This is a genomic window from Paenibacillus plantiphilus (assembly GCF_927798095.1).
In the GTDB taxonomy this organism is placed as follows: domain Bacteria; phylum Bacillota; class Bacilli; order Paenibacillales; family Paenibacillaceae; genus Paenibacillus_Z; species Paenibacillus_Z plantiphilus.
Map to the genome: position 1 here is coordinate 57,672 of NZ_CAKMMF010000024.1, position 43,819 is coordinate 101,490.

Below are 43,819 nucleotides of genomic sequence, written 5' to 3' on the forward strand. Positions count from 1 at the left end.
CTAGGGAAGCGATAGGAGAGTCAGGCAAGACTAGGGAAGCGATAGGAGAGTCAGGCAAGACTAGGGAAGCGATAGGAGAGTCAGGTGAGATTAGAGAATCGATAGCAGAGCTGAGGGAGACAGGCGAGGCGGCCCTATGGCAAAAACAGGCACGAGGAGCGGATGTATTTGTGCTGCTGCCTGCGACGTCGAACGGGCTGCGGCATGCAGCACGGGTATTCGAGGATGCATGGCGTGAATGGGAGCTGGAGAAGGTGCGCTCCCAGCATGGGAATGGCGAAGTCGTCACGGAGGGACGAAGCCCGGTCGTGCTGTGGGCGGCCGCAATTGCTTTGGCGGCCGCTGCGGGCTTGCTCGCTGCAGGCGGCTGGACGGTTGCTGCAGCCGCCGCAGGCGCTGCCGCGCTCGCGCTCGCTGCAGCTGCGCTGCTGCGTGCGCGGGAAGCGCGCTCCGCGCGGCCGAGCGGCGCTGTGCGCGCGGGCCGTCGCGGCAATGCGCCGCGGCGCACTGCCGGCGGCGCAGCGGCCGAGCAAGCCGCCGCCGCTGCGCAGGCGCGGCTTGCCGCAGCCGAGCGCCGCGTCGCGGCCGCGCTCGGCGCGCTCGTTCGCGAGCCGGAGGCGGCGCTCGCCGCGCTGCTCGCAAATGCAGCGGCAGATGCCGGGCCGCTCGCCGCGAACGGGCAGCGAGCGCCTTCCGCTTCGCGGGAGCAGCTGCGCGCCGCGATCGACGCGCGGCTTGACGCGCTTCGCGACAGCGAGCATGTCGCCGAGCGGCGGCAAGAGCATTTGCGCGCGCTGGCGCGGCTGCGCGCGCAAGAAGCAGCAGCGCAGGCAGCCGCAAATGAGGCGGCTTCCAGCGCTGGGGCAATCGCGCTTGCATGGCGCGATTGGCTGGCCGCACGCTCGCTCCCGTCAACACTGTCGCCAGAGGCGGCAATGGAGACCTTCGACTTGGCGGAGCAAGCGATGCAGCGTCTGCAAGCTAGAGACAGAATCGCAGTCAAGCTGGCTGTGATTGAGGCCCAGCTTGCAGCATTCGAAGCTGCTGCAAGCGAGCTTGCTGCCGCGTTCACAACCGTAACACGCGGCGCGAACGGCGATCTGGCAGCATCGCTGCGCATGCTGCAGGCGGAAGCTCGCAAGGGAGCAGAAGCAAGGCAGCGGGCGATCGAGCTTCGAGCTCGAATGACGGACCTTGCGCTGCGCAGTGATGAATGCAATGCCGTGCTGCAGCGGCTTGATACGCAGCGTGACGAATGGTATCGGCAAGCGGGGGTGGCGGATGAGTCCAGTTGGCTTGCTGCGATCATGAAGTCCGAGCGTTTGCATGAGATCAATACGGAGTGCTATCGGCTTGATGCGAAATGGACTGCGGGGATGACGGAAGCGCAGCGCGGCCAGCTTGAGAGCTGGTATGAGGAAGCGGATCATGCAGTGCTAGAGCAGATGAGAGAGGCTGCCAGCAACGAGCTAAGACAAGCAGAGGCTGCCAGAACCGAATGGATTGAGACAACAGGAAGACAGCGGCAAAAGCTGGAGGCGATGCTGCAGCACAATGATCGGCAGCGGCTTATTGCAGACCGCGAGGAGAAGACAGCGGCGCTCGAAGGGCTGGTATCGCGATATGCGCTATTGTCCTTTGGCATGACGATGATACGGCGAACCAAGCGGATCATGGAGGAGCAGCGCCAGCCCGCCGTTCTTCGCGAAGCATCGCGCATGATGGAGAAAATGTCTGGAGGCAAATATATACGCATATCCGTTCCGGAGGGCGAGCAGACGATCGGGCTTGAGACGTCTGACGGATACACGGTGGACAGCAAATTTTTGAGCAGGGGTACTGCTGAGCAGTTGTACCTGGCAATGCGGTTCGCTTTGGCAGATGAGGCGGCGGTCACAGTGAATATGCCGATGATTCTTGACGATCTCTTCGTCAATTTTGACCGCTCTCGCCTGGAAGCCGTCGTTGAGGTGCTCGCCGAGCTTGCGCAGCGGCGTCAGCTCGTGCTGCTCACCTGCCATGAGCATATCCGCGATCTGCTGATGGACAGGCTGAGCGGCGCGAAGCTGGTACATTTGGCTTGATCCGAAACAATCGGATTAGTGCCTTCGCGGCGGCTTATGGCGAATAAGCAGGACAAGCCACCCAAGGCTTATTAATCCGAACAATGGATACAGGGTCGACAGCAACGGACCGAATCCGATCTGGCTGGCAAAATAACAAAGCACCAGCACGATAAACGTCAGCCATGTGCGAGAGATGGAAAACCGCTCCTCCAGCTGTAGTGAGAGCCCATATACATCTGCGATAAGCGTCGTGAAAATTTCCGAGAATATGAGGAAAATATAAAAGATTTGCACACCGTAGCCAACCTCGCGCGCGATTCCGCCCATCGGAATCGCGAATTGCTGAATGCCCGGCATATAGACAGACAGCGCAATATGGCTGGCAAGCAGCATGAAGCCAATCCCGAGACCGCCGATCCAGGAGCCCAGGATGATCGTTTTGCGATCGCCAATCTGTGCGCCGAGCGGGACAAGCACAGCCTGTGACATGGAGAGGTTGAAGGCAGCATAGAGGAATGGAGAAGCCCATACGGCAAACAACGAATGATCGCTCGTAAGTATCATCCATCTGCTTGCCCCAGGCGTCTGAATCGTATCTATAATGATAATGACAGTGAACAACAGCATGATTGGCACAACAATCGAGTTCACGGTCAAAATAGCGCCCATTCCTTTGCGGACAAGAAAGAAACAGCCGACCATCGTGATGAGCAGACCGATCTGGTACGACATATTCCAATGCTCAGAGAAGATTGCGCCAGCGCCTGCAAGCATGACAGCATTGACTCCGAACAGGATGACCAGCATGAAATGACTGACCCACCGTCCGTTTCGTTCCCCGAACAGCGCCTTATTGACATCCTCATAGGATCTGGCTGTAATGTCGCATGCGATCAGCATCATTTTGGAGCCGAGCCATATAAACAATGCCGTTGACAGCAGGATCGTCAGAGCGCCCCAATAGCCGAAACGCGTGAAAAATTGCAATATCTCTTGTCCGGTTGCGAAACCCGCGCCGACAATCGTACCCATGTACGTAGAAGCGATTTGCAGCACTTTAACGAATCTCTTCATTGAATTTGACCTGCCTTTCGGACTCGTCCTTCTCCTATAGAAGGTATGTCCGATGGAGGACAGGCATGACTACAAAAAAAATCGCCCCCATGCTAAACGGCCTCAGGCCGATTAACAACGGGAACGATTCATGATCTGCTCATAAAGCCGGTGCAGCACGTCTAGGCCGGTGCAGTCATAAAGAAGAGCTTGATCGAAATAATCTCATTCTTGTCAGGGTCCATATCAAGCTTGAGCAATGCACCTGCCGCCTTGTAGGAGAGTACGCTCGCCGTGTGCGTATCCGGCTTGCCGAGTGCTTTGATTGCCGCATTCTCGGTGTCTCCGATTCGCAGTCCATTCAAGTCAGTAACCGTCCCGCTATCAAACACTTCTATGAACCTTACCTTCTTATCTTTGCCATATCCGATAGAGAAGCCTGTATATTCATGAATCGTTAATGTTTCGTTCTCGTCCTCGATAGAGTACTTCTCCACAGGCTTGCCCAGCTTGCGCTCTGTTGCTGCTTGCGCATCACCGATTCCGACTCCGTGAAGCTTGGGAGAGCTTGAATCCCACTTGTTCTCGGACTTGGCGGCGCTTGGAGCGGTCTTGGTCCCGGAGGAGGACTCTGCCTGGGCAGAAGGCACATCCGAAACGCCATCTTCAAGAATGGTATTGACGACCGGATTCGAGCTGTTGTCTGAATGGTTATACACTTTTTGTGGACTGTCGGTTGTCTTGGCAAGTCCTGACGAGCTTATTCCCGTATCGCTTACCGGAATATGTCTGTCGGTCTCAGTCTGACAGCCTGCGACGAGAATTGAAAGTAGAGCGATTGCGGCGGTACGAGCCGCGATGCGAACGGTAGCTTGATTCATTCGGGTATAACACCTCCTGCCAATTGGCATTGCGTGTGACGCTATGTAACCACTACTAAATTAAACGCAGCGAGTGGAAAAAAGTTGCAGCCGTTTCGAATGGATTTTAATGGATTAATAAGACTATAGGTTGCGAAGGGGCACTTCCGTATGGTACGTTAACGGAAAAAGCTTTTCGTTTGGAGGAAACAGGGTGGAACTGTTAAAAGAACGCATATTGCGGGAAGCTACTGTTATAAATAACGATGTGTTAAAGCTTGACGCACTTATTAATCATCAGGTAGATCCCATGCTAATGCAGGAATTGGGCAAGGAATTCGCGCGACGGTTCAAAGAGCATTCGATTACGAAGGTCATTACGGTGGAATCTTCCGGCATACCAGCTGCCTTTACAACTGCGTTGGCGCTGGGCGTGCCGCTAGTATTCGCTCGCCGCAAAAAAACGTTGATCGCTGATCCGGATGCGCTTTGCGAGCGTGTGCCATCCTTTACGAAAGGAATTGTGACGGACATTATGGTATCCCGTCAATTTCTGACGGAGGAGGATTCTGTTCTCTTTATTGATGATATTATTGCCAATGGCGATGCAGCACGAGGACTCATCAAAATTATTGAACGCTCAGGAGCGAAGCTGGCTGGCGTAGGCATTCTCGTAGAGAAATCATTCCAGGCTGGAGCCAGAACGATTCGGGAGCAGGGTATTAAGGTGGAATCGCTCGTCAAAATTTCATCACTGGAAGATGGAAAAATCACCTTTGAATAAAATTCTACATCTTATTCCAGAATAAGCACCTTTTCGACTATCAAATTTTGTCTTATAATGTTTGTAAGTGACCGAGGGGAGGCACATTATGATGGGGAAACTTTCTTCTAATGATTTTCTGCAGAATAAGCTATCTGATGCCAAAAATCATTTCGAGCGTGCGCTCGACTGCAAGCATACCGAATTCGATGACTTGTATCCGTACATGATCGAGCATCCGCAATTTTTCTGGTATAAGAGGTATGTAGCCTGGTCGGAGTTGTTGACAATTGTTAAGCTTTGCGTGGAGCTGGAGATTGAATGGCAGGAGCATTTCACTGCGAAGCAAGCAGAATATATTACGAGCCGGGTTATGTCGTCCCGTGTTCTGGATGAATGGTATGAGACTACGGATTCCAAGGAACAAGTAAGCTAATAATTGAATAAGCGTCAATCAGGACCTCGATGAATGCGACTGCAGCGCATTGAGGTCCTTTGCATATTACGATTCAGCAGTAATGCGAAAGAGGCGATAGCGTGATTTCCGAGCAGCAATTGGATCAATTTCGAGTGGATGGTAGTCGTATAAGAGTAGTGCGGGACGCTCATGAGAGCAATGATGTTGTTGGGATCGTCGTGGCATGGGATGCTGAAAGTGTTGTGATCAGAAAGGCGAATCGAAGAGTTGTGAAGGTTAGCCGCAGCTATGTGATCGAGCCTGCAGAACAGCCCAGAAGCAATGTGCTCCAGCATTCAGAGCAGGATTCTCTGCAGGATACATAAAGGAAACGAATGCCCGCTTGTTTCGTATCATTCAATATAATCAAATGCGCATTGCGCTGTAAGCAAATGGAGGCTGCTACTATGAAATGTCCAGTTTGTGAGAATGTTCGCATGAGGGAAGTGGAGAAGGACGGCGTCATGATTGATGTTTGTCCGGATTGCAAGGGAGTTTGGCTGGACCGTGGAGAGCTGGATAAGCTGATGCAAGGGATACGGGAGTTGCAGAGCGATTACAACAAAATGGAGCAGCAGGCGAACAGACCGCCACAGAGCGGCCCTGTCAACATGGGTCAAGCTCCGTCACAGCAGCAGCCCGGACAGCCGCAAGGCTCCAATGGCGGCTACGTGAATCCTTCCTTCCAGCAAGGACAACCGGGTGCGTATGGCAACGGCCAGCAGCCGCAGCAAGGCGGCTATGGCCAACAACAAGTGCCGCCGCCCCAATCCGGACAGTACGGCAATTACCAGCAGGGCTATGGCAGTCATTCCAAGCACGAGATACACTACAATAAGTACGGCCACCCTTATAAGAAGAAAAAAACGATGCTCGATGTATTAGGCAATTTGTTTGATTAATGCCCGGTAACGGACAATAGAAGCTCCAGCCAATACCGTCCATATGCCCCCTGAGAGGGATATAGGGATGACATTGGCTGGAGCCTTTTCATTCCATGAATGCGATGCGAGGTATGATGGCTTGCTTGTTATTCCATTCGTTCAAACTGTGTTGCTGTTCTGATTTGATCTCTCATATGGAAGCTGAGCAGCCATAAGCGTACCTTGTCGCCGACCCTTAGCTCTGCTGCAGAATTTTTCGGAGTGCCGTTAGCAGACTTGGACCTGTCGGTCAAATGGACGACTTGTTGGTTACCGAGAGTGAGCTTGAAAGTGTTCGGCTCATCTTGAAGGGGCTCGATAGCTGTTAGGATGCCTTCCAGATCGTGGCTGTTTTCCTCTGATTTCACGACAACGAGCTCAAGCGCCGATGTTTGGCCAGGATAGCTTTCGAGCATCAGTCCATTCCCCCACACATCAACGGTCTGGCCAATCTTCATGTCTGCCAGTACCAACGGTTCATCTGAACCGCTCTGGACCAATCGGGTGTCCGTCTCTTCGATCGAATACCAGGCCGCATCTGGCATTGTTTGGGCGTTATCGATCATATGTGATGGATCGACAATAAGCAAACGTTTCCCCGTCTCATCAATATCCTCAATGCGCCCGCGCATATTCGGCTGCTCCTGAAGTATGAATTGTTGAATATCCAGCTTGAATGTCGCGCCTGCCGTGCTGTAAATATGTTGCTTGAGCTGTTCCAGCTCGTCGTCAGACAGTTTCTCGCGATGATTGTGCCGTTGGCGAACTTCCAGGTATACGGTATCGGCATCCGACCAGCCGCTCATCTTCTGAACATTATACTTGTCAAAAACACTATCCATTTTGTATACAAGGTTCTGCATGTCTTCGATTGCTTGCGGAGAGGAGGCGGCAGGTTTCTTGTCGGATGGAGCGGTCCCATTCGAGGCTGGCGCGGAGCAGCCAGAGGCAGCTGCCAATGCAGCGGAGACAACCGTTGCAAGCAGGATGAGTCGGACAGAATTGTTCATATGATGCACCCCCTTATACGTATTCATGCCATTATCGACGTTCTTAAAGTGGGAAAGGTTACATGAGCTATCATATTGTCATTATTGTTTGAAAATTAGAACTTCATCCGCGTTCCTTGACTTCGCCATTACCCGGTGATAAGATAATAAACGTGATTCAGAGACGGTTACCGTTCATGAATCCGAGCATACGCGGTCGTGGCGGAATTGGCAGACGCGCTAGATTCAGGTTCTAGTGTCAGCAATGACGTGGAGGTTCGAGTCCTCTCGACCGCATCCCTTAAACAAACCCGAGAAGCCTGGTAAGCTAAGGCTTCTTTTTTGTGTTGAGATTCGGATGTTTGAGGTTTAAATTCCTTTTTCTATTTGTTCAAGGTTGCGAATTGTAAATAGACAAATTATCGATTTTATTTACAAAATTTAAATTGTAAAATAAAGTTAAATATAGACAAAAACATTTTTGGAAATAGTTAATATTTTATTATTTTATTAGAAATTGTATCGTTTTACAAAAAATAAACTTGAATCAATGATAAAATGATCATTGACTAGGTTTTTAGGCCAAAATATAATTAAATTAGTAACGACCATGTCGATATTGACTTTATTTGTCTGACTATCGAGATGGCGTGAAGAGAAGTAATTTTTGAAAGCGTTTTATTCATTGTCGTATTGCTGATTGAGGAATTGTTTATCGCACGATTATAGACACATAGGCTGCCGGCCTAGCATTCCAGTAAAGAAGAGGAAGGGGTTGATCCGTTAGTGATGTTGACTAGGGAGCAAATTTTAATAGGGAGGCGTTACTGGCTAAATCACTTGTCCGGTGAAATTCCCCGCTCGGGATTGCCAGTCCAGTATCCGAAATCATCTGTTTTTGAACAAGCGGTCTACACGCATGAGTTTCCAAGGGATCTATCGAGTCGACTGCTGCAGATAGGCAAAGGAAAGAAGGTTGCTCTCTATATCGCTCTGCTCGCGGGGTTTCAAGCATGGCTAGCCAAGGTGAACGGAGGCCAGTCGGATATCGCGGTGACGATTCCCGTGCTTCCGGTTTCTGCTGATGATGTTCTAGGAAGATCGATCATCGTTCGGAATGAAGTTCTGCTTGAAGCAACATTCAGAGAAACGCTCGAACGCGTCAAAGGGACGGTAACGGATGGGTACAGGCATCAGTATATCGGCTTGCACGAGATCAACGAGCAGCTGGGATTGCAGAAGGAAGAGATGTTATCGACGCCGCTTGCGATTGCGATGTCTGGCCTGCACGAGGACGCTGACATTCGTTTGCTATGCAAAGGAAAACATGAGGTCGTTATTGTAGCAGAGGACTCCTCTGATGAGATGATTGTGAAGTTTCACTATAATGGTCGGTTGTTTGCTCCTGAAGCGATGGAGATTTATGCCCGCAGCTTCATGCTTGCATTGCAGCAATATTTAGCTGCTCCTGACAAGCCTGTAGGCGAAGCGCTTCTCCTTCCGAAGGAGGAGGGTGAGCAGCTGATCGAAACGTTCAATGCTACCGATGCAGCCTATTCCAGCGAGCTGACTATTCCTGCGCTCATTGAAAGACAAGCGCTGCTTGCTCCTCATCATATTGCGGTCTGCTCGCAGGGCGCAGAGATGACATATGGGGAGCTGAACGAAAGAGCAAACCGGCTTGCCGGTCTGCTTATTCATCAAGGCATCGGCCCAGGCTCGTATGTGGCTGTCCTGCTGGATCGGTCCGTAGAGATCATTATTAGTGTCTTAGGGATTCTTAAAGCAGGAGCCGCATATGTGCCGATCGAACCCGGATTTCCGAAGGCCAGAATCGAAACGATTCTGAGAAGTCTTCCTATTCGGTGCATAGTCACCAAAACCGCGGTCATGCGGCCTTTTCAAGAGTTGATTTGGAAAATAGAGCATGTGCAGGACGTTGTGTATATGGATGTAACGTCACTTCAGCCGCCTGCGGAAGGAGTGGATGTGGAGAGGTTCGGCAATTTGTGGGATCGTGTCGCTGAGGAGTCCGTCGATCGCGTTACGGCGGGCGGGTTTATTAGCAGCTACAGCGGCTTGCCCTTCTCCGAGGCGGAGGTGGACGAATATCGCGACCGTGTCGTGGAATTGGCCAGCCCCTATATCTCGGGTCAGTCCAGCGTGCTTGAGATCGGCTGCGGTTCCGGTCTGATTGCTTTTAGCATCGCACCTATGGTCGAGCGGTTTGTTGGCGTTGATCCATCCAAGCGCATGCTGGAGATGAATCGTACGCGATCGGCAGAGCTTGGGCTAACGAATTCGGAATGGCTGGAGGGTTACGCGCTTCAAATCGGCGAGATGGACGAGGGCAGCTTTGATCTCATTATGATTGCAAGTGCGGCGCAGTTTTTCCCCGGATACTTTTATTTCGAGCAGGTTGTGCGGGAAGCGATTCGCTGTCTCAAGCCTGGCGGAGCGCTGATTATCGCAGACGTTATGGACTTGCGGCGGAAAGAGATGTTTCGAGATAGTCTCCTGGCGTATAGGAAGCAGCAAGGGATGGCGGCTTATACAGGAGCGCAGTCCGATCAGGATTTGTATTGCGATGAGGGCTTCTTCGTTGATTTGCAGTGCCGTATTCCGGATATCGGGCATACAGAGATTATGCACAGAGAGGAAGGCTTTAACAACGAGCTGGCGTACCGTTATGATGTAGTCGTGCGCAAGGGAACGGATATCGGACAGGGAGAAGCTGCCATTACGGAAGAAGAGCGGATCGCCCGCTCTCGCAAAAGAAGCTGGACGCTGGCTCATATCGACCAATTTTCCAATGAGGCTCCTCGTACAGAGCTGACTTCGGAGCATGAGGCCTACGTTATTTTCACATCGGGTACAACCGGAACGCCTAAGGGTGTAGTCGTCCGCCATCGTCCAGTCATCAATCTCATCGAATGGATCAATCGGACGTTCGGCGTTGGCGCGCAGGATCGACTGCTGTTTGTCACCTCGCTTTGCTTCGATCTCTCGGTCTATGATATTTTCGGCACGCTTGCTTCAGGAGGATCGATTCGAATTGCTTCAGAGGATGAGCTTGCCGATCGTGAGCGTCTGCTGGAAATTGTTCGCCATGAGCCGATTACGTTCTGGGATTCTGCGCCGGCAGCTCTGCAGCAGCTTGCTACATTAATGGAGATCAACAGTGATAACATGATACCGAATCTCAATCTTCGTCTTGTATTCCTGAGCGGCGACTGGATTCCGCTGACATTGCCTGATGTTCTGGCAAAGCATTTTCCGAACGTGCAGGTTGTGGCTCTCGGAGGTGCAACGGAGGCGACTGTCTGGTCCAATTATTATCCGGTACGCAAGGTGGAGGAGCATTGGGTCAGCATTCCGTATGGAACGCCGATTCAGAACGCCAGGTACTATGTGCTGGATTCTAATCTTCAGCCTTGTCCACCGTTTGTTCCTGGAGATTTGTTTATCGGGGGAGAATGTCTGGCGTCGGGGTATACGGACCAGCGCATAACGGAGGAGCGGTTTATTGCTGATCCCTATCGGAAGCAGGAGGTCGCCGGTGCAAAGATGTACAGAACGGGCGACTTGGCCAGATGGATGCCGGATGGCGTCATTGAATTTCTTGGACGGAGCGACCATCAAGTGAAAATTCGCGGTTATCGGATCGAGCTGGGGGATATTCAAGCACAGCTATTGAAGCATCCGCGCGTGCGCGAAGTGCTCGTAACAGATTGGACGGATTCGAACGGGAGCAAAGCATTGTGCGCTTATTATACTTCGAGCGGTGATTTGCCTTACGGTGAATTGAAGGAGTATTTGGCCAGCATACTCCCTGACTATATGATTCCATCCTATTTCGTCCCATTGCCAGCGATGCCGATAACGGCGAACGGGAAGATCAACCGCAGCGCATTGCCCGCTCCGCAGAACCATATCGGCAACAGTGATTGCTATGAAGCGCCGGAGAATCCGCAAGAGGAGAGATTGGCGCAAATTTGGCAGGAAGTGCTGAGCTTGGAGCGGGTTGGCGTATTGGACGATTTTTACGCATTGGGCGGAGATTCGCTTAAGGCTGTTCAAGTCGTGGCAAAGGCCAGCGAGTACAAAGTGGCCATCGGTTTGAGAGATATGCTGCAATACAGAACGATTCGCGAAATTGTGCAAGCCGGAGGAGGTCAGCTCCTGGGCGATGCCGCAGCTGGAATCGCGGCTGCCGCTGAATGTGAGCCGGAGTGTGCGATAGAAGCATCCAATGAGAATACAAAGAGATATAACGTCCAATTCGATGACAGTGTGGAAGAGATCCCTTATTACTATCCATGCTTAATGGGGGCGATATATACAAAATTGCGCCATGAGACAGGTTATCCGATTCCGAGAGGCTTTCTGCCCGTTGGCAGGGGATTAGGTACGATCATATTCAGTGTTCCAAAGTCTGGGGAAATGGTAGATCGGCTGCTGCTTGACGATGTTCGGGATATTCCGGGATTTGACTTGTCCGCCAAGCTCGGCATTGAAGGCAAGCCGCTAAGCTTTGATTCAGTCGAGGAGGTCATGGCGTGGTGTGAGGAACGGATGCGTGAAGGCCAATTGCCCATAGGAGTCGGCACAACGTATTATTTGAATTATTCTCATGATTATTTGATGGACGAGGATCAATTTGCGGACAAATTGCTGGAAACTGAATTGGCGACTTTGTCCAGCAATGAAGCGGGAATCCATCACTCCCACATGTTTTTGCTGGTTGATCATACGGATCGCGGCTACAAGGTTTATGACAGCACCTATAATTTTTTTGGAATGATTCCTGATGACGAAGCAAGGCGTTCGGTTGCCGGCGCAGGCAACATGGAATTTCTGAAACGTTATCCGCTGAAATACGCGAATGCGCAAAATTTGGTCATCGATGTAAGCTTTGAGCGGTTCCAGCCTATTCCGCTGCAGCAGCTGGCGCTGGAGCTTCTGGAGAAGCATATTCAATATTATACTTCTTCCGAGCCAATCGAGCATGAGAACGAAGGAAGAGTGCTCTATAGCGGCTTTGCGGCTTTCCAGCCATTCCGGGAGCTGCTTGAGGATGCGTTCTTGCAAGAGGATTTCCATGTGGAGCTATACAACTTTGTTGTTTTCTGGTTGAGAAAGTGGAAATACACGTATATGTTCTTCAGAGATTTTCTGTTGGACGCAGCGCGGCTCTTGAGCCTGCCTTCACTTGCGGCGTTGACCGAAAGTGTGGAGGCTTCGATTAAGCATTTAGGCAATTTATTCGATCGGCTGCTGGGCAGCATTGACACTATCAATGAAATGCCTGCCGAAATACAGGCAAGTCTTCAACTCGTATTGGACGGTTTGGTGACGATTGAACAGGAGCAAAGGAAGGCGCTGACCAGCCTGCAAAGCGAACTGGAGCAGCAACAGACGAGCGGCAGTAGTATACGTTGAACGATAAGCTATTGTGGTGGAATTGACAGACGCGCTGGATTCAAGATCTAGTGTCAGTGTCAGCAATGACGTGGAAGCTCGTGTCCTCTGGGCCGCATCCATACGAACAGAGGTTTCAGCTCATGTGGCTGAAACCTCTGTTCGTTGATAGGGGCTATTTTTTGAAACCAATTCATATATTCTGCGTACGAAATCATTGTGAAGGGAGGACAACGATTCATATTAAATAGGTTGAAAAAGTTTCTTACAATCAAGTTTCTAATCATCCGGAGGTGAATCCCTCAAGCGAGGGAACGTATTGGACATAGGCATCGTAATCAATCTTTTATTAGTAGCGTTATTAATCTTCCTGACTGCATTTTTCGTCGGGTCCGAATTTGCCGTAGTTAAAGTCAGAATGTCCAGAATTGAACAGTTAATTGCTGAAGGCAACAAAAAAGCGTTGGCGGCTAAACGGCTGGTCACGGATTTGGACTACTATCTGTCCGCCTGTCAGTTGGGGATTACGGTAACGGCCCTTGGACTGGGCGCGCTCGGAGAACCGACGGTGGAAAAGCTGCTGCACCCTGTATTTATTGAGCTTCAAATTCCTGAGGCGTGGTCGGGCATTATTTCCATAGCGCTCGCACTATCCATAATGACCTTTCTTCATGTCGTTATTGGAGAGCTTGCCCCCAAGACGCTGGCTATTCAGTATGCTGAACGCATGACCTTGATGCTTGCGCGTCCGTTGGTTTTATTTGGAAAAATCCTTTTTCCACTGATTTGGACACTCAACGGATCTGCACGAATTATGCTGCGAGCGTTTGGCGTTAAGCCTGCCGGACATGAACAGGCACATTCCGAGGAAGAATTGAAAATTATTATGGCTCAAAGTTTTCAAAGCGGAGAAATTAATCAAGCTGAGCTTTCCTATATGCAAAATATATTTGCTTTCGACGAGCGTGTCTCCAAAGATATTATGGTTCCCAGACGGCAGATGATTGTGATGGACCAAGATATGGACAAGGAGCAAATTCTTCAAATGATTGACGAGCATCGCTATACACGTTACCCTGTAACAAAAGATGGTGACAAGGACAGAATTGTCGGCTTTGTCAATGCTAAGGAGCTCGCAACGAATATTGCGCTAGGACGACCGTACATGCTTGCTAAACATATACATGAAATTGATATCATTCATGAAGGCTCGCCATTGCAAGAAGTGATGGTGAAAATGCAAAAAAAAGGTGTCCATATTGCGCTTGTTATTGATGAGTATGGCGGGACAGCGGGCTTTATTACGCTGGAGGACATTTTGGAGGAAATTGTCGGAGAAATCCGCGATGAATTTGATAAAGATGAAATTCCGGATATTGTTAGAAAAAGTGAGAACGAGTACCGCATCAGTGGACGGGTACTCTTGATCGACCTTGAAGAGCAATTCGGAGTTGCTTTTGACAATAGCTACAATGTCGACACAATAGGAGGTTGGCTGCAGACCCAAATGACGTCTACCGACGGTAAGCTGCAAGCGGTTATCCAAGGCAAGCAATGCTGGAGAGTCGTTGAAATGGACAATCATCAAATTGTAACTGTTTCGCTTGAGATCAGAAGCGGTTCGGACAAGGAATCGACTGAAACGGACTAACTTTACAATCGCCCTTCAGAAAGTAATTTCTGAAGGGTTTAATCTTGAGGTGAATGGAAAAGGATTATGCGAGGCAGTGTAGAAGAAATAGATATGCATTCAGGAAAGGGCTCGGGTAAAATGAAAACGATTACGGTGGAACAACTGCAACAAAAATTAAAGCTGGAGGTGCTGGCAGGTGAGGATCAATTGCAGCGTTTGATTACTCATCCCAAAGCGCATCGCCCTGGCCTGGAGTTCGTCGGTTATTTCGATTTCTTCCCCATGAATCGCGTGCAGGTGCTTGGCAGGAAGGAAATCACTTATTTGCATAAGCAGTCAGAGGAAGAACGCAATCTGCATATCGGCAATGTCGTGAAGTATCATCCGCCTTGTTTTATCGTTACGGCCAAGCAGGAGGGCCTTAAATATTTGATGATTTATTGTCAGCAGGAAGGAATTCCGCTCCTGCGGACGGAAGATACGACATCAGAGTTTCTGGGCAAGCTGGATGCTTATCTTGTTCAAGCATTGGCCCCGCAAATAGCTGTACACGGCGTATGCATGAACATTTCGGGCATCGGAGTTTTGCTTAGAGGAAAGTCAGGAATTGGCAAGAGCGAGACGGCGCATACACTTATTCGCAGGGGACACCGCCTTGTCGCGGATGATATTGTGGTGCTGAAGAAGCTTGGCCCGCACACGCTTCTCGGCACTCATAATGAAACGACCAGGGAGTTTCTGGCGCTTCGCAGCATTGGTCTTATTAATGTTGTTCGCTTGTATGGGAGGAAAGCGTTTCAGGACGAAACGCGGATTGTCCTCGATATCCTGCTAAGCTCGTGGCAAGATCAAGCATTAAACAATGAACTGGAGCTTGAGCCATCATCTACGGAATATTTGGGTGTGCAGATTCCGCATATTGAAATTCAGCTGCAGCCTGGACGAGATGTTGCAGGTATGATCGAGGCAGCTGCGAACAGCTGGTACTTGAAGCAGCAGGGCTACAGCGCGGCTGAGGAATTCTTGAAGCGGATTGAAGAAGAAATGAAATGAAATCTCTTAGCAGCAACTAAGAAGCTTGCACAAGGGCCTGAAAAGGTCCATTATGCCCGGTTCGATCCCAAGAACGATAAGGTTGCCCAATTGCTTTATCGCACTATCAAAAAAGCAGCTATATGCTATGCGGAGTTACATCTTCGCTAGATAGCTGCTTTTTTGCGTTAACCGGAGGGGAGCTGCCTGCCAGCTGTATAAAAGACGTACGCTCCCTCTATTCTATGGTACGATAGGAATTGGGAAATGATTGGATATTAAAACATGATAAAAGAGGAGGCAAATGAAATGGGAAAAATGAAGATGAATATGGGGGGATTGTTGAAAATTGCTTTATGCTTGCTGCTGCTGGCATCACCGCTGCTGTCTGGCGGGGCAGGTACGGTTCGTGCTGATGGGGCGTCAGCATTCGAAAGGGTACTGCCGCTCGGGCCTGACGGCAGCAACAGCGGACGCTTCGAGAGGGTGAATGATGTCGCGGTAGCCTCGAACGGAGACGTCTATGTCGTCGATATTGCCTACGATACCATTATGAAATACGATGCCTCTGGCAGCTTTGTATCGAGCTGGGGCGGATATGACTCGCTGGGAGGAAAAGGGAAATTTAACGGGGTGCGCGGGATTGCAGTGGATACCGTCGGCAACGTGTACACGGTTGAGGTTAACGGGAACAGAGTCCAGAAGTTTGACGGCAATGGAGCCTTTATAAAGCAATGGGGCAGAAATGGAACGGCTGACGGCCAGTTTCGGGAACCGACAGATATTGCTGTTGACAGCATCGGCAATATTTACGTGACGGAAGGCGGGAGCAGCAACAGGGTTCAAAAATTCACTTCGGACGGTGTCTTTGTTGCGAAATGGGGCGGCAGCGGCACAGGCAACGGGCAGTTTATGTCCCCGCAAGCGATCGCTATTGACAGCAATAATCATGTATATGTTGGTGAGTCCAGCGGCAGCCGCGTGCAAAAGTTCACTTCGGGGGGTGTTTATGTTGCGCAATGGGGCAGCGCCGGAGATGGAGACGGCCAGTTTAACGCAATTAGCGGGCTGACGGTAGACGGTGCAGGCAATGTTTATGTAGCCGATAAAGTTACCCTATTTGATAGGAATACGATGAGGAATGTTTACAGCAAAAATCGTATTCAAAAATTCAGCTCCGACGGCGACTTCTTGCTACAATGGGGCGGAGACGGAGCTGCGGATGACAAGTTTACGCAATTAAACGGCTTGGCCATTGACAGCAATGGAAGCATCTATGCCGCCGACGGCAGTCTTGGACGGGTTCAACTATTTGACGGAACGGGCTCTTATGAGAGAAGCTTGCTGAGCTACAGCGTTCGCACCGGCTATTTCAAAATGCCGATGGGAATTGCCGTCGACGAAAGCCGCAACATGTATGTCGCCGATACGATCAACAACCGCATTCAAAAGTTTGATGCAGCGGGGGTCTTCATTGCCGAGTGGGGAGGATCAGGAGAGCTGAACGGTCAATTCAAGACGCCAAGCGGTATGGCCATTGACAGCTATGGCAATGTGTATGTGGCGGATAGCGGCAATCACCGGATACAAAAATTCGCTTCGGACGGAACCTTCATCTCGAAGCTGGGAACTGGAAGCGCTACAATCGCAGATGGCGGATTCTCTCATCCAGGTGGGGTGGCGGTTGACAGCAACGGAAATATTTATGTGGCGGACAGCGGCAATAACCGGATGCAGAAATTCGATGCTGCGGGAACCTTTGTTATGAAATGGGGCAGTATGGGCAGTGAAGAGGGACAGATGAGAGTCCCGGCGGGAGTGGCGGTCGATGGCAGCGGCAATGTCTTTGTCGCCGACACGAACAATCATCGCGTGCAAATCTTTGACAGTCAGGGCGGTTTTATTGCGGCATTTGGCGGAGATGAGCCCTCTGGCGGGGACGGGCCGTTTGGCGAAGAAGGGCCATTGGACGGTTATTTCAGCAGTCCCCAGGGCGTTGCAATCGACAGCAGCGGCAATGTTTATGTAAGCGATTCCAATAACTATCGGGTTCAACAGTTCAAGAAGAGCGGATCTTCTTATACATTCGAGAAGCTATGGGGGCAAAGGGGCTCTGACAACGGCCAGTTTTATATGGCTAGCGGCATTGCGGTGGACGATGGAGGCAATGTCTATGTCGCTGATACCGGCAACCATCGTATTCAAAAGCTGACGCAGGAGCCGCCAATCGTTGATTCGGAGCTGACCGGTCTGACGATCAGCGAGGGCCAATTGTCGCCGGATTTTGCGAGTAATACCGGGGTCTACACGGCTAGTGTAGCCCATACTGTCTATAGCCTCGTTGTGACACCGACTGCGGCTCATCCCGCAGCGGCAATCAAAGTGAATGAAGCCGCCGCATCCAGCGGCGCAGGAAGCGTGGTTGCTTTAAACACAGGCTCCAACACGATCGAGATCGTCGTGACAGGGCCGAGCAGCGCCCAACAAACGTATAAGATTGATGTGACGAGGGAGCCTTCATCCAATGCCGGATTGAGCAGCCTTGCGCTTAGCGACGGAAGCCTGTCGCCAGCATTCACGACTGGCACGCTGAATTATGAGGTCAGCGTGGATGAGGACGTTTCCAGCATGGTGATAACGGCTGTCACAGCCGACAGCGAGGCCGAGGTCAATGTAAACGGGAATCCGGCGGCTAGCGGGGTTGGAACTGTCGTGAGCCTGCTTCCCGGGAGCAATGTCATTCCGATAGCAGTCCGGGCGGCGGACGGAACGGAGCAAATTTATTGCGTTACAGTTATGCGTAATGTATCCTCGAACGCCGATTTGCTCAGTCTGTCTTTGAGCGAAGGGTCGCTCTCTCCTGCTTTCGCTAGCGATAACGAGAACTATACTGCAAGCGTAGATCACGCAAAGGCAAGTCTTTCTGTTACGGCGACGGTATCAGACCTCGTATATAGCACAGCAGCAGTCTCTGTTTACTCCAGCGGAAATGGAGACGTAACGACAGGACCGCTCTCTTTGTCAAGCGGCATACCTTCAGCAACGCTGCCGTTGGAAGTCGGCGACAATCGGATTGGGCTAAGTGTTACGGCACAGGATGGCACGCTGAACACATACACGGTGATCGTGACCAGGGCGGCGGACGATTCTTCTCCTTCTTTGCCCTCTTCACCTGGTTATAGTGGAAGCGGGAATGGGGGGGATGGCGGTGGAGGGACTGGATCTATCAACCCTTTCGAGGTCATCGTTAATGAGCAAAATCAAGAGCGGCTGGCGGTCGGGAGTATCCGGGAGGAGAATGGTCGGGTTGTGGCTTCCGCCATGCTGGATGCGTCTAAAGTAAGAGCGCTGCTGCTTGAGGGCAGAGGGGATATGCCAAAAATACGGGTAGCGGTAAATTCCCCGGCAGATATTGTATCGGTAGGATTGACAGGGGATGTAGTCAAAGCGATGGGAAGCAAGCAGGCCGTTCTGGAAATACAATCTATGATCGGGAGCTACAGATTGCCGGCAGCGGAGATTGCGGCCGCCAGTTTATTAGAGCAGTTCGGTGAGGATGCGCCTTTGCCTAGCATCTTGATACAAGTAGAAATTGCGAAAAGTACAGAGGACAAGCTTAAACAGCTTGCGGACAATGCGAGGTCGGGAGGTTATTCTCTGGTTGGCGAGCCGGTAGACTTCACGGTAAGCGCATCTTATAACGGCCGGACAATCGCGATGGAACGGTTCAATAAATATGTGGAGCGTGAAATTCCGTTGCCTGTCAGCGTTCTTCCGGGCGACGTCACTACGGCAGTCGTGCTGGATGCAAGCGGATCGCTGCGGCATGCGCCGACCTATGTGACAGAGCGCAGCGGTTCATATTCCGCTGTCATAAGCAGCCTGACCAACAGCAGTTATTCCCTTGTATCGCACAAGGCGTCCTTTGCGGATATGGAGGGTCATTGGGCTGAAGAAGCGGTGAAAAATATGGCTTCAAGGCTGATCGTGAATGGCGTCGATAGAGAGCATTTTCGCCCAGAGGCCGCAGTAACGCGCGCGGAGTTTGTGGCGATGGTTATACGCGCTCTTGGGCTGGCGGCTCATACAGGGGACAAGATATATGCTGATGTAAGTGCAGAGGCATGGTATGCCGGAGCTGTAAGAGAAGCGCATGAATATAGTCTTGTTCAAGGCTACGAAGACGGGACGTTCCGCCCGCAGGAGACGATTCGCAGGGAAGAGGCTGCGATCATTATGGCCCGGGGGCTGCCGCTGACAGGAACAGAAGCGCCGGTCTTGAGCGCTGCGGAGACGAATAGCTTGCTGTCCAGATTTGCCGATGGCGGCAAAGTCGGGAGCTGGGCCAGAGCCGCTGTTGCCGGCGTTTTGAAAAACGGATTGCTGAAGGGCTCTGACAAGGGACTGCTGCCGGGAAGCGCCGTCACCCGTGCGGAAGCCGCGGTGATGCTGGGGCGGCTACTGATGAAATCTGGGCTTATCGAGAACAGGAGCCTCAATTAATTGCAGCTCCCAAAAAGGAGCGGAACAGGTAAAGCGGCAACAGGCATCGAGTCGCTCCCTTTTTTGCCGAATTGCACGGTTTGATCGTGAAAAAAGCTTTCCGGTTATGTGACTAACCGGAAAGCTTTTACTTCGTATTCCTTATTGAAAGCTTCTGTACGACGAATTCGTGTTGTATTGAGGCTGCTGGAATGCATTGTAGCTGCTCACTTGTACGCTTTGCTCCAGCTGCTTGCAAATTTGTGTAACCTGCTGCATTTGCTGAACGGCTGTCTGATGGCCTTGCAAAGCATGTTGAATAACTTGGCTCGCATGATGCTCACGCTGTGCCAGCTCTTCCAAACGGACCGCATTTTGCTGCTCTTGCTGAAGCAGCTGTTGGTAAACCTGGCTGGCCTGATTCGTTTGGTTTATCAATTGCTGGATAATTTGCTCACACTGGTTGATCTGGTTCGTTAACGATTGATTTTGCTGCATGTGCAAATTCCTCCTCAAATTTAGATACCGTGGTTATTATTTGATACGTTCCCTGACATTATTCAAATGTTGATTGAGTTTGCACGAAAAAATATCTCGTTTCCTATTTTAATTCTATTCCGTAGAGGCACTTTTTGCCGTAAGCAGGAAAAACCGCGTTAAAGCAAGGATGTGCAGCGGGAAGAGTTGCTGTAAGCAGGAAAAATCGTCTTATTGCTCCAAAAAAACCATTCATGACTCGCTTCTTGTAGCTTTAAACCGGAAAAACCTGCTTACAGCGCACCAAACGGACCTCTCGCCAACTTTAAGACGGAAAAATCGTCTTACGGCCAGCATCGAGAGACAGCTCCATCTGATGAAGGTGTGACCATTGGTCATTATGGAAGAACGTCTTTGTCGTTGTGGGAGTTTTGCATATTCAGCGATTGAACGAAAAGTTCTGAAATGATGAAAAGTTCTGAAACGAAAAGTTCTTTACTTTTTTAGTTGCACGCGCTATAATCTTAATTACTGTGTTGGGAACGAGCATATAGCAAATCCCCATCCATACGCGGTCGTGGCGGAATTGGCAGACGCGCTAGATTCAGGTTCTAGTGTCAGCAATGACGTGGAGGTTCGAGTCCTCTCGACCGCATCATACTTTACAATTAACAGGTTCGTGAAATTGCTGATGCAGCAGTTTTCGGACCCTTTTTTGTGTTTTAAGATCAATATTGGCTGTGGTTGAAGAATGGGCTGGCGGAGCTGTGCCGCATAATGTAACGACTATATTGAAACGTTTCCAATAGGGTGCTATGATCGACTCAGTAGAGAGAACTTACGAGGTGATTGGATGGCCAGTATTAAAGATGTAGCGGGATTGGCTGGCGTAGCCGTGGGAACGGTGTCCCGTGTCATTAATCATTCCGGTGCCGTTAAGCCGGAAACACGCAGAAAAGTGGAGGAAGCGATCAAGAGATTGAATTATATTCCTAATGAGATCGCCCGAAACTTCAAAATGCAAAAATCGAAAATGGTAGCATTGCTGCTTCCGACAATTTCGCATCCTTTTTTCTCTGAGCTGGCCTATTATATTGAAGATGAATTGGATCGGGAAGGCTACAAGCTTATGCTCTGCAATAGCGGCAGCAAGCCGGAAAAGGAGCTTTACTATCTGGATATGCTGCAACAGAACAAAGTGGCGGGAATTGTCGGCATCACCTACAACGATATTGACAGCAGTGTAAGCACGGACATCCCGATCGTAAGCATAGACCGGCATTTCAGCAAGAGAATCATCTGTGTCACTTCGGATAATTATGAGGGCGGACGTCTGGCATTAAGAGAGCTTGTGCGAGCGGGGGCCAAGAAGCCGGCTTTCATCGGAACTGTCATCCCTGTTTCTAGTGAAATTATGAAGCGGAAATCCGGATTTGTCCAAGAAGCGAAGGCAATGGGGGTCGATTATGTTGTCTATGAGAAGCCTGATCCGATAATAGATGAGGATAAATACTATAATGAATTTTTTATGAGGCATGACGATGTTGACGGCGTGTTCGCAACTAACGATATGTTCGCTGCCCAATATATAGAGAGAGCAAGCAGGCGGGGCATCAGCGTACCGGGAGACGTAAAAGTTATTGGATATGACGGTATTCAGAGTCATGCTTATTTTCATCCGGTATTATCAACGATACGCCAGCCTGTGGAGGAGATGGCGCGAACAGCAGTCAAGCTGCTTCTGGGCCAAATTGGCGGGGAGTCCTTCCATCAGGATACGTATTGTCTTCCCGTTATGTACAGACAAGGAGAGACCACTTAAATTTTTTAGACAAAATTGGAAACGTTTCAATTCGTAAAAAAGACATTGCATAGCGATGACAGGGGGCAGACATCATGATAAAAGCGGAGCCTAACGACGGCAACCTGGTGTTCAGAATGATTTATAAACGGTTTCTTCTTATAATCGCCGCAATTCTGACGATAAGCATCGTATTCGGAGTGGTGCTTTTTTTCCGCAGTCAGGGCTATTATTCGGACATTATTTATAACAAGCAAGTAGAGCGGCTAGGCTTCGTCAATAGAAGCATTGAGAATGAAATCGAAATTATTAAGCGGGTTCAGTACAATGTGATGATGGATGAGAGAATTGAAAGCATCCGGTATTTCTTTGCGTCCAGCACGTATTTTGAGCGCTATGAGATGATGGAAGCTATGATGAGGCAAATGGAAGCTTTGAAGAATAGCAGCAGGCTCGTCGCTGATGCCAAAATATACTTTAAATCTGTCAACAAGGTCATCGGCAGCGATGAAATCAATGATCTGGACCCCGCTGCATGGAATGATATCCAACGTGATTTATTCACAGACTCGTCCCCCCTTCAGAACTATCATGATCGGCTCATAATTGTGGAAGCGCTTACAGATCCATCCGGAAACGAGCTCCCTGACTGTGTAATCATTGTGGACCTGGATAGGAGAGCCATTGAGGAGCAGCTGAAATACGCTCAATTAACGGATCAGGATGTGATCGCTCTAGTGGACCGGCATCATAATATCATCGTATCCAGTACAACGGACGGATATTCTCTGCTGGACGACACGCTGGAATTGCAAAAGCAGATGGAGCTGAACGGGCAGCAATATGATGTGATCCAAAGCGAATCCAGCTTCTTGGAAACCAGACTGTTCTGGCTCTATGTTGATAATACGAGCCAAGTTGTGGTAGGCATCAGCTTGACAATCCTGCTCATTTTTATCGTCATTATCGGGCTCGTTATTTTATCGGGATTTCTTGATTCTTATCGTCGTGTATACAATCCCTTGAAGATATTGCTGGAGGATGCCTTTCAGCAGGTGAGGGCGGGCAATTTCAAATACAGAATTACGAAATACGAGAAGTCGCCTATGGCTCCTTTATACAGCAGCTTCAATGAGATGGTCAGCCGTATTGATGTGCTGATTGAAAAGGATTTGAAGCAGCAGCTGCTAATCAGTCATGCCCAGCTCAAGCATCTTCAAGCCCAGATCAATCCCCATTTCATGTACAACAGCTACTATCTTCTATACCGGATGATCAAAATGAGAGATTACGACAACAGCGTTATATTGTGCGAGCATCTTGGCAAGTTTTATGAATATATTACGCGGGACGGCGAGGATGAGAAAATGCTTCACGAAGAAGTGGAGCATGCCCGTGTCTATGCGGCCATCCAGAGCTACCGGTTCCGGCATCGGAACCGTATTGAGTTTGGCGATTTGCCGGAGAACTGGGCTTATGAGCCGATTCCCCGGCTAATTATTCAACCGCTGCTAGAAAACGCATTCCAATATGTTTTTGAAAAGGTTTCCTCCAGCAGCGGCAATATTCTTCGCATCTCTTTCCTTGAGGTTGAAAAAGGGCTGATCATCAGCGTCGAGAACAGCGGCAATGAAGATGAGCATACGATTCAGGAAATAAGCAATCTCATTCTGAGAGGGAAAAGGGACGGCAAAGTGACGGCTTTATCCAATATTCACAAGCGTCTGCAAATATTTTTCGATCAGGAGGCCGGTCTTGCCATTGCGAAATCCGGCTTAGGCGGTCTTCGTGTAGAAATCCATATTCCTGGACAAAGGACGGTGCATACAGAATGAATCAAAATGATCGCAAGCTGTTAATTGTTGACGATGAGCCGATTATTGCGGATGGTCTTCAAATGCTCTTTGCGGAGCAGAAGCAGTTGAAGCTGGATGTATCGGCGACTTCTTCGTCCATGGAAGCGATGGATTTGTTCGAAAGGTTGCGGCCGGATGTCGTTCTGCTCGACATTCAAATGCCGGGAATAACCGGATTGGAGCTGGCCGGCCAGATGAGAAGCTCCCGCCCGGAGGTCAAAATTATATTCCTGACCGGCTATGACCAATTCGATTATGCCTATAAAGCGATCAAGCAGGATGCGTTCGATTATGTCCTCAAGACAGAAGGCGACGATAAAGTAATCGGCGCCGTCACAACTGCTCTCGACCGGCTGGAATATGAACAGAAGCTGCAAATGGAATACCGCCATGCCCAAGTCCAGCTCTCCAGCATGTTTCCCGTCTTCCGGCATAATCTGCTCGCTGCCCTGCTTGCGGATCATATGACAGACTTGCCGGAGCTGGCGCATGCGATGGCTGAAATCGATGAGGCCTTTCAGCCCGATCAGAAAGTGATCCTTATTGTGGGCCGCTGCGGCGCTGACCGGCTGCCGCTGGCGGCCAAGGGCATCGTTCAATTAACGGTAGAGCAAATTTTGCAAGCCCAGCTGGTGTCCGAATCTTTCCGAATTGTGGGCATTCCCTACTCGGAGGATATTGTCTGGTTCATTATTGTTCTGGATCAAACGGTTATGCCATCGGTTCTTGTCTCGCTTCTGGAGGACACGCAATCGATTCTGAACGATCAGGCGGGCTGCCCGGTATCCTTCGCGGTAGCAAGCGAAGAGGTGCCCTGGCTTGAAGCCGGCCGCAAGTATCAAGCGCTTAGAAGGATAATCGTCCAGCTTAATCTGCACCGTCAGGAAGGCATCGCTGTAGAGGGCGCATTCTATCAGGGAGAAGCGGCGATGGAGGAAGAACGGGAATATGCGGAGATTGTCCGTATGCTGCCTCGGGTTGGAAATTTGGAGGCGCATTTGCAAAACGGCCACCAAGAGTCATTTCTAAGCATGATGAACGAATTCTGCCAAGTGCTGTCCGGCATTCTCAGCCGCCGTTCCTTGCATGCCATAGAGCTGTATTTGTCCGTTTGCAGAGTTCTCCTAGCCTATATTAACGAGAATCAATTGAGCGGCAAATTATCGTCCGAGCTCGATTTGTCACTGCTGTACAACCCTGATTCGATGACGGATTGGGCTGAACGGGCCCATTTTCTGTCCAAAACAGCGACAGCGCTATGCGATGCGGCAGAGATGGAGCGCAAATACAATACGGAAACGACAATTGCCCGGATCAAGGACTATATTAATCATCATTTGTCGTCCGATCTGTCGCTTACTGCGCTGGGCAAGGCAACGGGCTTCAATCCCACCTATCTCTCCCGCATGTTCAAACGGGATGAAGGCATCGGACTGCATGATTATATAACCGATTGCAGAATCAATCTTGCCAAATCGCTACTGATGAACACGAATATGAAAATTTATGAAATTGCCCAAAAAAGCGGCTATGACAACTCCAATTATTTTATCCGGACGTTCAAGCTGCTGGTCGGACAAACGCCGCAGGAATATCGGAATCAGGACTAAGCATCTGTTTTGTTCAATGAGTAAAGAAATGAAAGTAAAAGTACGAAAGTTAGCATTTCAATAGGAGCGGGAAAATTCAATAATTAAGATGCGATCGCAAAAAGAAAACGCTTTAATCAAGGAGGGGATCGACATCATTGCGTCTGGTAAGGCAAGAAAAAAGTGGTTTTTCAAGGAGCTCCCGTTCCATGCCATGCTGCTGCCTGCCGTAATTATAACGATTATTTTCCGCTATGTACCGATAGGCGGGTTATCCGTTGCTTTTATGGACTATCAGACGGTCTTCAGTTTTTTCGAGCAGGAATGGGTAGGGTGGGATAATTTCACCTATATTTTTAATCTTCCCGGGTTTAGTAATGTGTTATGGAATACCTTCTTCATTGCTGTTATGAAGATTATCGGAAATTTAATTGTGCCCGTTGCGTTTGCGCTGCTGCTCAATGAGGTTCGACACAGGTTATTTAAGCAATCGGTGCAAACGCTGCTGTACTTGCCGCATTTCTTATCCTGGGTCGCGCTTGCCGGCGTACTGGTCGATATACTCTCGCCATCATCGGGAATAGTGAATAATGTACTTGGTTTTTTCGGAGTAAACCCGATATTCTTTCTCGGCAATCCGGATATATTTCCTTACACTCTTGTCATGACAGATGTCTGGAAAGAGTTCGGCTGGGGGACAATTATTTATCTGGCGGCCATCACGACGATCGATCCAACGCAATACGAGGCGGCGGTCATCGATGGAGCGGGCAGATGGAAGCAAACGCTGCATGTGACACTCCCTGCGCTGGCTCCGGTCATTATCCTGCTAACGGTGCTTGGAATCGGCAATGTGCTTCAGGCCGGTTTTGACCAGGTGTACAATTTGTACAGTCCGCAAGTATACAGCACCGGCGATATCATTGATACGCTTGTATACCGGATCGGAGTTGTGGATGTGCAGTTCGGGCCTGCGGCGGCTATCGGATTTTTCAAATCGGTCGTTTCCTTCTTATTGATTGTTACAGGGTATAAGCTGGCTCACAGATGGGCTGGATATCGCGTCTTCTAGCCGTCTTTTATGAAAGGGGTTGCAACAATGGAAGCAACTCATGCTTCAAGGAAGATTTTTCAGGTGTTTAATTTTATTATTCTCACTTTCGTGGCATTTCTTTGTCTGCTGCCGATCTTGAATCTGGTTGCGGTATCCTTCAGCTCGCGTTCGGTGGTTGAAGCGAATCAGGTCGGTCTGTGGCCCAAAGGCTTTAATATAAGCGCCTACGAGTTTATTTTCAGCAATTCACAATTTTTCAAATCGTTGTGGGTAACGGTTCAGAGGACCGTCCTTGGCTTGCTCGTTGAACTGAGCTTAACGATTCTCGTTGCTTATCCGTTATCCAAATCCAATAAGATCTTTCGTCTCAGAAGTTTTTATGTATGGTTTTTTATGGTGACCATGGTGTTTCACGGAGGACTTATTCCTACCTATCTGGTCGTCAATGAACTGCATTTGGTCAATTCGATATGGGCATTGATTCTGCCGGAAGCAATCGTCATGTTTAATGTGCTGCTGATGCTGAACTTTTTCCGGGCGATCCCGAGAGAACTGGAGGAGGCCGCATTAATGGACGGCGCCGGCTGGTTTGTAACGCTTACGAGAGTCTATCTGCCTCTAAGCCTGCCTTCACTGGCGACGATCACCCTGTTTGTTCTGGTAAGACATTGGAATTCATGGTTTGACGGTTTAATTTACATGAATATGCCGGATCAATATCCATTGATGACTTATTTGCAGACGATGGTGTTGAATCTGGATTTGTCGCAGCTCTCTTCCACGATGCTCGCCAATAATCCGTCGATGCTGGAAATAACGGGGCGATCCCTTAGAGCTGCGATGATTCTGGCCTGCACGCTTCCGATTCTGCTGGCATACCCGTTTCTGCAAAGATTTTTCGTCAAGGGCATGCTTCTCGGCAGCGTCAAAGGATAATGCGCAATCAGCTATGTATGGATAATGATGAGGGGGAATTTGCATGGTACTACGGAAAGGTAAAGGTAAACAAGCTGCTCTAATTGTGTCGCTTGTTCTGATAATGTTGACGATTGCCGCTTGCGGGAATGACACGAACGGGAAGGAGCAGCCGTCAGGCAATGACAGCGCGACGACTACAAGACCCGAAAACGACGGACCTCTGGCCAAATACGAGCCGGCGATTGAGCTTACAGCGATGAAAAACCTGTACGGCGACGAGCGTTATTTGCCGGGAGACGATCTGAACAATAATGTATGGACCCGCGCCTATGCGGAAGAGCTGGGCATCAAGGTCAATTACAAGTGGGCCGTTGCGGGGGAAGGCTTCCAGCAGAAGGTTACGATGTCTATCGCATCCAACGATCTGCCTGATATTATGACGCTTCCTGCCAAAGATTATTTCACATTGGCCAAGGCGGGCAAATTGGCCGACCTGACCCCGTATTTTGACAAATACGCTTCGGATACGCTGAAATCGACTTTAAATGCAGACGGCGGCAAGCAAATGAAAACGGCTTATGTAGACGGTAAATTATATGGAATTCCCCAGACAGGAGGCTCGGACGCCACTGCGGATATGATCTGGATTCGTCAGGACTGGCTGGAAAACCTGAACCTGTCTGTGCCGGAAACATTGGACGATGTTATTGAAATTGCGATGGCGTTCAGAAACGATGATCCGGACAAGAACGGCGTCAAGGATACATTCGGCATCGGCTTTCAAAAGGATCTGAACAGCGGAACCGGCAGCTATGAAGGGTTTTTCGCCGCCTACCACGCTTATGGGAAAGCATGGGTAAGGGGAGAAGACGGAAAAATAACTTATGGCGCTCTTAAACCGGGCATGAAGGACGCACTGGCCAAGCTAAGGGAGATGTTCGCAGAGGACTTGATTGATGTCGAGTTCGGGGTCAAGGACTGGAAGAAAGTCGGCGAAGATATCGCGGCGGGAAAAATCGGGCTCTTCTATGGAAGAGAAGGATTGCCATGGATGAGCGCCAAGGATGCGATCGTGAACAATCCGAAAGCGGAATGGATATCGGTTCCTATCGTATCCTCGGACGGCAAACCGGCCAAGCCGGCAACCAATGTGACGATGGAGCGCTATTTCGCCGTTCGCGCGGATGTTCAATATCCCGAGGCTCTAATCAAAATCATTAATTTGTTCCAGGACAGAATTAACAATCCTAAGACGACAATGGACATGCTGAGTAAATTTGGCGTTGATCCTGTAAGCGGTATCAATTTTGCCGCCTATGCCTTTGGAGGACTGGACCCGTCGGAGGATAAGCCGAACATGTACTTCCAGCAAATCAATGCTGTTATAGAAGGAAAAGAGACCGTAGACAATATTCATCCTGAGGCGGTTCGTTATTACAACACGATCAAAAATTATATGGATAAAGGCATGGATAAGGGGGCCGATCCGCTGGGCTGGAACTATTACAAGTTTCTTGGCCCGGAAAGCTCATGGAAAATCATTAGCCATTACCGTGAGAACAACCTGTTCGAGCGATCGGCCTGGTTCGGGCTGCCGACCAAGACGATGAGCCAGAAGGGCGCCACGCTGGATAAGCTGCAGGAAGAAACGTTCATTAAAATTTTGACGGGAAGCGCGCCGGTTTCCGATTATGACTCTTTCGTTGAGAACTGGAAGAAGCTCGGCGGCAATCAGATTACAGAAGAAGTGAATGAATGGTATAACAGCACCTTTGAAAATTAGAGGCGGGAGAGGAGAAGCGCTATGAAACAAGGCAGCAGACAACGATTCTATATGCATGAGGCAGAGCGCAAGAACATGCCGGGAATGGATACATGCGGAGATTTCATGCCGTTCTATCACGATGGCGTACATTATCTGTACTATCTGCACAAATATTGCATCTATGAAGTGACTACGAAGGATTTTGTCAGCTATGGGGAGCCTCGGCTTGCTATCGTCTGCGGCGGACCAGCGGAGCAGGATTGGCACATCGGCACGGGCAGTGTCGTTGAGCGGGATGGCGTGTTCCATTTTTACTACACCGGCTTTAATGAAAGCAACCGGGATACGGAAGGCAAGCATGAGCAGGTGCTTATGCGCGCAACCAGCGATGATCTGATCGAATGGGAGAAGGCCCCTTCCTTCTTGATCCCTCCCTATACGGAGCATTACGGCGATCTGCACTGGAGAGATCCGCAGGTATTCTGGAATGATGAAGCGGGCGAATACTGGATGGCCGTCACCGCAACGGAAAAGAACGGCCCCTTGAATCGCAGCGGCTGCACGCATATTATGAAGTCTGCCGATCTGGAGCAATGGAAGCATGGAGAGATGATCTACGCGCCGCGCTCTTATGCAACACATGAATGCCACGATATATTTCAAATGGGCGACTGGTGGTATATGGTGTTCTCCAATTATACACGCTGGTGGGAAACCCGTTACCGTATGGCAAGAAGCCCGGAAGGCCCATGGTTCATGCCTCCATACGATGATATGTTCGACGGTAGAGGCTACTATGCGGCCAAGACGGTGTCCAATGGGACGAACCGTTATCTTGTAGGCTGGCAAGCCATTCGCGCGAATATGGATGATGGGAGCCACTATCAATGGGGCGGAAGCACATTGGTGCATGAATTGGTTCAGCATTCCGATGGAACGCTTGGCGTTAAGCTGATACCCGCAATTGAGGACAGCTTCCGGCAGGAGCTGCCGCAAGCCCCTGCCGCCCATCTGGGCGTGTGGGATAAGGAGACAGCGGCGATCACTGGGAAGGAGCCTAACGGATTCGGTTGGATCGAGCTCGGCCGCATGGCTGAAGACTGTCTGATTGAAACCTCGGTACAGTGGTCAAGCGATACGCAAGCCTGCGGAATTATGCTGCATACGAGCGGCTCCGGACTGGAGAAATGGTGTCAGATTCGATTGGAGCCTCAGCGCAACAGGCTTGTCTTCGACCGCTCCAATAAATTTGACGGCCATCATTTGTTCGTGGAGGAGCGTTATATTCCACTGGACAGCTTATCCGGGGCCGATATAAAAATCGTCGCCAGCGGGAATATCATCATCATCTACGTGAACAACACGGCGCTTGCGACACGGGCGTACAATTACGAGTCCGGCAGCTTCGGACTGTTTGTCGAGCACGGCGAGGCTGTTTTTGCCAAGGTGAAGATATCCGAATAACCCGGGTTAAGGGAAAAGGAGAGGTGCATCATGCCTGCCATTATCAAACAAAATTATAGGGGCATCTATCATTACTCGCCACAAGAGAACTGGTTGAATGACCCGAACGGAATGGTTTATTACAAAGAAGAGTATCATCTTTTCTATCAGTACCATCCTTACGGAACAACCTGGGGACCGATGCACTGGGGCCATGCCGTCAGTAAAGATCTCGTCAGCTGGGAGGAGCTTGACATTGCGCTCGCGCCGGATGAGATCGGCATGATCTTCTCGGGCAGCGCTGTTGTGGACTGGCACAATACAACCGGATTTTTCGGGAGCGAGCCTGGCCTTGTCGCTATTTTCACTCATCATCTAGCGGTGGAAGGCAGCGACCCAGTTCAAACTCAAAGTCTCGCGTACAGCAAGGATAACGGAAGAAGCTGGACTAAATATGAGGGGAATCCAGTGCTCAGGCACGATTCCTATGTCGATTTTCGCGATCCCAAAGTGTTCTGGCATGAGGAGACGGGCCGTTGGATCATGATTGTCGCTTGCGGTCAGACGGTATGTCTGTATCATTCTCCCGATTTGAAATCATGGACGTTTGGAAGTGAATTTGGTACAGGCATAGGCTTCCATGGCGGCGTGTGGGAGTGCCCCGACTTGTTTCCATTGCGTATTGATGAGGATTCATCGAGGCTCAAATGGGTGATGCTGGTCAGCATTGGCGATGATCCCGCTTATACGGAAGGCTCAAGGACGCAGTATTTTACCGGCGATTTTGACGGTCTGGCGTTTACACCTGACGAAGACTCGAATACCGTGCGCTGGCTGGATTACGGCCGGGATAACTATGCGGGTGTAAGCTGGTCCGACGTTCCATCGGCGGATGGAAGGCGTCTCTTCATCGGCTGGATGAGCAACTGGAAGTATGCCAACCTTATTCCGGCAGAGGAATTCCGCGGCGCTATGACCATACCGCGGGAACTTATGCTTCGTTCGAATCAGGACGGCGGTGTAATCGTGGTGCAGAAGCCGGTGCGTGAGCTGGAGAGCGCCCGTATTCCGGTGCTGGAGCTTGTGAATGTTTCCTGGGAAGAAGCGCAGAAGGCGCTGTCTTCCCTGCAACTGGAGAGCTATGAACTGCATGCTGTATTTGCGTCTGATTCATCCTTTGCCATTAAGGTGAGAGCAGGGGGCGATGAAGAGACCGTTGTTGGCGTGGACGCCGCTCAGGGAGTGCTGTATGTAGACCGTACGAAATCAGGGCTTCATGATTTTCATGAGCAATTCAGGGGGCTCCATACGGCAAAGCTGCAATCGTCAGGCGAGACGGTCAATCTTCGCATCTATGTGGACCGTTCCTCTGTCGAAGTATTCACCAATGAGGGTCAGGTGGTTATTACCGACCTGATATTCCCGGATCATGCATCCATAGGAATTTCGCTGGCAACTGATCAAGAGCGACTGTTGCTGGAAACACTGTCAGTGTATGCTATAGCACCCTCTGCCAAAGTTTTTGACTGAGTAAGCAGAAAGGAGGAGGTCAAGGGTGCGCATTGGAGCAATCGAAGCGGGTGGGACTAAGTTTGTATGCGGAATCGGCAATGAACACGGTGAAATCGAGGACAGGATCAGTTTTCCGACCGAACCTCCCGGGATCACTCTCGTTAAAGTCGTTTCGTATTTCAAAGACAAACAAGTGGATGCGATCGGAATCGGCTCTTTTGGTCCGATCGATATTCGCCCCGGAAGTCCGACATTCGGCTATGTAACAACAACGCCAAAGCCAGGCTGGGGAAATTATAATTTTTTAGGCACCCTGATGCGAGAGTTTCCGGTTCCCTATGGATGGGATACGGATGTGAATGCAGCGGCCTATGGCGAGGCGACATGGGGGGCAGCCAAGGGATTAAAAAGCTGTCTGTACTACACCGTAGGGACAGGGATCGGAATCGGCGTCTATTCGGAAGGCAAGCTTGTACATGGTCTGGTTCATCCGGAAGGCGGTCATGTGCTGACAAGACGGCATGCGGATGATGATTTTGCAGGCATATGCCCTTATCATGGGGATTGTCTTGAGGGCATGGCGGCTGGGCCGGCGATTGAGGCCCGCTGGAAAGTGAAGGGGGATGAGCTTCCAGCGGAGCATCGGGCTTGGGAAATCGAAGCTTTTTATATCGCCCAGTCGATTACAGGGGCCATTCTCTTGAATTCACCGGAGAAAGTGATTCTTGGAGGAGGCGTCATGCAGCAATCCCAGCTGTTCCCACTAATCAGGAATGCGGTGAAACAGAATTTGAACGGATATATAAACGCAAACGAGATTCTGCAGCAAATGGATGATTATATCGTGCCGCCGGGTCTTGGAGGGCATGCCGGGTTATACGGCGCATTAGCGTTAGGACTTTCGGCACTGAAGAGACAGGTGACTTTGATGTAAGGGTGAAGCCCGTTGTTCCAGCCTCAAACCTCATTTGCGTTACAACTCTGACGTAGCCACAAGTGTGTCGTCACAAGAAAGAACATGCCTGCTCGTGATGAGTAGGCATGTTTTTTTGGACTCTAATCAAGGAAGGTTAGGCATAAATATTTGATAATTGAAGAGACCATGTAGAACCGAATGCAGATAGAGTGGCCGATGTCGTTACTCCAACATTAGGTTGCCCTATACCAGCTCCTGTAGATAGAACTGCTTTCCAGGTTGTTGGAGCTGAATAATTAAATGTGAGAGTTGTTGGATTTGAAGTTAAGCTCTTTTGATACAAACCGCCGCCAATTGGAATTCCAGACACTCCATATATGACTTTCAGATTAGATAAAGTTATTTGATTGCTATATATCCCCCATCCGCCTGAGACATGATCCAGCTTCCAGTATACGAGTCCGTGACTATCATTAACATAAGAAACATAAACGGTTGAATAGGCTTGAATCGCAGATGTTGAGTCCCATGCAGAGTCATACCTGGATGAATCGTAACTGGCAAGTGTTGTAACTGCATAGGTAGAAACAATATCGCCACTTGTGTTCTGCTCTCTGGATAATAGTTGTGCTGTTTTATATTTAGTAACATAGAGCGAACTTGTATTTCCCTTGGAATGAATGATTTCTTTACTTACCTGATTATCGATTGGCAAATCCGAAATATTATTTCTCGCTCTTTCAACCAACTTTTTTTGATTCTTTATTTCTACATGCCTCTCTAATATTTTTGATTGATTGTTGGGAGACGAAGCCATAACCGGAAATGCTAATAAAAGTGTGATTAACGTTGATAACACCAAACTAACAATTTTCTTACCCATCAGACAACCTCCTATAAATTTATATTTAAACCATATATTGATCGTATATTACCCAATGCCATTTGTCAAACTATTCTCACGTGTTTAGTCGGATTTAAATTTAAAAAAACTGTTTACTAAAGAAAATCCCAATAGAAACGCAACAAGAAAATGTCCATTGTAATTAAATAATCCATTATAGACGAATGCCACTGTAGGAAATTCTAAGTAATAGGTTAAGAAAGGATATGCGGTTGCTATAAAACTTAAAATGAGAATAACGAGTTGAGACCGCTCTACTGTCAACACTTTAGGAATACCTCTAAACAAAGAAAAATAGATACCAACTAGGATTGGAATTGTTCCCCAAGACCATAAACTGTAGGCAAGGTTCATTGTTTCTTTATGTTTTGCGTCGAAATAACCAAAAAGCCTGTTTGCTAAAAATAAAACAACAAAGAACCCGACTGTCCAAAAAAAGTAATATGAAGTCCGTTTAAGCATTTGCTTACCTCCCAATTAAATTTTATCGTACTAGATATCATATTCCAGAAACCAACAACAAATCCCTTCTTTTAAATTTTCTGATTCGACTATTGCCCTATGACCAGAATTGGTTTTTGTTGTATAATTCAAGGAACTAACAGAAATGTTGGGATTAATTGTAGTCCTATGTTTTACAATGGAAAGGATATTGCATGCAATGAATGATGAAAAAGATCAGCTGTTGTTGCTCATTTCCCCACAGTTTTCATTTCTGGATGAATCCCTTCAACGAGAGGTCTATCAGCATTTTTACAAGATCAACTATAATAGAGTTCTGTTTATATTGCAGGATTACGGCGCAGTACAGGATGTTATACAGGAGGCTTTTATTAAGACACTGGCTAAAGCCCCTCCTGCTCAGGATTTCAACTACCGAAAAGCCTGGATAATAGTGACGGTAAGAAATCTTGCATTAACCTACTTGCGGAAACTGAAAAAAAACCGTAACGAAACCAGTATCGAAAGTGTTTTTCTAGAAGGAACTCCTTTCATATCAGAGGAGTCTGTTGAGAAACATGTGGAGGAAAGAATGCTCAAAGAATTAGTGTTGAAATATATTCAGGTGTTAAAGCCTGAGTATCGGGTTATCATTGAGATGAGGTGGAAGCAGCAGCTGTCCTACCAGGAAATGGCCGAGGAGCTGCAATTGCCCCAAACAACGATAAAGCAAAAATTGCATCGAGCAAGAGCTGCATTGAGGAGAAAACTGAAAGAATGGATGAATACCAATGAATGATAGTGAATTGGATCGGCTGATCGACGAAGCATTGGAAAGCATGCCAAAGATGCCTGTGCCTGATTCAGAACAATCATGGCTAGTAGTGAAACAGCAATATGCCAAGCTGCGCCGCAAGCAAAGGACTCGAAAAAGGCTGGCTTTAAGCAGCCTGGTAGCGGTCTCTTTTCTAGCTGGGGCTATTTTATTCGGGAATCCGACAGGTGTCACCGCGTTTTCACCCTTTTATCAGGCTGTGAAGGAATTGCCTAATCAAGTTGTTGCCTTTTTTTTCGGCAGCAATATAACCTCCGACAAAGGAGCAAAGACAGCTGCACCCAATGATTCGGACATTGTTTCTGAAGAGGATTTCTCTGTAGTTGAAGATGGCGGAATGACAATGGTGGAGGTAACGGAGGAACAAGCTTCAGAAATGCTGCAATTTGATATGCCCAAATTGAATTATATTCCGAAGGGTTACACACTCATGCAGATTGAGGTAGCCCAGTCGCAAACAAAAACAAAATCCGATCACATTATGTTCGTCTATCAGAATAGCAAGAAGCAGTTGCTTCGAATAACGGTTACCAGACTAAGCGACAATTTTGCAATCGGATCTGGAGCCAATCTTGCAGCAGCAACGGTGGAGACTGTTCAGCTTTCTCTCAGTGAAGGCATCTTGACCTTGAATAAGGGCGGAGCAAATAAACTCGAATTTCTGCAATCGAACATGTATATTTACATCCTTGGGTATATAGATCGAAATGACCTGATTCAAATTGCAGAGCATATGATGAAAAAATAAACAATCGAAGGCAATCCGGATTCCTGGACGGGATTCCGGATTGTATCGTTTCAAAGGAACACTAAGACGAGGGGATTAAAATATAATTACTGATGCGTTCTCCTTGTTCGTATATACCGCCTTCCATTACCCAATGAAGCGTCTTTGCGCGATAATAATAACCCGCAGTTACATTCCATGTCACATTAATAGAAAAAGAAGTCTTTTGAGTGCTGCTGCGATAAATGGGATTCCCAACATTTTCCCATTGATTGCCTGTCCATCGATGCAAATAGAAGGTGACTCCAATTTGATCTACTAGCTGGGTTGCATGTGTAGTTCCATTGATAGTTGCCGAGGATTGGTGCGGTGTTTGCGCGATATTGCTTAATCCATCTTCTAAATAATCATGAGCAGGATCAAAGGCACTTGGAGGGGGAGGTTGATCCACAATGGGCGGAGGCGGCGGAGTTAAGGCTCCAGGTTGAGTGGCTCCATCTGCTTGAGCATCTGTTGCGAATAAGATTGCGCTGAATAAGGACACAAACAAAATAAGGCTGACTAAAAGGCTGCGGTTGTTGGAGGACATACTTGACCTTCTTTCTATTGGTTTTTTATAGCCTATTCCTATAAACACTTAGAATGCAGCTTTGTTTTGGTTTTTTAAAAAATTCTAAAAATGTTTTTTAATCTCATTTTACACCCAGATCCTCTATACAAGATGTGGGCTATTTGACGTTTAAGGTTAAAAAATAAGGATAAAGTGTAACGTTTCTCCAATTAAATGCGTTTGTATAAGGGGCAAGTAATTTAAATCAACTTGAGGAAGTGAAGTCATGTTTAATGAAAGATTGCGTTTCATTGTTATCGTTGTACTCGTGGTTCTATGTTCAGCCTGCTCCACCACTGAAGAGATTAAACCAATCCCTCAGGAAACAGAGAACAACCTTGGTGAGAATCCGCCAACAAGCACTACTGAAAGCAAGACGTATACAGAAACGCTGACAACGAATCTTAAGGTGGATGCAGTGTTGGATATACCTGATGAGAAGAATATTCCTCTGCTTGAAGTTAATGACCACGTGTTTGATGAGAATAAACTAGCCGCTGTTTTATTAGAATCGAAGGGAGCAGTGAAGAAAGAGAATGAAAGTGAAGTTGTATTTACATATAAAGACAACAAGCTGAGAATTTCCAAGGAATCATCGTCTTTTAATTTTGTTACGACTATGGGGGATCATGCAAGCACACTAATCAATAATATGAGCGATAAAATGGATGCCAGTTTTAAATTAGAAGAGCTGGACTCCATCAAGAAATCCAAAGCTGTGGAACAAGTTGCAGCGGTCTTTGGTCAACTAGAACTAACGCCTCATCTCCCCTCCAAGGTATATGCTTTGGACCACCATACACTTCAGCAAGAACAAGACCTGCTAATGCAGGATGAAAATTTTAAATTTTATGTTGATTTAGGAAAAACCAAGGTCAGAGAAACATGGAACAAAGATGATGAAAGCTACTATATGATTTTCTCGATTGATATGCATGGTCTGCCGATCGCTTCTACCGGTTATACACTGCGGAGTTCAGAAGTCGAGGTTCCAAGCAGCGAGGTAAGGGTAGTTTTCTCGAAACGTGGAATTGAATCATTCGAGATTGTAGGATCCATATACGCCGAGCAGGGAAGCAAGGTCGCTCCCTCTTCTCTAATTTCTATGGAACAAGCACTGGATAGTCTGAAAGAAAAGTATGACGCGATCATACTAAAGGACGAATTAACAGTTACGAGAATCTCCATTGTCTACGTGCCCGTATTCATCAGTTCTAATGTTGACTCCAAAACAGGCGTCCTGTTTGATAAAAAAATGGAAATGGTTCCGGCTTGGTATTTTAATATCGATAGAAAATACAGCAAAGGAGATCATATAAATACAGAGCCTGTTGTAGTGCGAATTAACGCTATTACAGGAGAAGAAATCCTTTGATTGGAGTGGCTTATGAAACGAACAGTTGGAATTCTTTCGATGGATTTGAAGCGTGCGTTTGGTTCAAGCGGTTTTTTACTAGCCATTCTTGGTGTTTGGCTTATCTATTATGCAGGTGCTGGAAGCGAGATCGAATATGCGCCAGATGTATTATTGTTATTTAAATATTCTACTCAGGCTAGCGGATTCAACAAAATCATAATATTATGTTGTGTTTTGCCATATACGATAAGCTATTGCATCGATTGGAACAGTAAATATATGAGGCCAGTTGTTATACGCGTTGGTTCATTCAGGTATGCCTTGAGCAAGATTATAGCTTGCGGATTATCTTCTGCAATGGCTGTCGTTGTAGGAATCATATTGTTTATTGTTCCATTCGCAATCCATATTCCACTGGTTTCTCCTGTGGCAGGCAACTTTGAAGCATTTGCAACTGGAACGCTGGGCGGAGAATTATTGCTAGACGGTCAATATGTCTCGTATTTCGTTGTTTATATTTATTTGGCGGCATTGGCAGGGGCTTTTTGGGCGATTGTAGGTCTGTGTGCTTCCGCATTTATGCCGAACAAATTTGTAGCGTTGTTTCTTCCCTTTATTGGACTGTATGTGCTGAATTTTATCACCGTTGAATTTCCGATATGGTTGCAATTAAACGAAGTAACCAATGGTGACGTTATCATTGGTGGAACGACTTTTAGTTTAATTTACGCAACTTTATTGGTTGGGGTGCTTCTAGCTGGAGTTGGATTATTGTTTGTTAAAACAACAGCAAGGAGGCTGTCCAATGAGTAGCCTGCCAAACTATTATTCTATTGCGGGGAATCAGATACGCAGATGGTTTACTAATCCGCGCATATATATTCTTGTTGCTTTGCTTATTATTCTAATGTGGACCTATATAGGTCCGATCATACAGTTTTCACATGCTTCGGGCTATAGAGTTTCTTCTTGGCTGTTTCCGTTCCTATCAAATTTCGCCTATACGCAAATGTTTATGCTGTTTGGGGTTGTATTGCTCTTTTGTGACGCTCCTTTTGTCAATGAAGGCCAGCCTTATCTTCTCATTAGAAGTGGACGAATACATTGGGCGTTGGGACAGATTCTGTATATTTCATTGAGTACGGCTATTTATTGTTTGTTCATAGCTGCTGTCAGCATGCTGCTGCTAATTCCCAATATGTTCGTAAGCCCAGAATGGGGGAAAGTGCTTCGTACACTGGCTCAAACGAACGCTGGTCAAGAATTCAATGTTCGATTGCCGATTAGTTTTAACCTACAGTCATCATATACGCCGATTCAGGCCATTAGCTTAAGCCTACTGCTGGAATGGTGTGTAGGAATGATAATAGGACTTGTCATTTTTATTATGAATACTTTTTTCAAACGGGCAATTGGCGCTATCATTGGCGCTGCTATTATATTGTTTGACTTTGCAATTTTTAATAATCTCTCTCATTATTTTTACAATTTTTCTCCAGTATCAATGGCTCGCTTAACTATTCTTGATCCAAGCGGCCTATCGCTGCGTCCGACACCAATGTATGCAATAGTTTTTTTGTTTTCCTCCATTATTGTGCTGAGTATTATTGCAGTACTATCCGTACGCAAACGCGATATAGAAATCTCTCCGCAAATTTGATGCTAGAAGGAGAATTTAATTTATGGCTGATCCTGTCATTCGAGTTATGAATGTTAGCAAAACCTTTAAAGAAAATAGAGCTTTAAATGATATATCTATCGATTTTGAAAGGAATAAGATTCATGGTTTAGTAGGGCGGAATGGCTCTGGCAAAACGATGCTATTAAAATGTATTTGTGGATTTACGCCAATTACCTCAGGTGAAATTACCGTAAACGGCAAATCGATTGGGAAGGATATTGACATTCCTAAGGATGTAGGAATTATTATAGAAACCCCTGGATTTTTACCTGGTTATACGGGTTTCAAAAATTTGAAGTTTTTAGCAGACATTAATAAAATAATTTCCAAGGATGAGATTAAGGCTGTGTTGAAGAGAGTTGGGCTAGACCCCGAAAGCAAGAAAAAGGCAGGCAAATATTCTTTGGGAATGAGGCAAAGGCTAGGGATTGCTCAAGCTATTATGGAACGTCCATCCATTCTGCTGCTTGACGAGCCAATGAATGGAATCGATAAACAAGGGGTAAATGACATTCGAGAGCTTCTGCTGGACTTGCGCGACGAAGGAATAACGATCTTGTTGGCCAGCCATAGTGCAGAGGATATTGAAATCCTTTGTGATACGGTTTGTGAAATGGATCAGGGAGAGCTTGCAATTATTCGATGAATGGCTGTGAAGTATTTTTTAGACTGACATTTCCTATGCAATTGGGGTGTCAGTCTATTTTTCTGTAATATTATGGGTCGGATTCTAGCTTTTTTATATAATTGATCATGATTTAAAAATGAAAATTGAAAATTGGTATAGGTTACATTAAGATGTCATTAAGGATAATAATATCGGCATTCTTACATGTAGCGGTAATTGAGGGAGGTGCATCTGATGAGAGTGATTCTAGTGGATGATGAACGTCTGGCATTGAGCAGGCTGGAGAGAATATTGAGTGCCATAGATGACTGTAATGTGATTGGGGCGTTCGTGAATGTCGAGCATGCCATTGAACAGATTGCCTTATCTCAGCCGGATATTGTCTTCCTTGATATTCAGATGCCTGGAATGGACGGCATAGAATTAGCTGTTCGAATACGTGAGATCACCCCCAGTACGGATATCGTCTTTATTTCCGCTCATCGGGAATATGCATTTGATGCTTTTGGGCTGGAAGCGTTGGATTATATGCTCAAGCCTGTTACAGAAGAGCGATTGATGGAAACGATTCGGCGAGTCCGCAAGCGCATTCATTTACATTTACGTCCTGTTGCCCAACCATCGGTAAAGTTTAATTGCATGGGCAGGTTGCAACTGCAAATATCGAACAATGAACCGGAAACGATCAAGTGGCGTACGACAAAGGTTAAAGAATTGTTCGCCTATCTGCTGCATCATCGCAATCAAATCGTAAGCAAGGATACGCTGCTGGAATTGCTCTGGCCTGGTCTGGATGAACGCAAAGGTATTGCTAATTTGCAGACCAGCATTTACCGGATACGAAACCTGTGCAAAACCGACGAGCTGAAGGACGTCATGATGATTAACTTCTCTCACTACGGCTATATTTTGGAAACGAAGAAAATGACTGTCGATGCTGAGGAATGGGATCTGCAATTGCGCCAGCTTGAGCCTATATCGTACATCAACGCTGCCGATCATCAAAGAGCTTTTGATCTTTACCGCGGTGATTATTTTGGCGAGGATCAATATTTCTGGGCGGAGGTTGAACGGAACCGGCTCAAACGAATGTGGTTGGATCTGTCTGGCAGCCTTGGACAATTCTATGATCGGAATGGCAGGGATCGTGAGGCATTGGCTATCTACCATCGGGTTGTTCAGCACGAACCGTTATTAGAAGAGGCTCATATGGCCATCATGAACATCTATGACCGTTTGAAGGATAACGACTCCGTAGAGCTGCAATATCGGCATATGGTAGGGGTTCTGAAGCAAGAGGCGGATGTTAGTCCTAGCCAGGAGATATTGGAGTGGTATCAGAGTTGGCAATTGGCTAACAGCAATCCTCTGTAAGTCAAGGCGGCTTTCTCTTGCAGAAGGTCGCCTTCTATTCTTCCAAAGGTTATTTTTTGTGGCAGCAGAAGTGTGTTGGTCAGTATTTGGTGAGTGCAATCCTGTAAAATGTTCTCAACAAGATTCGACAGGAGGATAGAGAGATTTAGTTCTTTGGTAGGAGGGTCTGAAGTCATAGTGTCAGCCTGCTAGAATTAGAGAGAGAAATCGAAACGAATGATCGATGGAGTTATGAAGAAAAGGTTGTTATCGTGCAAAGGACCGGGTTTATAAAAAACGAAGATTAGCGAGAAACGGGCTTGGGCTAACGGTCGTGAGATCGGTATGCAAGCTCGAATGCAAAGGAGTAGAGGATATGAAAAGTTTGAGAATACGACGTTTTTGGAGTTTATTTGTCATTGTTGCTATTTTATTCACTGGTTTAATGCCAGCACCTGAGGTGAACGCTTCAGGAACGAATTACATATCGTTCTATTATACGCAATTCCAGAATGATGGAAGATTAAAGATGAACGGTTCTGCGTCCATTACCGGCAATAAGCTGCAATTAACGCCTGCTGCAGCGACTCAAGGAGGCTCGGCGTTCAACAACAAGGAAGTATCGTTGAAGAACAATAGTTCCTTTAGTACTTATTTCACTTTTAGCATGCCGAATAAAGGCGGTTACCAAGGAAGCGGCGGCAATGATAGAGGTGCTGACGGTTTTGTATTTGTCGTTCAGACACAATCCAGCAGCGCCGGCTCAAGCGGTTCCGGAATGGGCTTCTCGGGAATTACGCCAAGTGTGGGGATCGAGTTCGATACATGGAAAAACTCCCCGCCGGAAGACAGTCAAACGAGTAAAAACGATCCTAATAACAATCATATTGCTCTAGTAACAAACGGAGACAATTATCACTCAAATGCCAGTTATGTCAAAAGTGTCGATCCAATGGTCATTGATTTCAACCCTGACGCCGGTACTCCTGTGCATGCTTGGGTCGATTACAACGGTTCGACCGGCACAATACAGGTCCGACTTAGTACAACTAATGTAAGACCTGCAGCTGCAGAGCTGGAAGTTACAGGATTGAATTTGAGAAATATTTTGGGCAAGGATGAGGTGTTTGTTGGGTTTACAGCTGCGACAGGCGGAGCTTATCAAACGCATAATATTGAATCCTGGTATTTCAATAATGAGTATGGTCCGATAGATGTTGTGAACAACAACTATGGACAAGCACCCACTAATTATTTGATATCAAGCGAGCTACAGCCGGATGGCACGGTTAAGGTAAAGCTGACGGCCGTAGCTGGAGCTGTGCAAAGCGGCATTCCAATAACAGTAACTGCGACGAACGGAGCTATCGTTCAACCGGGAACGGTTATTACAGATGCAAACGGGGAAGCATTCGTGACGGTCATTAATCCGACTGAGAACCCGCTCACAACAGTAGTAAGAGCGATTGGGCCGGGCGGGATTTACGCTGATTTGACTATCAATATCCCTAAACCGCCTGCGAAGAGCGCAGCACCTGCGAATGTAGTTGCAAATGCGACGACAGATGTGGTCAATGTACCTAACGTTCCAGCAGGGGCGACTGTAAAGGTATATGATGATCTGGGTAATGTGATCGGCACTGCAACCAACAACGGCGCAAGTGCAGCGACTGTTCCGGTGACGATAGCCAGCGGACTGGCGCATAATCAGGCGATTGATGTTACCATCACAGAGGTTTCCAAGCTGGAGAGCGATAAGGTTGAGTTTATTGCTCAAGCCAATCAAAGCGCGGCACCAGTGGTAGTAACGGCGAATTCTACGACAGATACAGTCGTTGTGAATAATGTGCCAGCAGGTGCGACCGTAAATATCTATAACAATGTCGGCGGAGTTATTGGAACGGCAACGAATAGTGGCGGCAGCACAGCTAACGTAACAGTAAACATCGGTGGCGCAGGCTTGTCAGTCGGCCAAGTGATCGATGCAACGATTACCGAGCTGAACAAGCTGGAAAGTACGAAGACACCAGCAACAGCAGCTGCTGATCAAAGCGCGGCTCCAGTAGATGTGGTTGCAAATTCCACGACAGATACGGTTGTTGTTGGGGATGTTCCAGCAGGAGCAACGGTAAATATCTATAATGGATCAGGTACTGTAATCGGAACGGCAACGAACAATGGCGGCAGCACAGCTGACGTGACGGTGAATATCGGCGGTGCCGGTTTGACAGTAGGCCAAGTGATCGATGCGACGATCACCGAGCCGAACAAGC

At 48.0% G+C, this 43,819-nt stretch carries 33 protein-coding genes and 2 tRNA genes (1 of these 35 running past the window's edge); 28 read left to right on the top strand and 7 right to left on the bottom strand.

What is annotated here, in order from left to right:
• Nucleotides 1–2,084, top strand: partial view of an AAA family ATPase gene (locus tag L6H65_RS19285; protein ID WP_236344292.1) — the 3' portion only. It extends 1,570 nt beyond the left edge of the window; the window shows 2,084 of its 3,654 coding nt (coding positions 1,571–3,654); the start codon falls outside the window, past its left edge; it ends in the stop codon at nucleotides 2,082–2,084.
• A 15-nt stretch (nucleotides 2,085–2,099) separates the two neighbouring features.
• On the opposite strand, the gene L6H65_RS19290 is transcribed toward L6H65_RS19285, so the two are convergent.
• Together L6H65_RS19290 and L6H65_RS19295 are read right to left on the bottom strand one after the other, a co-directional pair.
• A complete protein-coding gene (locus L6H65_RS19290) occupies nucleotides 2,100–3,140 on the bottom strand; it encodes a YkvI family membrane protein (protein WP_236344293.1) in 1,041 nt (346 codons plus the stop codon).
• 161 nt (nucleotides 3,141–3,301) lie between these two features.
• On the bottom strand, nucleotides 3,302–4,000 hold the full coding sequence (locus tag L6H65_RS19295) for a hypothetical protein (protein WP_236344294.1): 699 nt from the start codon (nucleotides 3,998–4,000) through the stop codon (nucleotides 3,302–3,304).
• A gap of 193 nt (nucleotides 4,001–4,193) precedes the next feature.
• Here L6H65_RS19295 and L6H65_RS19300 point away from each other — a divergent pair, with 193 nt between their 5' ends.
• The 4 genes from L6H65_RS19300 (at nucleotide 4,194) to L6H65_RS26830 (ending at nucleotide 6,101) form a co-directional block, all read left to right on the top strand.
• A complete protein-coding gene (locus L6H65_RS19300; RefSeq protein ID WP_236344295.1) occupies nucleotides 4,194–4,763 on the top strand; it encodes a xanthine phosphoribosyltransferase in 570 nt (189 codons plus the stop codon).
• 91 nt (nucleotides 4,764–4,854) lie between these two features.
• Nucleotides 4,855–5,178 carry a hypothetical protein gene (locus L6H65_RS19305; protein WP_236344322.1) on the top strand — a complete coding sequence of 108 codons (324 nt, stop codon included), beginning with the start codon at nucleotides 4,855–4,857 and terminating at the stop codon, nucleotides 5,176–5,178.
• Nucleotides 5,179–5,279: 101 nt separating this feature from the next.
• Nucleotides 5,280–5,525, top strand: coding sequence for a hypothetical protein (locus L6H65_RS19310; RefSeq protein WP_236344296.1), 246 nt, complete (start codon nucleotides 5,280–5,282; stop codon nucleotides 5,523–5,525).
• Between the two features lie 81 nt (nucleotides 5,526–5,606).
• Nucleotides 5,607–6,101: a TFIIB-type zinc ribbon-containing protein gene (locus tag L6H65_RS26830; RefSeq protein ID WP_371877738.1), complete on the top strand. Its 495-nt coding sequence runs from the start codon at nucleotides 5,607–5,609 to the stop codon at nucleotides 6,099–6,101.
• A 128-nt stretch (nucleotides 6,102–6,229) separates the two neighbouring features.
• Here L6H65_RS26830 and L6H65_RS19320 read toward each other — a convergent pair whose 3' ends face one another.
• The gene (locus L6H65_RS19320) at nucleotides 6,230–7,132 is read right to left on the bottom strand and encodes a DUF3221 domain-containing protein (RefSeq protein WP_236344297.1); all 903 of its coding nucleotides are present in this window, start codon (nucleotides 7,130–7,132) and stop codon (nucleotides 6,230–6,232) included.
• A 192-nt stretch (nucleotides 7,133–7,324) separates the two neighbouring features.
• On the opposite strand from L6H65_RS19320, the gene L6H65_RS19325 reads away from it, so the two are divergent.
• From L6H65_RS19325 to L6H65_RS19345, 5 genes are all read left to right on the top strand, one after another.
• Nucleotides 7,325–7,408, top strand: a tRNA-Leu gene (locus L6H65_RS19325).
• A gap of 492 nt (nucleotides 7,409–7,900) precedes the next feature.
• Nucleotides 7,901–12,553 carry a non-ribosomal peptide synthetase gene (locus tag L6H65_RS19330; protein WP_236344323.1) on the top strand — a complete coding sequence of 1,551 codons (4,653 nt, stop codon included), beginning with the start codon at nucleotides 7,901–7,903 and terminating at the stop codon, nucleotides 12,551–12,553.
• A gap of 298 nt (nucleotides 12,554–12,851) precedes the next feature.
• Complete coding sequence (locus tag L6H65_RS19335) at nucleotides 12,852–14,183, top strand: hemolysin family protein (RefSeq protein WP_236344298.1); 1,332 nt, start codon at nucleotides 12,852–12,854, stop codon at nucleotides 14,181–14,183.
• A gap of 120 nt (nucleotides 14,184–14,303) precedes the next feature.
• A complete protein-coding gene (gene hprK / locus L6H65_RS19340) occupies nucleotides 14,304–15,218 on the top strand; it encodes an HPr(Ser) kinase/phosphatase (protein ID WP_236344324.1) in 915 nt (304 codons plus the stop codon).
• A 288-nt stretch (nucleotides 15,219–15,506) separates the two neighbouring features.
• Entirely contained in the window at nucleotides 15,507–19,700 is a 4,194-nt protein-coding gene (locus L6H65_RS19345; protein WP_236344299.1) for a cadherin-like beta sandwich domain-containing protein, read from the top strand.
• A gap of 141 nt (nucleotides 19,701–19,841) precedes the next feature.
• On the opposite strand, the gene L6H65_RS19350 is transcribed toward L6H65_RS19345, so the two are convergent.
• Entirely contained in the window at nucleotides 19,842–20,177 is a 336-nt protein-coding gene (locus L6H65_RS19350; protein ID WP_236344300.1) for a hypothetical protein, read from the bottom strand.
• A gap of 550 nt (nucleotides 20,178–20,727) precedes the next feature.
• Between L6H65_RS19350 and L6H65_RS19355 the strand changes: the two genes are divergently transcribed.
• The 10 genes from L6H65_RS19355 to L6H65_RS19400 all read left to right on the top strand — a co-directional run bounded on the left by L6H65_RS19355 (nucleotide 20,728) and on the right by L6H65_RS19400 (nucleotide 33,028).
• Nucleotides 20,728–20,811: transfer RNA gene (locus L6H65_RS19355), tRNA-Leu, on the top strand.
• Nucleotides 20,812–21,009: 198 nt separating this feature from the next.
• Entirely contained in the window at nucleotides 21,010–21,978 is a 969-nt protein-coding gene (locus L6H65_RS19360; RefSeq protein WP_236344301.1) for a LacI family DNA-binding transcriptional regulator, read from the top strand.
• Nucleotides 21,979–22,052: 74 nt separating this feature from the next.
• The gene (locus L6H65_RS19365; RefSeq protein ID WP_236344302.1) at nucleotides 22,053–23,792 is read left to right on the top strand and encodes a sensor histidine kinase; all 1,740 of its coding nucleotides are present in this window, start codon (nucleotides 22,053–22,055) and stop codon (nucleotides 23,790–23,792) included.
• Nucleotides 23,789–25,423, top strand: a complete 1,635-nt coding sequence (locus L6H65_RS19370; RefSeq protein WP_236344303.1) for a response regulator — start codon at nucleotides 23,789–23,791, stop codon at nucleotides 25,421–25,423. The genes L6H65_RS19365 and L6H65_RS19370 overlap by 4 nt, the downstream gene beginning before the upstream one ends.
• An 88-nt stretch (nucleotides 25,424–25,511) precedes the next feature.
• Nucleotides 25,512–26,474 carry an ABC transporter permease gene (locus tag L6H65_RS19375; protein ID WP_307728374.1) on the top strand — a complete coding sequence of 321 codons (963 nt, stop codon included), beginning with the start codon at nucleotides 25,512–25,514 and terminating at the stop codon, nucleotides 26,472–26,474.
• Between the two features lie 27 nt (nucleotides 26,475–26,501).
• On the top strand, nucleotides 26,502–27,392 hold the full coding sequence (locus L6H65_RS19380) for a carbohydrate ABC transporter permease (protein WP_236344304.1): 891 nt from the start codon (nucleotides 26,502–26,504) through the stop codon (nucleotides 27,390–27,392).
• Between the two features lie 43 nt (nucleotides 27,393–27,435).
• Nucleotides 27,436–29,157, top strand: a complete 1,722-nt coding sequence (locus L6H65_RS19385; RefSeq protein WP_236344305.1) for an extracellular solute-binding protein — start codon at nucleotides 27,436–27,438, stop codon at nucleotides 29,155–29,157.
• Between the two features lie 21 nt (nucleotides 29,158–29,178).
• Nucleotides 29,179–30,603 carry a glycoside hydrolase family protein gene (locus L6H65_RS19390; RefSeq protein ID WP_236344306.1) on the top strand — a complete coding sequence of 475 codons (1,425 nt, stop codon included), beginning with the start codon at nucleotides 29,179–29,181 and terminating at the stop codon, nucleotides 30,601–30,603.
• A 30-nt stretch (nucleotides 30,604–30,633) separates the two neighbouring features.
• On the top strand, nucleotides 30,634–32,112 hold the full coding sequence (locus L6H65_RS19395; protein WP_236344307.1) for a glycoside hydrolase family 32 protein: 1,479 nt from the start codon (nucleotides 30,634–30,636) through the stop codon (nucleotides 32,110–32,112).
• 25 nt (nucleotides 32,113–32,137) lie between these two features.
• Nucleotides 32,138–33,028, top strand: a complete 891-nt coding sequence (locus L6H65_RS19400) for an ROK family protein (RefSeq protein WP_236344308.1) — start codon at nucleotides 32,138–32,140, stop codon at nucleotides 33,026–33,028.
• A gap of 136 nt (nucleotides 33,029–33,164) precedes the next feature.
• Here L6H65_RS19400 and L6H65_RS19405 read toward each other — a convergent pair whose 3' ends face one another.
• Both L6H65_RS19405 and L6H65_RS19410 read right to left on the bottom strand, forming a co-directional pair.
• The gene (locus tag L6H65_RS19405) at nucleotides 33,165–33,893 is read right to left on the bottom strand and encodes a hypothetical protein (RefSeq protein WP_236344309.1); all 729 of its coding nucleotides are present in this window, start codon (nucleotides 33,891–33,893) and stop codon (nucleotides 33,165–33,167) included.
• Nucleotides 33,894–33,977: 84 nt separating this feature from the next.
• Nucleotides 33,978–34,376, bottom strand: a complete 399-nt coding sequence (locus L6H65_RS19410) for a hypothetical protein (protein ID WP_236344310.1) — start codon at nucleotides 34,374–34,376, stop codon at nucleotides 33,978–33,980.
• A 199-nt stretch (nucleotides 34,377–34,575) separates the two neighbouring features.
• Between L6H65_RS19410 and L6H65_RS19415 the strand changes: the two genes are divergently transcribed.
• Both L6H65_RS19415 and L6H65_RS19420 read left to right on the top strand, forming a co-directional pair.
• Nucleotides 34,576–35,154: an RNA polymerase sigma factor gene (locus L6H65_RS19415; protein WP_236344311.1), complete on the top strand. Its 579-nt coding sequence runs from the start codon at nucleotides 34,576–34,578 to the stop codon at nucleotides 35,152–35,154.
• Complete coding sequence (locus L6H65_RS19420; RefSeq protein ID WP_236344312.1) at nucleotides 35,147–35,938, top strand: DUF4367 domain-containing protein; 792 nt, start codon at nucleotides 35,147–35,149, stop codon at nucleotides 35,936–35,938. Before L6H65_RS19415 ends, L6H65_RS19420 begins: the two co-directional genes overlap by 8 nt.
• Before the next feature lie 61 nt (nucleotides 35,939–35,999).
• Here the strand turns inward: L6H65_RS19420 and L6H65_RS19425 are convergent, their stop codons facing one another.
• Nucleotides 36,000–36,506 carry a DUF6147 family protein gene (locus L6H65_RS19425; RefSeq protein WP_236344313.1) on the bottom strand — a complete coding sequence of 169 codons (507 nt, stop codon included), beginning with the start codon at nucleotides 36,504–36,506 and terminating at the stop codon, nucleotides 36,000–36,002.
• A gap of 247 nt (nucleotides 36,507–36,753) precedes the next feature.
• On the opposite strand from L6H65_RS19425, the gene L6H65_RS19430 reads away from it, so the two are divergent.
• From L6H65_RS19430 to L6H65_RS19455, 6 genes are all read left to right on the top strand, one after another.
• On the top strand, nucleotides 36,754–37,902 hold the full coding sequence (locus L6H65_RS19430; RefSeq protein WP_236344314.1) for a hypothetical protein: 1,149 nt from the start codon (nucleotides 36,754–36,756) through the stop codon (nucleotides 37,900–37,902).
• A 12-nt stretch (nucleotides 37,903–37,914) separates the two neighbouring features.
• Complete coding sequence (locus L6H65_RS19435; RefSeq protein WP_236344315.1) at nucleotides 37,915–38,697, top strand: hypothetical protein; 783 nt, start codon at nucleotides 37,915–37,917, stop codon at nucleotides 38,695–38,697.
• On the top strand, nucleotides 38,690–39,544 hold the full coding sequence (locus L6H65_RS19440) for a hypothetical protein (RefSeq protein WP_236344316.1): 855 nt from the start codon (nucleotides 38,690–38,692) through the stop codon (nucleotides 39,542–39,544). The genes L6H65_RS19435 and L6H65_RS19440 overlap by 8 nt, the downstream gene beginning before the upstream one ends.
• A gap of 22 nt (nucleotides 39,545–39,566) precedes the next feature.
• The gene (locus L6H65_RS19445) at nucleotides 39,567–40,211 is read left to right on the top strand and encodes an ATP-binding cassette domain-containing protein (RefSeq protein WP_236344317.1); all 645 of its coding nucleotides are present in this window, start codon (nucleotides 39,567–39,569) and stop codon (nucleotides 40,209–40,211) included.
• Nucleotides 40,212–40,427: 216 nt separating this feature from the next.
• Nucleotides 40,428–41,567 (top strand): response regulator, encoded by a 1,140-nt coding sequence (locus L6H65_RS19450; RefSeq protein WP_236344318.1) that lies wholly within the window; start codon nucleotides 40,428–40,430, stop codon nucleotides 41,565–41,567.
• A 355-nt stretch (nucleotides 41,568–41,922) separates the two neighbouring features.
• Nucleotides 41,923–43,819, top strand: a 1,897-nt coding sequence (locus L6H65_RS19455) for a lectin-like domain-containing protein (protein WP_236344319.1), incomplete at its 3' end; no start/stop codon positions are given.

Coding starts and splice junctions, on each gene's coding strand:
- L6H65_RS19290 (WP_236344293.1), bottom strand. CDS start 3,140: ATGAAGAGATTCGTTAAAGTGCTGCAAATCGCTTCTACGTACATGGGT.
- L6H65_RS19295 (WP_236344294.1), bottom strand. CDS start 4,000: ATGAATCAAGCTACCGTTCGCATCGCGGCTCGTACCGCCGCAATCGCT.
- L6H65_RS19305 (WP_236344322.1), top strand. CDS start 4,855: ATGGGGAAACTTTCTTCTAATGATTTTCTGCAGAATAAGCTATCTGAT.
- L6H65_RS26830 (WP_371877738.1), top strand. CDS start 5,607: ATGAAATGTCCAGTTTGTGAGAATGTTCGCATGAGGGAAGTGGAGAAG.
- L6H65_RS19320 (WP_236344297.1), bottom strand. CDS start 7,132: ATGAACAATTCTGTCCGACTCATCCTGCTTGCAACGGTTGTCTCCGCT.
- L6H65_RS19330 (WP_236344323.1), top strand. CDS start 7,901: ATGTTGACTAGGGAGCAAATTTTAATAGGGAGGCGTTACTGGCTAAAT.
- hprK (WP_236344324.1), top strand. CDS start 14,304: ATGAAAACGATTACGGTGGAACAACTGCAACAAAAATTAAAGCTGGAG.
- L6H65_RS19345 (WP_236344299.1), top strand. CDS start 15,507: ATGGGAAAAATGAAGATGAATATGGGGGGATTGTTGAAAATTGCTTTA.
- L6H65_RS19350 (WP_236344300.1), bottom strand. CDS start 20,177: ATGCAGCAAAATCAATCGTTAACGAACCAGATCAACCAGTGTGAGCAA.
- L6H65_RS19360 (WP_236344301.1), top strand. CDS start 21,010: ATGGCCAGTATTAAAGATGTAGCGGGATTGGCTGGCGTAGCCGTGGGA.
- L6H65_RS19365 (WP_236344302.1), top strand. CDS start 22,053: ATGATAAAAGCGGAGCCTAACGACGGCAACCTGGTGTTCAGAATGATT.
- L6H65_RS19370 (WP_236344303.1), top strand. CDS start 23,789: ATGAATCAAAATGATCGCAAGCTGTTAATTGTTGACGATGAGCCGATT.
- L6H65_RS19375 (WP_307728374.1), top strand. CDS start 25,512: ATGCGATCGCAAAAAGAAAACGCTTTAATCAAGGAGGGGATCGACATC.
- L6H65_RS19380 (WP_236344304.1), top strand. CDS start 26,502: ATGGAAGCAACTCATGCTTCAAGGAAGATTTTTCAGGTGTTTAATTTT.
- L6H65_RS19385 (WP_236344305.1), top strand. CDS start 27,436: ATGGTACTACGGAAAGGTAAAGGTAAACAAGCTGCTCTAATTGTGTCG.
- L6H65_RS19390 (WP_236344306.1), top strand. CDS start 29,179: ATGAAACAAGGCAGCAGACAACGATTCTATATGCATGAGGCAGAGCGC.
- L6H65_RS19395 (WP_236344307.1), top strand. CDS start 30,634: ATGCCTGCCATTATCAAACAAAATTATAGGGGCATCTATCATTACTCG.
- L6H65_RS19405 (WP_236344309.1), bottom strand. CDS start 33,893: ATGGGTAAGAAAATTGTTAGTTTGGTGTTATCAACGTTAATCACACTT.
- L6H65_RS19410 (WP_236344310.1), bottom strand. CDS start 34,376: ATGCTTAAACGGACTTCATATTACTTTTTTTGGACAGTCGGGTTCTTT.
- L6H65_RS19415 (WP_236344311.1), top strand. CDS start 34,576: ATGAATGATGAAAAAGATCAGCTGTTGTTGCTCATTTCCCCACAGTTT.
- L6H65_RS19420 (WP_236344312.1), top strand. CDS start 35,147: ATGAATGATAGTGAATTGGATCGGCTGATCGACGAAGCATTGGAAAGC.
- L6H65_RS19425 (WP_236344313.1), bottom strand. CDS start 36,506: ATGTCCTCCAACAACCGCAGCCTTTTAGTCAGCCTTATTTTGTTTGTG.
- L6H65_RS19430 (WP_236344314.1), top strand. CDS start 36,754: ATGTTTAATGAAAGATTGCGTTTCATTGTTATCGTTGTACTCGTGGTT.
- L6H65_RS19435 (WP_236344315.1), top strand. CDS start 37,915: ATGAAACGAACAGTTGGAATTCTTTCGATGGATTTGAAGCGTGCGTTT.
- L6H65_RS19440 (WP_236344316.1), top strand. CDS start 38,690: ATGAGTAGCCTGCCAAACTATTATTCTATTGCGGGGAATCAGATACGC.
- L6H65_RS19445 (WP_236344317.1), top strand. CDS start 39,567: ATGGCTGATCCTGTCATTCGAGTTATGAATGTTAGCAAAACCTTTAAA.
- L6H65_RS19450 (WP_236344318.1), top strand. CDS start 40,428: ATGAGAGTGATTCTAGTGGATGATGAACGTCTGGCATTGAGCAGGCTG.